This window comes from Paenimyroides baculatum, from assembly GCF_008629655.1.
Classification (GTDB): Bacteria; Bacteroidota; Bacteroidia; order Flavobacteriales; family Flavobacteriaceae; genus Flavobacterium; species Flavobacterium baculatum.
The window spans coordinates 393,360-451,030 of the sequence record NZ_VWSG01000001.1 but is presented as its reverse complement, the minus strand read 5'-3'; the positions used below and the strand labels follow the sequence as shown (position 1 = coordinate 451,030).

At 34.4% G+C, this 57,671-nt stretch carries 48 protein-coding genes and 2 tRNA genes (1 of these 50 only partly in view); 26 read left to right on the top strand and 24 right to left on the bottom strand.

Going from position 1 to position 57,671, the window contains the following annotated elements:
* Window positions 1-711, bottom strand: partial view of a tetraacyldisaccharide 4'-kinase gene (gene lpxK, locus F0460_RS02190; protein WP_150009808.1) — the 5' portion only. 288 nt of this gene lie to the left of the window's left edge; 711 of the gene's 999 nt are visible here — the first part of the coding sequence; it begins with the start codon at window positions 709-711; its stop codon lies off the left edge, out of view.
* An 85-nt stretch (window positions 712-796) separates the two neighbouring features.
* A complete protein-coding gene (locus F0460_RS02185) occupies window positions 797-1,201 on the bottom strand; it encodes a hypothetical protein (protein ID WP_150009806.1) in 405 nt (134 codons plus the stop codon).
* A gap of 66 nt (window positions 1,202-1,267) precedes the next feature.
* Between F0460_RS02185 and F0460_RS02180 the strand changes: the two genes are divergently transcribed.
* Genes F0460_RS02180 through F0460_RS02160 form a run of 5 tightly spaced genes read left to right on the top strand, consistent with a single transcriptional unit; the run spans window position 1,268 to window position 5,211 of the window.
* Window positions 1,268-2,362 (top strand): Nif3-like dinuclear metal center hexameric protein, encoded by a 1,095-nt coding sequence (locus F0460_RS02180; protein ID WP_150009804.1) that lies wholly within the window; start codon window positions 1,268-1,270, stop codon window positions 2,360-2,362.
* Window positions 2,363-2,364: 2 nt separating this feature from the next.
* Entirely contained in the window at window positions 2,365-3,144 is a 780-nt protein-coding gene (locus F0460_RS02175) for a zinc ribbon domain-containing protein (RefSeq protein ID WP_150009802.1), read from the top strand.
* A gap of 33 nt (window positions 3,145-3,177) precedes the next feature.
* Complete coding sequence (locus tag F0460_RS02170; protein WP_150009800.1) at window positions 3,178-4,038, top strand: alpha/beta fold hydrolase; 861 nt, start codon at window positions 3,178-3,180, stop codon at window positions 4,036-4,038.
* Between the two features lie 9 nt (window positions 4,039-4,047).
* On the top strand, window positions 4,048-4,905 hold the full coding sequence (gene rluF, locus F0460_RS02165; RefSeq protein ID WP_150009798.1) for a 23S rRNA pseudouridine(2604) synthase RluF: 858 nt from the start codon (window positions 4,048-4,050) through the stop codon (window positions 4,903-4,905).
* Between the two features lie 21 nt (window positions 4,906-4,926).
* A complete protein-coding gene (locus F0460_RS02160; RefSeq protein WP_150009796.1) occupies window positions 4,927-5,211 on the top strand; it encodes a CPCC family cysteine-rich protein in 285 nt (94 codons plus the stop codon).
* A gap of 126 nt (window positions 5,212-5,337) precedes the next feature.
* On the opposite strand, the gene F0460_RS02155 is transcribed toward F0460_RS02160, so the two are convergent.
* The 3 genes from F0460_RS02155 to F0460_RS02145 all read right to left on the bottom strand — a co-directional run bounded on the left by F0460_RS02155 (window position 5,338) and on the right by F0460_RS02145 (window position 7,687).
* Window positions 5,338-6,717, bottom strand: a complete 1,380-nt coding sequence (locus tag F0460_RS02155) for a DUF4153 domain-containing protein (RefSeq protein ID WP_150009794.1) — start codon at window positions 6,715-6,717, stop codon at window positions 5,338-5,340.
* Between the two features lie 61 nt (window positions 6,718-6,778).
* A complete protein-coding gene (locus F0460_RS02150) occupies window positions 6,779-7,069 on the bottom strand; it encodes a winged helix-turn-helix domain-containing protein (RefSeq protein WP_150009792.1) in 291 nt (96 codons plus the stop codon).
* Window positions 7,070-7,687 carry a hypothetical protein gene (locus F0460_RS02145; protein ID WP_317132127.1) on the bottom strand — a complete coding sequence of 206 codons (618 nt, stop codon included), beginning with the start codon at window positions 7,685-7,687 and terminating at the stop codon, window positions 7,070-7,072.
* Between the two features lie 134 nt (window positions 7,688-7,821).
* Between F0460_RS02145 and F0460_RS02140 the strand changes: the two genes are divergently transcribed.
* Window positions 7,822-9,114, top strand: coding sequence for a T9SS type A sorting domain-containing protein (locus tag F0460_RS02140; protein ID WP_150009790.1), 1,293 nt, complete (start codon window positions 7,822-7,824; stop codon window positions 9,112-9,114).
* A 63-nt stretch (window positions 9,115-9,177) separates the two neighbouring features.
* On the opposite strand, the gene F0460_RS02135 is transcribed toward F0460_RS02140, so the two are convergent.
* The 6 genes from F0460_RS02135 to argS all read right to left on the bottom strand — a co-directional run bounded on the left by F0460_RS02135 (window position 9,178) and on the right by argS (window position 17,738).
* Window positions 9,178-9,726: a HutD family protein gene (locus F0460_RS02135; protein ID WP_150009788.1), complete on the bottom strand. Its 549-nt coding sequence runs from the start codon at window positions 9,724-9,726 to the stop codon at window positions 9,178-9,180.
* A gap of 12 nt (window positions 9,727-9,738) precedes the next feature.
* Window positions 9,739-11,499 carry a MutS-related protein gene (locus F0460_RS02130; RefSeq protein ID WP_150009786.1) on the bottom strand — a complete coding sequence of 587 codons (1,761 nt, stop codon included), beginning with the start codon at window positions 11,497-11,499 and terminating at the stop codon, window positions 9,739-9,741.
* Window positions 11,500-11,582: 83 nt separating this feature from the next.
* Window positions 11,583-13,250 carry a S8/S53 family peptidase gene (locus tag F0460_RS02125; protein ID WP_150009784.1) on the bottom strand — a complete coding sequence of 556 codons (1,668 nt, stop codon included), beginning with the start codon at window positions 13,248-13,250 and terminating at the stop codon, window positions 11,583-11,585.
* A 208-nt stretch (window positions 13,251-13,458) separates the two neighbouring features.
* Window positions 13,459-14,343: a bifunctional 5,10-methylenetetrahydrofolate dehydrogenase/5,10-methenyltetrahydrofolate cyclohydrolase gene (locus F0460_RS02120; protein ID WP_150009782.1), complete on the bottom strand. Its 885-nt coding sequence runs from the start codon at window positions 14,341-14,343 to the stop codon at window positions 13,459-13,461.
* A 111-nt stretch (window positions 14,344-14,454) separates the two neighbouring features.
* A complete protein-coding gene (gene ffh, locus F0460_RS02115; RefSeq protein ID WP_150009780.1) occupies window positions 14,455-15,798 on the bottom strand; it encodes a signal recognition particle protein in 1,344 nt (447 codons plus the stop codon).
* A gap of 152 nt (window positions 15,799-15,950) precedes the next feature.
* Entirely contained in the window at window positions 15,951-17,738 is a 1,788-nt protein-coding gene (gene argS / locus F0460_RS02110) for an arginine--tRNA ligase (protein WP_150009778.1), read from the bottom strand.
* A 195-nt stretch (window positions 17,739-17,933) separates the two neighbouring features.
* Here argS and F0460_RS02105 point away from each other — a divergent pair, with 195 nt between their 5' ends.
* Window positions 17,934-20,342 carry an outer membrane beta-barrel family protein gene (locus F0460_RS02105; protein ID WP_150009776.1) on the top strand — a complete coding sequence of 803 codons (2,409 nt, stop codon included), beginning with the start codon at window positions 17,934-17,936 and terminating at the stop codon, window positions 20,340-20,342.
* A gap of 479 nt (window positions 20,343-20,821) precedes the next feature.
* Here F0460_RS02105 and F0460_RS02100 read toward each other — a convergent pair whose 3' ends face one another.
* The 3 genes from F0460_RS02100 to F0460_RS02090 are packed head-to-tail and all read right to left on the bottom strand — an operon-like array spanning window position 20,822 to window position 22,838.
* Window positions 20,822-21,034: a hypothetical protein gene (locus F0460_RS02100; protein WP_150009774.1), complete on the bottom strand. Its 213-nt coding sequence runs from the start codon at window positions 21,032-21,034 to the stop codon at window positions 20,822-20,824.
* Window positions 21,035-21,090: 56 nt separating this feature from the next.
* Window positions 21,091-21,774 (bottom strand): sterol desaturase family protein, encoded by a 684-nt coding sequence (locus tag F0460_RS02095; RefSeq protein WP_150009772.1) that lies wholly within the window; start codon window positions 21,772-21,774, stop codon window positions 21,091-21,093.
* Window positions 21,775-21,830: 56 nt separating this feature from the next.
* Entirely contained in the window at window positions 21,831-22,838 is a 1,008-nt protein-coding gene (locus tag F0460_RS02090; RefSeq protein WP_150009770.1) for a 3-oxoacyl-ACP synthase III family protein, read from the bottom strand.
* 86 nt (window positions 22,839-22,924) lie between these two features.
* On the opposite strand from F0460_RS02090, the gene F0460_RS02085 reads away from it, so the two are divergent.
* A complete protein-coding gene (locus tag F0460_RS02085; protein WP_150009768.1) occupies window positions 22,925-25,348 on the top strand; it encodes an alpha/beta hydrolase family protein in 2,424 nt (807 codons plus the stop codon).
* Window positions 25,349-25,459: 111 nt separating this feature from the next.
* A complete protein-coding gene (locus F0460_RS02080) occupies window positions 25,460-26,110 on the top strand; it encodes a class I SAM-dependent methyltransferase (protein WP_150009766.1) in 651 nt (216 codons plus the stop codon).
* Here F0460_RS02080 and F0460_RS02075 read toward each other — a convergent pair.
* Both F0460_RS02075 and trxB read right to left on the bottom strand, forming a co-directional pair.
* On the bottom strand, window positions 26,088-27,029 hold the full coding sequence (locus tag F0460_RS02075; RefSeq protein ID WP_150009764.1) for an ABC transporter ATP-binding protein: 942 nt from the start codon (window positions 27,027-27,029) through the stop codon (window positions 26,088-26,090). The two genes, F0460_RS02080 and F0460_RS02075, sit on opposite strands and share 23 nt — an antisense overlap.
* Window positions 27,030-27,068: 39 nt before the next feature.
* On the bottom strand, window positions 27,069-28,013 hold the full coding sequence (trxB, locus tag F0460_RS02070; protein WP_150009762.1) for a thioredoxin-disulfide reductase: 945 nt from the start codon (window positions 28,011-28,013) through the stop codon (window positions 27,069-27,071).
* A 191-nt stretch (window positions 28,014-28,204) separates the two neighbouring features.
* On the opposite strand from trxB, the gene F0460_RS02065 reads away from it, so the two are divergent.
* The 9 genes from F0460_RS02065 to scpA all read left to right on the top strand — a co-directional run bounded on the left by F0460_RS02065 (window position 28,205) and on the right by scpA (window position 34,324).
* Window positions 28,205-28,279 (top strand) — tRNA-Pro (locus F0460_RS02065).
* Window positions 28,280-28,310: 31 nt separating this feature from the next.
* A tRNA-Pro gene (locus F0460_RS02060) sits at window positions 28,311-28,385 on the top strand.
* Between the two features lie 43 nt (window positions 28,386-28,428).
* On the top strand, window positions 28,429-28,683 hold the full coding sequence (locus tag F0460_RS02055; RefSeq protein ID WP_150009760.1) for a GIY-YIG nuclease family protein: 255 nt from the start codon (window positions 28,429-28,431) through the stop codon (window positions 28,681-28,683).
* Window positions 28,684-29,268: 585 nt separating this feature from the next.
* The gene (gene udk / locus F0460_RS02050; RefSeq protein WP_150009758.1) at window positions 29,269-29,880 is read left to right on the top strand and encodes a uridine kinase; all 612 of its coding nucleotides are present in this window, start codon (window positions 29,269-29,271) and stop codon (window positions 29,878-29,880) included.
* Window positions 29,881-29,882: 2 nt separating this feature from the next.
* A complete protein-coding gene (locus tag F0460_RS02045; RefSeq protein ID WP_150009756.1) occupies window positions 29,883-30,224 on the top strand; it encodes an FtsB family cell division protein in 342 nt (113 codons plus the stop codon).
* A 17-nt stretch (window positions 30,225-30,241) separates the two neighbouring features.
* Entirely contained in the window at window positions 30,242-31,594 is a 1,353-nt protein-coding gene (locus tag F0460_RS02040; protein WP_150009754.1) for a methylmalonyl-CoA mutase subunit beta, read from the top strand.
* 27 nt (window positions 31,595-31,621) lie between these two features.
* Entirely contained in the window at window positions 31,622-31,849 is a 228-nt protein-coding gene (locus tag F0460_RS02035; RefSeq protein WP_150009752.1) for a hypothetical protein, read from the top strand.
* Window positions 31,839-32,075, top strand: coding sequence for a type II toxin-antitoxin system RelE/ParE family toxin (locus F0460_RS02030; RefSeq protein ID WP_150009750.1), 237 nt, complete (start codon window positions 31,839-31,841; stop codon window positions 32,073-32,075). Before F0460_RS02035 ends, F0460_RS02030 begins: the two co-directional genes overlap by 11 nt.
* Window positions 32,076-32,200: 125 nt before the next feature.
* Window positions 32,201-34,324, top strand: coding sequence for a methylmalonyl-CoA mutase (scpA, locus tag F0460_RS02025; RefSeq protein ID WP_150009748.1), 2,124 nt, complete (start codon window positions 32,201-32,203; stop codon window positions 34,322-34,324).
* A gap of 32 nt (window positions 34,325-34,356) precedes the next feature.
* On the opposite strand, the gene F0460_RS02020 is transcribed toward scpA, so the two are convergent.
* Together F0460_RS02020 and F0460_RS02015 are read right to left on the bottom strand one after the other, a co-directional pair.
* Window positions 34,357-34,920: a hypothetical protein gene (locus F0460_RS02020; protein WP_150009746.1), complete on the bottom strand. Its 564-nt coding sequence runs from the start codon at window positions 34,918-34,920 to the stop codon at window positions 34,357-34,359.
* 69 nt (window positions 34,921-34,989) lie between these two features.
* On the bottom strand, window positions 34,990-41,742 hold the full coding sequence (locus F0460_RS02015) for an alpha-2-macroglobulin family protein (protein WP_150009744.1): 6,753 nt from the start codon (window positions 41,740-41,742) through the stop codon (window positions 34,990-34,992).
* 69 nt (window positions 41,743-41,811) lie between these two features.
* On the opposite strand from F0460_RS02015, the gene F0460_RS02010 reads away from it, so the two are divergent.
* Both F0460_RS02010 and F0460_RS02005 read left to right on the top strand, forming a co-directional pair.
* Window positions 41,812-42,321 carry a TlpA family protein disulfide reductase gene (locus tag F0460_RS02010; protein WP_150009742.1) on the top strand — a complete coding sequence of 170 codons (510 nt, stop codon included), beginning with the start codon at window positions 41,812-41,814 and terminating at the stop codon, window positions 42,319-42,321.
* A 6-nt stretch (window positions 42,322-42,327) separates the two neighbouring features.
* On the top strand, window positions 42,328-42,999 hold the full coding sequence (locus tag F0460_RS02005) for a thioredoxin family protein (protein ID WP_150009740.1): 672 nt from the start codon (window positions 42,328-42,330) through the stop codon (window positions 42,997-42,999).
* Window positions 43,000-43,072: 73 nt separating this feature from the next.
* Here F0460_RS02005 and F0460_RS02000 read toward each other — a convergent pair whose 3' ends face one another.
* The 3 genes from F0460_RS02000 to F0460_RS01985 are packed head-to-tail and all read right to left on the bottom strand — an operon-like array spanning window position 43,073 to window position 44,974.
* A complete protein-coding gene (locus F0460_RS02000; protein ID WP_150009738.1) occupies window positions 43,073-43,579 on the bottom strand; it encodes a PepSY-like domain-containing protein in 507 nt (168 codons plus the stop codon).
* A 37-nt stretch (window positions 43,580-43,616) separates the two neighbouring features.
* The gene (locus F0460_RS16275; RefSeq protein ID WP_223810745.1) at window positions 43,617-44,549 is read right to left on the bottom strand and encodes a DUF1801 domain-containing protein; all 933 of its coding nucleotides are present in this window, start codon (window positions 44,547-44,549) and stop codon (window positions 43,617-43,619) included.
* Window positions 44,550-44,563: 14 nt separating this feature from the next.
* Complete coding sequence (locus tag F0460_RS01985) at window positions 44,564-44,974, bottom strand: SRPBCC family protein (protein WP_150009736.1); 411 nt, start codon at window positions 44,972-44,974, stop codon at window positions 44,564-44,566.
* A gap of 147 nt (window positions 44,975-45,121) precedes the next feature.
* Between F0460_RS01985 and F0460_RS01980 the strand changes: the two genes are divergently transcribed.
* Entirely contained in the window at window positions 45,122-45,670 is a 549-nt protein-coding gene (locus F0460_RS01980) for a ferritin (RefSeq protein ID WP_150009734.1), read from the top strand.
* Between the two features lie 253 nt (window positions 45,671-45,923).
* Here F0460_RS01980 and F0460_RS01975 read toward each other — a convergent pair whose 3' ends face one another.
* Window positions 45,924-47,816, bottom strand: a complete 1,893-nt coding sequence (locus F0460_RS01975) for a hypothetical protein (protein ID WP_150009732.1) — start codon at window positions 47,814-47,816, stop codon at window positions 45,924-45,926.
* A 14-nt stretch (window positions 47,817-47,830) separates the two neighbouring features.
* Window positions 47,831-48,982: an ABC transporter ATP-binding protein gene (locus F0460_RS01970; protein WP_150009730.1), complete on the bottom strand. Its 1,152-nt coding sequence runs from the start codon at window positions 48,980-48,982 to the stop codon at window positions 47,831-47,833.
* A 115-nt stretch (window positions 48,983-49,097) separates the two neighbouring features.
* Here F0460_RS01970 and F0460_RS01965 point away from each other — a divergent pair, with 115 nt between their 5' ends.
* The 5 genes from F0460_RS01965 to F0460_RS01945 all read left to right on the top strand — a co-directional run bounded on the left by F0460_RS01965 (window position 49,098) and on the right by F0460_RS01945 (window position 53,927).
* Window positions 49,098-50,381, top strand: coding sequence for a hypothetical protein (locus tag F0460_RS01965; protein ID WP_150009728.1), 1,284 nt, complete (start codon window positions 49,098-49,100; stop codon window positions 50,379-50,381).
* A gap of 1 nt (window position 50,382) precedes the next feature.
* Entirely contained in the window at window positions 50,383-51,702 is a 1,320-nt protein-coding gene (locus tag F0460_RS01960; protein WP_150009726.1) for a hypothetical protein, read from the top strand.
* An 18-nt stretch (window positions 51,703-51,720) separates the two neighbouring features.
* Window positions 51,721-52,734 (top strand): SPFH domain-containing protein, encoded by a 1,014-nt coding sequence (locus F0460_RS01955; protein WP_150009724.1) that lies wholly within the window; start codon window positions 51,721-51,723, stop codon window positions 52,732-52,734.
* A 4-nt stretch (window positions 52,735-52,738) separates the two neighbouring features.
* Window positions 52,739-52,978, top strand: a complete 240-nt coding sequence (locus F0460_RS01950) for a hypothetical protein (RefSeq protein ID WP_150009722.1) — start codon at window positions 52,739-52,741, stop codon at window positions 52,976-52,978.
* A 70-nt stretch (window positions 52,979-53,048) separates the two neighbouring features.
* Window positions 53,049-53,927 carry a cation diffusion facilitator family transporter gene (locus tag F0460_RS01945; protein ID WP_150009720.1) on the top strand — a complete coding sequence of 293 codons (879 nt, stop codon included), beginning with the start codon at window positions 53,049-53,051 and terminating at the stop codon, window positions 53,925-53,927.
* Window positions 53,928-53,990: 63 nt separating this feature from the next.
* Here the strand turns inward: F0460_RS01945 and F0460_RS01940 are convergent, their stop codons facing one another.
* A complete protein-coding gene (locus F0460_RS01940) occupies window positions 53,991-57,407 on the bottom strand; it encodes a methylmalonyl-CoA mutase family protein (RefSeq protein WP_150009718.1) in 3,417 nt (1,138 codons plus the stop codon).
* Window positions 57,408-57,671: the final 264 nt, after the last annotated feature.

The window sequence follows — 57,671 nt, the reverse complement described above, 5'->3', positions numbered from 1 at the left end:
TTTTAAATCGACAATTTTAATTTCTTCTGAATTATTTGTTACCGAAAGATGATAACTAATCTTTGAAAAGAAAATTTTATCATTGTCAATTTCAATTTCACTTTTTATTTGAAGCATTTCTGCTTCCGATAAATCTTTAGGACATTTAGTAACCACAACAACATTTGCTCTTTTAACCCCCGATTTACATTCGCGCAAATTTCCGGCAGGTAATACTACATCGTTATAAAACAAATCGTTGTAAGCGGTCAGCATAATATAAAATCCGGCTTTTATTTTTCGATGTTGAAAAGCATCATCAAGCAAGACAACATCAGTTTTAGTCAACGTAGCCAAAATAGTATTCACTCCTTCTACCCTGTCTGCATTTACGGCTACATTTATATTTTTAAATTTTGAATGATACTGAAAAGGTTCATCGCCAATTTCTTCAATCGTTGTAGTAGCATTTGCCAAGTAAAAACCTTTGCTTTTACGTTTGTAGCCTCGACTTAAAACTGCTAAATTATGTTTGTCTGATAAAAGTCTGATTAAATATTCAACCATTGGAGTTTTACCCGTTCCACCAACCGAAAGGTTTCCTACAGCAATAATTGGCAAATTAAAAGCCGTTGAGTTTTTTATGCCTTTATCGTACAACAAATTTCGCAAGCTTATTACAGCTGCATAAATCAACGAAAAAGGAAATAATATTTTGCGCAGGTTTTTCACTAAATTATCTTTTTTACCTCATTAAAAAAATCTTCATGATTATCTGGCGAAAGTACAATTTTATCCATTTTGGTTACTAACATTACTAAACTGTCTTACGTGTAAGATACCATGTCATGCTACCTAATTTTTTATTTGTAAACGTACCTGAATAGCTAAAAACACCTCCTATTCCAAATGTTCTTATCGCAAATTTTAAATCGCTTTTATCGATTAATTTAGCTTCAAGAATACGATCTTTTCTTATAAGTTCTGTGTTATTTCCTTCAACCAACTTAACTCCCTCATTTGTAACCTCATAACATAAAATTCTTTCACCATAAGAGTAATTTAGTATAGCAAGAATGACTAAAGCAAAAATTGGAAACATAATATCCTCTTGTGCAAAATTATTATTAATCAATTTAAAAATAAAAACAATAGAAAGAAGCAATATTGTACTGAAAATTGAACTTATTTTTACTGACTTACCCAACGATGCTTTATACATTTTTACGAATTTACAGTACCAAAAATAACGATTATTTTTATCTTTGAATACACTAAAAATGATATTGTGCAGTTAAAACAACTTATTCCGATTTTAGAAGAAATGGCGCCCACAGCCTATGCCGAAGATTTTGACAATGTAGGTTTGCTTGTTGGCGATCCAAATACAACAATTACAGGCATTCTGGTTTGTCACGATGTTTTGGAAAGCGTTGTTAGCGAGGCCATTGAAAAAAATTGCAACCTAATTGTGTGTTTTCACCCAATACTTTTTTCGGGTTTAAAGAAAATTACAGGTAAAAATTATGTGGAACGCGCCGTTATTAAAGCCATTAAAAACGATGTTGCCATTTACGCAGTTCACACCGGATTGGATAATCATAAACTGGGCGTAAACAAAATTTTGTGCGATACTTTGGGGTTGATCAATACAAAAATCTTAATTCCGAAACAGGATTTCATTTTTAAACTAACCACTTTTGTTCCGAAAGATCATTTAACGAATGTTCAAAAAGCCTTGTTTAATGCCGGTGCCGGAGCTATTGGAAATTATTACGATTGCAGTTTTACTTCGGCTGGGATTGGATCTTTTACAGGAAACAACGACAGTAATCCGGTAATTGGTACTCAAAATGTTTTTACCGAAGTGGAAGAATTCAAATTGGAAGTTACTTTTGAAAAACATCTGCAAAAAAACATTTTAAAAGCGCTTTTTGAAAGTCATCCGTATGAGGAAGTTGCGCACGAAATCACAAAATTAGAAAACCAACATCAAAATATCGGTTTAGGAATGATTGGTGAGTTAGAAAATGAAATTTCAGAAATCGATTTTCTTCAATCAGTAAAAAACAAAGTTGAAACAGGCGGCATTCGTCATTCCGATTTCTTGAATAAAAAAGTAAAAAAAGTGGCTGTTTTAGGTGGATCGGGCAGTTTTGCAATTGCGGCGGCAAAAGCTCAAAATGCTGATGTATTGGTAACATCCGATTTAAAATACCACGATTTTTATCAGGCTGAAAACATTATTTTATTAGCCGATGTTGGTCATTTTGAAAGTGAGCGTTATGTAAAAAATTATATTTTTGATTATCTATCAAAAAAAATACGTACTTTTGCAATTATTTTATCAAGCATTAAAACAAATCCGGTTAACTACCTATAAATATGGCAAAGAAAGCAGAAACTGTTGAAGAAAAATTAAGAGCGTTATACGACTTACAATTGATTGATTCACGAATTGACGAAATTAGAAACATGAGAGGCGAATTACCTCTTGAGGTTGATGATTTAAAAGATGAAGTTGCCGGGCTTACCACGCGTTTAGAAAAGCTTAACAACGAGGTGCAAACTGTTGAAGAGCAGGTTAAAACAAAGAAAAGCGAAATTGAATCTCACAAAGAAGCAATAAAAAAATACACCGATCAACAAAAAGACGTTCGTAACAACCGCGAATTCAACTCTTTAACAAAAGAAATTGAATACCAAACGTTAGAAATTGAATTAGCTGAAAAACACATTAAAGAGTTTAAAGCTAATATGGAGTATAAAAAGAATTTAATTTCACAGACATCTGAAAAATTAGATATTAAAACAAACCATTTAAAGCACAAAGAAAACGAACTAAACGGTATTTTAACAGAAACCGAGCGTGAAGAAAAAGCGTTGGTTATAAAATCAGAAGAGTTTTCTGCTATCATTGAAGATCGTTTGTTAAATGCGTACACAAGAATTAGAAACGGCGTTAAAAATCGTTTAGCTGTAGTTTCTATTGAGCGTGGTGCATCTGCAGGATCGTTCTTTACAATTCCACCACAGGTTCAAGTTGAAATCGCTGGTCGTAAAAAAATCATGACAGACGAACACAGTGGTCGTATTTTGGTTGATGCAGCTTTAGCAGCAGAAGAAAGAGAAAAAATTGATACGATTATCAAAAATTTAAAATAAATTTAAGCCTCTAATTTAATAGAGGCTTTTTTTATGGGGTTTTTCAAAAGATTAAAATACACGCTTCTTACAAAAGGTTTTGGTTTGTACATTAATTCCTTGCACTACTTAAATGCAAAATTTGCAGCAAATACGGCGTATACGCTGTTCTCGGTTCCTCGTGAAGGCGTTTTAAAATCGCTGCCTACTTTTTTGGGATCAAGTGCCATGAAAAAACTAAAAGTAGATCAGCACGATATTCAAACTTACGAATGGTTTGGCGAAAAAGAAACCATTTTACTTATTCACGGCTGGGAAAGTAACGCCAATCGTTGGCAAGGCGTTATTCATTTTCTTAAACAACACAATTACCGAATTATAGCTTTAGACGCGCCAGGTCAGGGTTTAAGCGACGGCAAAGAACTAAACGCCGTTTTATACAGCCAATTTGTGAATGAAGTTTGCAACCATTTTAAACCCGATTTTTTAATTGGACACAGTTTGGGCGGTATGACTATGCTTTATTACATGGCGACATTTAAACCCGATTTTGTAAAGAAAATTGTATCATTAGGTGCGCCCAATCGTTTTTTACGAATTACCGAAAATTATCGAAACCTGATTTCGCTTTCTCATAGATCCTATCAAGGTTTTCTAAAAGAATTTTCCAAGCGATTTTCTATTGATCCTATCGATTTTAACAGTAGTTCGTTTGTCGATCAAATAAAAATTCCCATTGGAATCATTCACGATGAAGAAGATAAAGTTGTTCCGTACAGCGATACATTGGAGATTTTAGAGAAACATCCCGAAATTCCGCTTTACACCACTCATGATTTGGGACACAGTTTGTACAGCGACGATGTGAACGAACAAATTGTTTATTTTTTAGAAAACAACCGCTTTAAATCGTAATTTTGCAGAATGGATCAGGAAGGAATACGCATTAATAAATTTTTATCGGAGGTTGGATATTGTTCACGTCGTGAAGCCGACAAATTATTGGAACAAGGCAGAATAACCATTAACGGAAAAATTCCGGAATTGGGAACAAAAGTGTTGCCGACTGATGAAGTTCGTGTGAACGGAACATTGGTTACTGAAAAAGAAGAACCAAAAATTTATTTGGCGGTTAACAAACCTGCCGGAATTGAATGTACTACCAATCAATCGGTTCGTGGAAATATTGTTGATTTTATTAATTATCCCGAACGAATTTTCCCTGTAGGAAGATTGGATAAAGATTCGGAAGGTTTGATTATTATGACAAACGATGGCGACATTGTGAACAAAATTCTACGTGCACGTAACAACCACGAAAAAGAATATATTGTTACAGTTGACAAAACAATTACCGACCGTTTTATTCAGCGTATGAGTGCCGGTGTGCCTATTTTAGATACCGTTACAAAAGAATGTAGGGTTGAAAAAATCAGCAGCACTACGTTCCGTATTTTTTTAACGCAGGGTTTAAACCGTCAAATCCGCAGAATGTGCGAGTATTTTGATTATACGGTTGTTGCCTTGAAACGTATTCGTATTATTAATATTTCGTTAGATGTTCCTGTTGGAAAATACCGAGATATTACCAAAGCCGAGATGGATGAACTAAACCGTTTAATTGGCGAAAGTACCAAAACAGAAGAAGGCAGTTTACCAAAAACCGACAAACCTTTGGTTAATAAAAATCCTGCACCAACTAAAGATCGTAAAGATTTTAAAAAGAAAATCATTGAACAACGCCCGTTACGAAACGAACGCAGAAATACCAGAAATAAATAAGAAATTTATTTTATTGAGAATATGCAAGAAGAACAAAACTTTCAAGCTAACGGAAAATATTTTTGCAGATGTTGTGGTTACAATACTTTAAAACAATTTCCAAATGGAACATATGAAATTTGTGAAATTTGTTTTTGGGAAGATGATATTTATCAAACTGAAAATCCAGATGATGAAGATGGTCCAAATAGAGTTTCTCTACTTCAAGCAAGAAAAAATTTTGAAGATTTTGGGGCGTGTGAATTTGATATGAAGATTAATGTTAGAAAACCAACAGAAATAGATATTAGAAACATAAGAAAATAAATAAATCCGAGTTTAAACTCGGATTTTGTTTGTCCTTCAATGATCAAATCATATTAGGAATATCAAAAGTGTAAAGTATTGGTTCTTTTTTCAATTGATTTCATTCAGAATAAAATAGATTTTCAATTAATCTGCTTTAGCACTGCTGTAATACAATTGTTTCGATAAAAACGGTAAATCTTCGTAATATTTCAGTCGTTTTAAAAGAAATTCAGGTACTTCCCTATTCTGATTTTTGTAATATTCAATCAACGTCTTTTCGTTACCTGTTAAATCATAAGCCAGATAATTCCAATCGATTGTATCTTTCTGTAAGTTAAAATTAGTCATAATATTTCCCCAGTTAAAAATCGAACAAAAGATCAAACTGTAAAAAATAGTCCATGACATTTTATCAATCAAGTAATAATTTGTTCTTTTTTGATGGATTTTAATAAACGAATAAATCAAACCAATCATACATAAAATAAGGAACAAATACACGCCCAACCTTTTGTAAGTTAATCCCATTGCGTTGATGTAAACAGAATTTTGATAAAAAGCCGATGCTATTAAAAATCCGTTTAAACCAATCCAAATTTTTGTCAATCGAAGCAGCCACGTATTATTTTTTATAAAATTCAACGCATCTTTAAAGAAAAATAAAACCACAACCATTGCCAGGAAAACTGATGTAATGATTAAATAAATCTGGCTGTGCGTGCGTGAACTGTATTCGGAAATATGCTGAATGGTTTGCTGTGCGTTTTCTACATTAAAAACAATTACAAAAAACAACAGCATGCAGTTTAAACTTACAAGAGTGATGATGCCGCTGCGGACTTCAAAATCTAACGGAATAAAATTAAACGACGGTTTTAAAGTGTTTTGTTGCTCTTTAGTGAAACTGAATTTCAGGTTTTTATCTATGATTTTAATAAAATTGAACACTTTAATGTGCCAAAACACAAAACTTATGTAAAACCCGAATATGATGGTAAAGATGATTAATCCGTCGATATTCCATTCGTAACGATTGTACCATTCGCTTAACATATCGCTCGATGAAACGTACAGCCCGAAAAAGACCGACAAGATACAGAAAGGCAGAATTACATACGAAAAAATGGTAACCAATGTTTTTTTAGAATCTTCTTTTTTGAATTCGAACCATTGATCTATCAAAAAAATTCGAGCCACAAACGCAGGCCAGCTTAACACAAAATTAAATGCGTTTGAAATTAATTTCATTTGCGGATCTACCACGTAATACCTAAAAACGAACGACGAAACTACTACGGAAAGTACCGTAACTACAGACAACAGCCAAGCATTGGAAAAACTTGTAGCTAGAACGCAAAGTGCTAAAGTTATGGCTCTTTTATCGCGTAAGAGTTTGTGTTGCATGACAAGTTGTGCAATCAATAAAATTAACGCAAAGATGGAAAGATTTACACCTAGTTCTTGATCATAAAAAAGAACGGCAAACAAAATGGTGCTGATAAAAATTAAAAACTGTTTTTTCATAATATTTATAATTAAAAGTACTTTGTGTTTCAAAGTTTATTATTAAAAAAATAAGACCAATTTACTGTCTCATTATTTTTTCAAGAAAAGCAAGATGTTGTTGAAATGCCAACTTACCAGCTTCGGTAATTTTATAGGAAGTTCGCGGTTTTTTACCAACAAACTCCTTTTTAATTTCAATGTATTCATTTTTTTCCAAAGCGGTAGAATGGCTTGCCAGATTTCCATCGGTAACCTGTAGCAGGTTTTTCATTTCGGTAAAATCAACCCAGTCATTTACCATGAGAACCGACATTATACCTAACCGAACCCTACTTTCAAATTCTTTATTTAAACCGCTAATTAAACTCATTTACTTGTATTTTCTGTATAAAATAATACCGTAAACAATATGCAACACTCCGAAACCAATCGTCCAAAAAATCAACCCTTTACCAATAAAAAATAAAGACAAGCAACCCAGAATAATTTCAAGAAAACCTAAATATTTAATATCAGAATACGTATATTTTTCAGCATTTACTAGAGCCAATCCGTAGAAAATTAAGGTTGTACCAGCGATCAATCCATATAAATTGTACTGCAACAAGGCTAAAACAAACATACCACCAACTGCTAATGGTATTGCCAATTGAACCAAAATTTTCTTTGTAGTAGCCGTCCAGATTTGTAAACCCAATTTTTTGCTTTTACGAACGGTAAAATAACAACCACAAAAAATAGCTAACAACAAAGCTGATGCACCTAATAAAATCAGTAACTTCACCATATAACTTTCATATGGTTGTATATAATTACTTCTTAAATATTGAATTTTCCCATTAGTTAAATACATCGCCACAGTACCTGTTACCAAACCAACAATGCCCGCTCCTATTCCGGATAATCCGCTTAAAGATAAAAACCGAGACGAACTTTCCATCATAGAACGGATATGTGCTAAATCATCAGAAATTTTTTGATCCATCATTATTTACTTTGAAACACAAAGTTATTTGAATTTTTGAATTAACCAAAAATAATTTATAAATTTTTTTTCTGATTTATTTTTTATTTAGATTTAATATAAATAAATTTGCGTAATTTAATTTTAATCTATCAGTTATGAATAATTTTTACGCAACAAAAAAACGTTTAACATCTTTATGCTTATTAGCAGTTGGATTGTTATCGTATAATGCTAATAGCCAGTGTACAACTCCTGTGACAACATTATCTGAAAATTTCTCATCATTTAATAATGGTGACGCTTTTCCTTTAAACTGTTGGTCATTTGTAGCTAATCCTGCTGCACCTGCAATGCCTCCTATTCCTCTAGGTTATATAAATGAAGACACTTCTGTTACCCCTTCAGAAAAAGCTGTAGCAATGTATTCATACACTTATACAACACGTAGTTTTTATTTAATTTCACCTGCAGTTAGCACAATTAATGGTGCATACCATTTAAAATTTGATGCAAAATTATTTAGTGCTTTAGCAACAGGATCAACTTTACAAGTTGGTACTCTAGATAGTAATACAAATGTTGCTAATTTCTCACCAGTAGGAACAGCTGTATCACCAACTACAACTAATCAAACATTTACTTCTATTGCAATACCAGCAACCACAGGACATCAATATGTGGCAATTAAATTTACTCCAGCAGGAAACCATAGTACAATTTTAGTTGATAATATTATTTGGGAAGCAGCTCCTTGCGTACCAGTTGCAACATTTTTAGAAACATTTGATAGTTTTACAGCTTTTCCAGAAAAATGTTGGACAGGTACAAATTTTTCTGCGAGTGATATAACAATGAAAACAATTAGTGGAACTAATAAAGGGCTACAGCTTTACAGTGGTTTTGCAACTGGTGATATTATTGTAGCTTCCCCAGAAGTTTCAACAATTGATGGTAATCATTTATTATCTTTTGATATTGTTTCTATAAATATTCCAGGTTCAACTATTCAGGTTGGAACAATGACAGATAATACAGATTTCACAACTTTTTCAGCAGTAGGCACTCCTTTTGCACCTATTGCAGGAACAACTCATCAAACAGCTAAAATTCCAGCAAATACAGGTCATAAATATGTTGCAATTAAATTTATTCATGGTGGAGGTCACAAAGCTTTAGTATTGGACAATGTTGAATGGACTACAACTGCTAGCACTGACAAATTTGACACAAGCAAAGTAACTGTTTATCCTAACCCTACTTCTGGAATTTTTAATGTAGATTCTGAATTAAACATTGCACAAATTGAAGTTTTCAACTCAACAGGTCAAAAAGTTTTAACTACAGCTAATAAAGAAATCAATTTACAAAATGCTGCTAACGGGTTATACTTTGTAACTGTTACAACTAATGAAGGTACACAAGGTACTTACAAATTGATCAAAAAATAATATAAGAAAGAAAATCACTTATAATTTAAAAAGTCGAGTTTTAAAACTCGACTTTTTTTTGTTTCAAATTATTAAATTTCCAACTAAAATTGAATTTTCTGTTTTTAATAAAATATCAGATTGATCTTTATTTTCAATCAATAGTAAATCTTTCTTTTTTAAATTGATTATTTCATTGTTTACTTCTACCGAAGTCTCATTTAATGCAAAAAGAAAAACAAACGATTGCTTTAGTTGAACAGCATCCTTTAAAAAGAATACATCTGATTCCTTGAAATTTTTACTCACCATTAAATTAAAATCGTTCCCTTTTGTGTAAGATGTAATATCACTGTTCGAATCAAATTTAAAAGTATCCTTTGGTGTGTAGTATTCTTCTTTTCCGTTAATTTTTATATTCAGATCATTATCTAACATCACTAAAAAACGTTGATAATTGTTGAATTTCGTAAATGTAGATGGTACTTTATTAATGGTTGCTGCACTTATCCTAAACAAAAAATCGCGGTTTGCGTACAATGCATTTTCAGGATAAATATAATATTCAAAGGTTTCGCCCCCATCCCAAATTGTCGGAATCAGCGTATCTTTTGAAATTTTAGTAATTTTCATTGTTGTAAAGCATTAAATAATTTCCATTTTTTTCATGATGAAGGTCGCGTTTTTATTCTGACAGATTCCGTTTTTCAGTTTGTAATCAAAATGGAGTTCGTTATTGATAATTTCAACTTCAAAACACTTATTTTCCATAGTTTGCAAATGATGATCGGTAGTATTACAAACTTCTAAATCGTGTGTAGCAATCATTCCGGTAACATTCAAATTGTGCAGTTTTTCAATCACACCAACTGTTCCCGTTTTTTTATCATCGGAATTTGTTCCTTTTAAAATTTCATCTAACAACACAAAAATAGGTTGCTTTTCGGCTTCGGTAACGATTTGCTTTAAACGTTTTACTTCGGCAAAAAAGAACGATTCACTATCTGAAAGCGAATCCGTTAATCGCAGTGAAACCCACAATAGCAAAGGATAAACCACTGCTTGTTTCGCATCAATCGGGGCACCAGCGTAACTCAACACCAAATTAATACCAACAGTTCGCAGAAAAGTACTTTTACCACTCATGTTGCTTCCCGTTAAAATCACAAATCGTTTTTGGCTGAAATCAATCGTATTTCGAACTCTTTTATTTTTTGAAATCAGCGGATGTCCCAAATCTTCCATCTTAATCTGGTTCGATTTAATTGTTGGATAATGATATTCCGGATTGTTGTAAGCAAAATTCGCGAAACTGTTCAATGCTTCAACTTCGCCAATGATTTCCATGAACTGCCACAAATCTTGTTGATGATTTTTTTTCCATTTCAGCAATTTTTTATAGACCCAAAAATGATACTGAAAAGTTCCGTTTAACGCGATAAAGACAAACAAATTGGCAATAGTATTGAGTTTCTCAAAACAATTTGCCAGATTTGTAACTATTTGATAAGAAGTTTTTTGATCTGATTGCAGTTTAGACTGAAAATCATTTAAATAAACCGATTGAAATTTTTCGGTTTCAAACGCCTGAAGCATTTTTGAATACTGCAGTAAACTGTTGGCAATTCGATCACTTTTACCTATTTCTTTTAAAATATGCTGACTAAAATATCCTATCAACAATAAATTCAATGTAAAGAAAAACACCGTTAATTTTGAAAACACCAGATGCCAGTTGAATACAGATCCAGCGATTGAAATCAATAACAGCACAGGGATTAAAACCGCGAAAAACTGCATAAAAGCTTTTGGTTTTTCAGAAATAGTTTCAGTCCAATTTTTTATTGCAAGATCTTCTTTTTCTGTGGTTCCTGCCAGTGATGATAAGGTTTGAAAATGCTGACGGAAAGTCAATTTTTCTGAAAGTTCTCTTACAGCTTCCTGCTTTTTTAGGATTGATGCTTCTGTCGGAATTTCCTGCAAGCTTTTTGCCAAGGCATCTTTTCCTAAAAAAGTTCCGGTACGATTGGTAAACTGAAAGATAGAATTATATCCAAATAAATCTAAATCGTACGAAAAAGCATGTTGTGGATTTTGATATTCAATGCCATTATTAAACTGATGATTGCCTTCTAAAAAAGAAATTTCATCGGCATTTATCTGCTTCAACGTTTTATGATACGCAATTTTTGACTGTACTTTTAAATAGATATTTACAACAATTATAAAGACAACAATTAGCCCCAACGAAATAAAACCGTACAAATGATTCTTTTCATACATCATTAAATACAAAAAATAAACAGCAGCTAACAGCAGAATAATTCTACTGTAACTTAATATGTTATTTTTCTTGGATAATTTTTTAAGGATATCTGTCTGTTCTTGGCTTATAGTAGCGTACATATTTTGGTTTTAAAATCGATTAAAAATACGCACAAAAAAACCATCTCGCAAATGAGATGGTTTTAGTTTATTATTTTGTGACACTATCTTATTATAATTTTTTTAGATTGCTCTGCATTGTTTGATTTCATTTTTAAAACATACAGTCCGCTTTTTAAAAATGAAACTTTTAGCGATGTATTGCTTTTATAATTTTTGATTGTATAAACTTGTCTACCAACTGTATCAAAAATAGCAATTTCATTACTTGAAAATTCGTCAGGGAACGTAACATATAGTTCGCTTGTTGCAGGATTTGGAAATACATTCATTGGTATAGCATCTACTTTATTATTTGAAAGTAAGTAGTTATCTAAATAATTTAAAGCCGACATCATATTAGGTAGCGGTCCTATATTCTGTGCTGTATTTCCTCCTTGAGCTATTCCTGTAGAAATTAATATGGTACGAATTTCAGCAGGAGATAGGTTATAATTTGATTGTTTTGCACGAGCAAGCAAAGCAATTACGCAACTTGCAACAACTGGTGTCGCAGAACTAGTTCCGCTAAACATAGTATATGATTGGTTAGGATCATTTCCTAAAAGCGCATAATCACCATATCCCGCACTTAAAACATTCATTCCCCAACCTTGAACATTTACACGCTGACCGTAAGTACTAAAACTTAATCTACTGTGCGCTGTTGTACTTGTTCCTGCCCCAACTATCAAAGCTCCAGAATCGCCACGGTTATTATAAGATAAATAACTCGAATGATCTAAATTTTGGTCTCCGTTACCAGCTGCTGCAACAATATGAATTCCAGCCGAAGTAGCTGCTTTTGTTACATCCCAAATACTATTTACATATTCTGCAGGAACGTAATTAGGAGAATTTGTTGTAGAATTCACACCTCCTGTCTGCATTTCATATAAAATTACATCTCCCGCAACAGATGCACTTATAGCCGAATTAATTGCAAATAACCTATCATAGCCATTTGTTGTATATTCTGGAAAAACTTTAAATTCAGAAATTCCATGCTGCATACCCGTTACTCCGTAAGTACCGTTGTGTGCCGCAATAACTCCAGCTGTTGCTGTACCGTGATCTAACCAACTTGGGTTTACAAGTGAACTTATTGGTAATTGATTAGAAAATTTTGGGTCTGCTAACTCTTCATGTGTAACAGACATTCCGTACTCTATATCTCTTACACGAATACCTTGCCCATAAACACCTTGATTCCATGCGTATTGCATATTTACACCTGGATTTGCCTGTATGTAGTTTTGGTTTTGTTGATAATTTGGTGTGGTTGGCGGAATGTCTATGAACGGAGGTTGTATAGGTGTTAATGGATTTAATTCTGCATATCTCACAAAATCATATTGCTCTAATTGATCTGCCAACTTATACAATACATCATTAGGCAAATTATTAGTTATAACGTACATTCCCTTTAATACAATTACAGACTTATCAGATTCGGAATAAGTTATCGCATCATTTCTTAATTTATCAAAATGCTCTTCATTCCACTGAAAAGCAACTTCTAAATTAATTTTATTGTTATCTATAAATTCTTTGAATTCTTGATTTTTTTTATAATAGTAATCAGCAATTTCGCTGGTTTGTTCTGGAACTTCAAAAGAAACTAATAATTGATGTTTATTTTCATCGAACAATCTAAATTGTCCTTTTCTATTTTGCGAATATCCGCTTAATCCTAAAGTAACAAATAGAAGATATAGTATTTTTTTTCTCATGCTGAAATTAATAAGATAGATTTTTGTAAATTTAATAAATTAGCTGACAGTTTATATTATTTATTGTTTTTTAAGATAATAAATAATATAAACCGTTTCTTATAGTTTCGAATTATATTCAAAAAATATTATTGAAATTCTTTTCAAAACGATTACACACCATATTTATCACAAAAAAAACCACCTTTAAAAGGTGGTTTCATATAATTTATTTCTTCTTTGCTCTGCGCTCTCTTGCAATCAGCGTGTTTTTCATTAACATGGCAATCGTCATTGGACCAACACCACCTGGAACCGGTGTAATCCACGATGCTTTTTCGGCAACTTCATTAAAAGCAACATCGCCTTTAATTACGTAACCTTTTGTATTTGTTTCATCAACAACACGCGTAATTCCAACATCAACAATCACGGCACCTTCTTTAATCATTTCTGCTTTTAAAAATTCAGGAACTCCTAATGCAGTGATAACGATATCAGCTTCACGGGTAAATTCTTCAATGTTTTGCGTTGCAGAGTGCGTTAAAGTAACGGTTGCATTTCCTGGGTACGCTTTGCGGCTCATTAACAAACTCATTGGTTTACCAACAATATTAGATCGACCAATAACAACCACATTTTTACCTTTGGTTTCGATTTTATTACGTTCTAACAACTGTAAAATTCCGAAAGGTGTTGCAGGAATAAACGATTCTAATTCCAATGCCATACGACCAAAATTTTCAGGGTGAAAACCATCAACATCTTTATCAGGATCAATCGCATTTAAAACTTTTTGTTCATCGATATGCTTTGGCAATGGTAACTGAACGATGAATCCATCTATATCATCATTATTATTCAGTTCATAGATTTTAGCCAAAAGTTCTTCTTCTGTAGTTTCTTCGGGCAATGAAACCAAAGTAGAATCAAAACCAATTTTTTCGCAGGTTTTTACTTTACTACCCACATAAGTTAAACTTGCTCCGTTGCTACCAACCAAAACAGCAGCCAAATGCGGAACTTTTTCTCCGCGTTCTTTGATTTTTGTTACTTCGGCAGCAATTTCGTTTTTAATTTCTTCCGATACTTTTTTACCGTCTAATAATTGCATTGTTGTGTTGTTTAGGAATTTAAAAACCTACAAGATTTTAAAACCTTGCAGGTTTGTTTTTAATAGGATTTATTTTTTTGACTTTTGATCATCAACTTTATGAATTCGTACTTATTGCATTCCCATGCCTTTCATCTGCCCCATCATGCGCATTAGGTTTTTACCCTGAGCCCCCTGCATCATCTTCATCATTTTACTCATTTGATCGAATTGTTTCAACAATTGATTTACCTGCTGAATATCCGTTCCAGATCCTTTTGCGATACGTAATTTACGTTTAGCATCTAACAAAGTTGGTTTTTTACGCTCAACCGGCGTCATTGAGTGAATAATTGCTTCGATATGTTTAAAAGCATCGTCTTCAATTTCAATATCTTTCATTGCTTTACCAACACCAGGAATCATACCAACAAGATCTTTCATAGATCCCATTTTCTTCACCTGTTGAATCTGACTTAAGAAATCATCGAAACCAAATTCGTTTTTAGCAATTTTCTTTTGAAGTTTTCTTGCTTCTTCTTCATCATACTGTTCCTGCGCGCGTTCGACTAACGAAATAACGTCACCCATTCCCAAAATACGATCAGCCATACGATCCGGGTAGAACACATCAATTGCATCCATCTTTTCACCCGTACCAATAAATTTGATTGGTTTGTTTACGATCGATTTAATAGAAATTGCAGCTCCACCACGCGTATCACCATCTAATTTTGTTAAGATCACTCCGTCAAAATTCAGACGATCATTGAACGCTTTTGCAGTATTTACAGCATCTTGCCCTGTCATAGAATCTACAACAAACAAAGTTTCTTGTGGTTTAATGGCAGCGTGAACGTTTGCAATTTCGTTCATCATTTCCTCATCAATCGCCAAACGACCGGCAGTATCGACAATTACAACGTTGAATCCGTTTTTCTTGGCATAATCAATTGCGTTTGTTGCAATAGAAACCGCATTTTTGTTTTCTGGTTCAGAATAAACCTCAACGCCAATCTGATCTCCCACAACATGCAGCTGATTAATTGCCGCCGGACGGTAAATATCACAAGCAACCAATAACGGTTTCTTTGTTTTTTTAGTTTTTAAGAAGTTTGCCAGCTTTCCAGAAAAAGTAGTTTTACCAGAACCTTGTAGACCCGACATTAAAATTACCGTTGGATTTCCCGAAAGATTTACACCAACAGCGTCACCACCCATTAATTCGATTAATTCGTCTTTAACAATTTTAACCATTAACTGACCTGGTTGTAGGGTTGTTAAAACGTCTTGACCAATTGCTTTTTCTTTTACTTTATTGGTAAAATCTTTGGCTATTTTAAAGTTAACATCGGCATCTAATAATGCACGACGCACTTCTTTTAAAGTCTCGGCAACGTTAACTTCTGTAATTTTTCCGTGACCTTTTAATATATGAAAGGCTTTGTCTAATTTATCGCTTAAATTATCGAACATACTTTTTCTTATTGAAACTAAAGGGCAAATATACAATAAAGTAAAAGATGTGTCAAGATTTTGTTTTTGGTTTATTGACAGATCTTAATATAGGGTGTTGAACAAATTCATCTCAACAAAAAATGCCGCTCTTACGAACGGCATTTTATATTTTACATTCTGTTTGGAACATCAATTCCTAATAGAGTAAAGGCATTTTTAATAGTTTGCCCTACTTTGTCTGATAATTGCACACGGAATACTTTTTTATCGTGATTTTCTTCTCCTAAAATAGAAACCGACTGATAAAAGGAGTTGTATTCTTTAACCAAATCGTATGTATAGTTGGCGATTAATGCCGGACTATATGTTTTTGCAGCCTGTTGAATGACTTCAGTAAACTGGGCTAAATTTTTAATCAGTTCTTTTTCTTTTTCGTGAAGCGTTTTCTCGACTTCGCTCGAAATGACAGAACTATAATCAAAATCGGCTTTACGTAAAATAGATTGGATACGAGCATAGGTGTATTGAATAAACGGACCTGTGTTTCCTGCAAAATCTACCGATTCTTTAGGATCAAACAAAATACGCTTTTTAGGATCAACCTTTAAAATGTAATATTTCAAGGCTCCTAAACCAATCATTTTATGCAAACTGTCTTTTTCTTCGTTCGACAAACCTTCTAACTTGCCTAATTCTTCCGAAATTTCTTTGGCAGTAACGGTCATATCGCTCATTAAATCATCGGCATCAACAACAGTTCCTTCACGAGATTTCATTTTTCCCGAAGGTAAATCAACCATTCCGTACGATAAATGATACAGATGCTCTGCCCAATCGTACCCCAATTTTTTAAGAATCAGAAACAAAACTTTAAAGTGGTAATCTTGTTCGTTACCAACGGTGTAAACCATTCCTCCAACATCTGGAAAATCTTTTACACGCTGAATTGCCGTTCCGATATCTTGTGTCATGTAAACCGAAGTTCCGTCTGAACGCAACACTAATTTTTCGTCTAAACCATCTGGAGTTAAATCAATCCAAACCGAATTATCTTCTTTTTTATAGAAAATTCCTTTTGCCAAACCTTCTTCAACTACATCTTTCCCCAACAAATAGGTATTGCTTTCGTAATAATTACAGTCGAAATCTACGCCGATATTTTTATAAGTTGCCTCGAAACCAGCATAAACCCAACTGTTCATTTTTTTCCAAAGGCTCACCACCTGCTCATCGCCTGCTTCCCATTTACGAAGCATTTCTTGAGCCTCTAAAATTAACGGTGCTTGCTTTTTAGCTTCCTCTTCGGTTAATCCTTTTTCTATTAATTGACTGATTTCTGCTTTATAAGCTTTATCAAATTCTACATAATAATTACCAACCAACTTATCTCCTTTTAATCCGGTAGATTCTGGTGTTTCGCTGTTTCCGAATTTTTCCCAAGCCAACATTGATTTACAGATATGAATTCCACGATCGTTAATAACCTGTGTTTTATATACTTTTTTACCGGATGCTTTTAAAATTTCGGCTACAGAATAACCTAAAAGCACATTACGAACATGCCCTAAATGCAAGGGTTTATTGGTATTTGGCGACGCATATTCTACCATAACCGCTTTTGCATGGGTATTTGTTGACTGGTATCCGTATGATTTATTATCTAAAATAGAATTAAAAAACTGGCTGTAATAACTATCACTAATAACAATATTTAAAAACCCTTGAACTACGTTGAATTTTGTTACCAAATCAACATTTTCAACAAGGTACTCGCCTATTTTGTTTCCAATTTCAGCAGGATTTCCTTTCAATTGTTTTACCAACGGAAAAACAACCATTGTAACGTCTCCTTCAAAATCCCTACGCGTAGCCTGAAATTCCACTCGGTCGATTGTTAAATCGAACAATTGTTGAACTGCTTGCTTAATATACGGCGTTAAAATTTCTTGTAAAGACATTGTTTTAAATTTTTTAATTAAGGTGCAAAGATAAAACTTTTCGGCGGCTTTTAATTTACTAAAACACGGTGCAGAATTTTTTTTTTTATTTGGGTGTAACATTTTAAATCAACCATACACTAATTCATCAAACAATAAATTTAAGCAACAACCTATTTTGGTTACGCTTAAAAATCTTACAAAATAAAGACAAAAATGAAAAAGAAGTACTTAACCTTATCGTTGCTTTTAGCTGTATCGGTTAGCTCGTGGGCGCAGCAACCGGCGGCAGGTAACGGAACCGTAAAAGGAAAAGTTTCCGAAAAATCGACCAAAAATGCGGTTGGTTTTGCATCGGTAGCTATTTCTGCAAACGGACAAATTATTTCGGGCGATTTGACTGATGAAGACGGATCGTTCACCATTACCAATCTTCCAAATTCTCAAGTGGAAGTTTCGGTAGAATATATCGGTTTTAAAACGTACAAAAATACGATTGATTTATCGACCGAAAAAACGATTGATCTTGGAATGATTTCTTTAGAAGTTGACGAAGAAATTTTAGATGCTGTTGTGATTAATGCAGAACGCAGTACTATGGAACAATTGGTTGACAGAAAAGTTATTCGTGTGGGGAAAGATTTATCTACCGCAGGTGCATCGGCTGCTGATATCATGAACAATATTCCTTCGATAAACGTTGATCAGGATGGAAATATTTCTATGCGCGGAAACGAAAATGTTCGTGTTTTGATCGATGGGAAACCTACGCATTTAGATCCAAAAACGTTGTTAAAGCAGATTCCTTCTAATTCGATCGATAAAATTGAATTGATTACCAATCCGTCGGCAAAATACAATCCGGAAGGAATGTCGGGAATGATCAATTTTGTTTTGAAGAAAAACATGCAGGATGGTTTTAACGGAAGTTACAACGGAAATGTTACGTTTGCAAAGGTTCCAAAATTCAACCAAGGTGTAGATTTAAACTATCGTAAAGGAAAAGTAAACTTTTTTGGAAACTACAATTATTCTGATCAAAAAACACTGAACGGCGGTGTAATGACGCAGTTAGACGATAACAGTCAGCAAATTTTCGATATTGTAAACGATAATAAGGTGCATACGTTTAAAGTTGGTTTTGATATTTATGCAAACGATAAAAACACGTTTTCGTTATACACCAACCAAACGTATGCCGATGGTGTAGGAACGGTTGACAACACTATTTCGTATCCAAGCAGTCCGTTGTTGTTACAAACCGATCAATACGAAGGCGCTAATAAATCGCAAATTTATAATGCTGCCTATAAAAAATTATTTGCAAAAGCAGGACAAACGTTAGATTTTGAAGTGAATTACAGCAAAACCAACGATGACCAAAACGGAAATTTCGGTATTGCAGGAAATTCGCCAACACAATACAACGATAACAGTAACAATACAGTTGATGCGGTACAGGCAAATTTAGATTACGTGCATCCGTTCAACGAAAAAACCAAGTTAGAAGTTGGTGCAGAATATCGTACCACATCTATTGACAATACCTACAGAACCACGAACATTATTGGCAATCAAACCGATTTTGAATACAAAATGGATATTGCATCGGCTTACGCCACTTTTGGTTCGAAGTTCGATAAATGGGGCTATCAAATCGGAGCTAGATTGGAAAAATATAATGTAGAAGCCGATTACATTATCGCTTCTGAAGCTGCGAATTTTAAAGATGATTATTTAACGGTGTATCCGTCGGCATTTTTAAGCTATACTCCTACTCAAACCGATTTTTTCCAGATTAGTGCAAGCCGCCGTGTAGACCGTCCGAATGTTTGGCAAACAAGACCAATTCGCGATTACAGTACGCCGCGTGTAGTACAGATTGGTAACCCGGAATTAAAACCGCAGTTTACAAATTCGGTTGAATTTAACTATACAAAAGTATTGGGTGTAAAAGGAAGTGCAACTTTTGGAGCTTATTACCGAATGATTGATGACCCAATTGAACGTACTTTTTATTTAGATACAAGTTCGCCTGAAGCTATTGCAGAAAAGAAAATGATTATGAGCTACGGAAACTTTGACGAAGCTACCGCTTATGGCGCAGAACTTTCTGCAAACTACAAACTTACCAAATGGTGGGATGTACAGCCTAGTGTGGAATATTATTACAGAAACCAGCGCGGTATTGTAACCGTTTTAAATCCGGATACAAACGAAGCAGAATTACAAGAGCGCGAAGTTAACAACGGCGTATTTAACAGCCGTTTAAACAATAACTTTAAAATTACCAACCAGTTGCGTGCATCGTTATTTGGTTTTTACCGCGGCGATGCTGTGGGCGTAAACGGTACTATGAAAGCCATGTATAAAATAGACGCCGGTGTTCGTTACAGCTTCTGGGAAAATACGGCAAATGTAAGCTTGCGTTTCAACGATATCTTCAACAACATGAGAGCTCGATTTGAAGGAGACGCACCTTACCTCCAAACCGGAACATTTACTTGGGAAAGCCAGTCGTTATTCGTAGGATTTCAATATATGTTCGGATCTGGTAAAAACCGAGCGTTACAACGAAAAGCCCGTGATAACAACGAGGTTCAGAAATCAGGAGGATTCTTCTAAAAACATAAACCGATTGAATGAAAATTCAGTCGGTTTTTTTATTGGATCTACTTTTCTCAAATTTTCTGAAAAGCCTGTAAATATTGTTACTATAATTGTAGCGATAATAATACTTATGGTATCGTAGGGTTTCAACAAATAAAAAACGATAAAAGAAATTAATAACGCTAATATAAGATAGATAACTGTTTTCATGTTTTATTACTTTTTTTATTCAATCCAAAAAAATTCATTTTTATGCAAACCATAAAGCATACTATTTTTCTTTGCCAACAAATCTAAAATATCAATAAAAGTTTGGTAGGGCGTTTTTTTAGTCAAAACAATATTAATGTGCACACGTCTTTCCAAATCATTAAATCTAATCGAATCAATGGTTTTATCAACTTTATTTAACAGATCTTTTTTGGTAATTCAACTGCATTAAAAACAATACGTTTACTCCAACCACCGCAACTTGTTGTTTCATCATCTTCAGATTAATACATAGGTTCTAGCTCCGGCAAAGGTGTTTCCTCATCTAACTTTTTCAAAAAACTTGGTTCTAATTTAGCGATTGAATTTGTATCGATAACTATTAAATCAATAGCATAATCTAAAGGTTTTGAATATAAATTATAAGCACACAATATCAACATTAATACACTCAATATTAGAAAGGTATAATTATAAAGTAATATTTTGGGTTTCATTCAGTATCTATTCTATAATTTAAATATAAAATATTTTAGCAAACAAAAAGCGAAACCTAAACAGTTTCACTTTTTGTTTCTTTATCAAACATTAATTCTCTTGATTTTCGCTTGTCAATTTTATCCTTCTTAAAATCGAATGTAGTACCAAAAACTTTATCCCAAATGGTATTACTAACACCAAAACCTAAATTATCATTTCTGTAATGGTGCAAATGGTGGTTACGCCAAATTGGCTGCAAAAACTTAAACGGTGGTTCAATTGCATGGATTAAATAATGCATAGACGCATACATTAACCAACCTAAAATAAAACCCGGATAAAAAGCAAAAGCATATTTTCCTAACAATAAATATTGTATCCCTAGCAATGCACTCGCAATAATTAAACTTGGAACGGGTGGCATAAACAACCTAGTTCTGTCCTTTGGGTAATGGTGGTGATTGCCGTGCATTATGTAAGCAAACTTCTGCATGCTTTCTTTTTCACTTATTAAATGAAAAATGTAACGGTGTGCAATATATTCAAAAAATGTCCAAAAGAATAAGGCAAAGACTGAAACACCCAACATTGTTAACAACGACATGTTATAATTTACATATCCGTAATAAAAACAGTACATTAAAAGTGGCGTGTGAATACCCCAGCTTAATGCCGGATGGCCTTTGGTTAATAATTCTAAAAACGGATTTTTAAACAGTTGCGCCTGTCCTGAATTTTCTACTTTCTGACCTTTCATTTCTAATTTTCTTTTAAAGTGTAATTTACAAAGAACAACTTTAAACTACAACTTTTTTACCAACGAATTATTGCACTTGCCCATGTAAAACCGCTTCCAAAGGCTGCAAGTACCACTAAATCACCATCTTTAATTTTTCCGTTTTCCCAAGCTTCGGTTAGTGCAATTGGTACCGATGCCGCTGTTGTATTACCATATTTCATAATGTTGTTGTACACTTGGTCATCGTTCAATTTGAATTTTTGCTGAATGAATTGCGATATACGTAAATTTGCCTGATGCGGTATCAACATATTGATGTCTGAAACCTGTAAATTATTGGCTTCCAATCCTTCATTTATCACTTCAGAAAATCGAACCACCGCATTTTTAAATACAAATTGTCCGTTCATGTATGGATAATACGATTCATCATTTGGATTATTTTCTTTAATGACATCGGTAATCCAGCGCTTGCCCATTCCGGGTGCAATCAACGCCAGTTCTTCAGCATGTTCGCCTTCTGAATGTAAATGAGTAGATAAAATTCCTTTCGATACATCTTCAGTTCTGCTTAAAACCACAGCTCCTGCTCCATCGCCAAAAATGACTGAAACTCCACGTCCGCGAGTGGTCATATCTAATCCTTTGGAATGAACTTCAGATCCAACTACCAAAATATTTTTATACATTCCGGTTTTTATAAACTGATCGGCAACAGATAGTGCATAGATAAATCCAGAACATTGGTTGCGAATATCTAACGCACCAACGGTTTTTATTCCTAATTCTTTTTGAAGTGTAACTCCGGGGCCTGGAAAATAATAATCGGGACTTAAAGTAGCAAATACAATAAAATCAATATCTTTCTTATCAATTCCAGCACGTTCAATAGCAATTTTAGATGCTTTCAATGCCATACCCGAAGTAGTATCTTCTGGTAAAACCACATGTCGGCGCTCCTTTATTCCGGTACGTTCCTGAATCCATTCGTCATTTGTATCGATCAATTTCGATAAATCGTCATTTGTCACAACATTTTCCGGAACATAAAAGCCCAACCCGGTTATTTTTGAATGATACATAATCATAACTGTTAATTTATATAGGCTAATTTAATTATAATTTTTAAACAGATAAAATACTTATTTTTGTAAAAATCCGATTATAAATGAAAAAAATAAAACAAACACTTTTGGCATTATTATTAGCCACTGCGCCTATGATTGCACAAGAAAATATTACGTATCAAAAACCATCGAAAGAAATTTTACAACTGGCAGATTACGATCGCGCGCCAACGGTATCAATGAATACCAGTAAAGAATGGATGGTTTTATCGTACCGAAACACTTACAAAAGTCTAGATGAATTAAATCAAGATGAATTGCGTTTGGGTGGTTTGCGTATTAACCCGATAACGAATATTTCCAGCACGGCATCGTTCATCAACAATATCAAAATTAAAAAAACGAACGATAAAACCGAAACTAACGTTAAAGGTTTGCCTGCAAATGCGCTGATAAGCAATTTATCTTGGGCTCCAAACGAAACCAAATTGGCTTTTACAAACACTACAGCAACCGGTAACGAATTGTGGATTTTAGATTTACCGACGGCTACTGCAAAAAAACTGACCGATGCCGTTTTAAATGCCAATTTAGGTAACCCTATTACGTGGTACAAAAACAGTAACGAAATGTTAATTAAAGTGATTCCTACAAACCGCAAAGCTTTAATTGACGCTGCAAAAGCAATACCAACCGGACCTATTGTTTCTAGCGCCGAAGAAGGTGTGGTTTCTCAAAACAGAACGTATCAGGATTTGTTGAAAAATAAAACCGATGAAGCTAATTTTGAAACCATTGTAACGTCTGAATTATACACGATTGATTTAAACGGAACCAAAAAACTGTTTAAAAAAGCCGATTTGTATTCTAATGAAATTTTTTCGCCCGACGGAAACTACATTTTACTTACAACCATTCAAAAACCTTTTTCGTACTTGGTGCCGTTAAGCCGTTTCCCAATGAAAACAATCGCTTACACAACCGAAGGTAAAGAAGTAAAACTAGTAAATGATGTTGCTTTAAGCGAAGTGATGCCGAAAGGTTTCATGGCGGTTCGCGAAGGAAAACGAAGCATGAGCTGGAGAAGCGACAAACCTGCAACGTTGTTTTTTGTTGAAGCTTTAGACGGCGGTGATCCTGCAAAAAATGTAGAAAAACGCGATGCCTTATACACTTGGGAAGCTCCGTTTACAAACCAACCTGAATTACTTACAAAAACTACACAGCGTTTTGGCGGAATTGCTTGGGGCGATGATGAAACTGCGATTGTTTACGATCAATGGTACGATACCCGAAACAGTAAAATCTATTTGTTCAATCCTTCTAAAAAGTCGGAATTAGTGACAATCTGGGATAGAAATTATCAAGATATTTATAGCGATCCGGGCGATTTTCAAACGAAAAAGAATGCTTTTGGACGATACACCTTGCAGAAAGAAAACAACAAACTGTATTTAATAGGCGAAGGTCATACCAAAGAAGGTCAGTTTCCTTTTATCGATGAATTAGATCTGGCTACTTTAAAAACAAACCGTTTGTATCAATCGAACCTTACAGATCGTATCGAATCGATTTCTGAATTAATCGATATTAAAAAAGGAGATGTTTTGGTAAACATTCAATCTAAAAACGATTATCCGAATTATTATTTCCGAAACATCAAATCTAAAAAAGATTTAAAGCAGATTACCTTCAACAAAAATCCGTTCGAAAGTATCAAAGATGTTCATAAAGAAGTAATCAAGTACAAACGTAAAGACGGCGTTGAATTATCGGGAACATTATATTTGCCGGCTGGTTACGATCGTAAAAATCACAAGCAAAAACTTCCTTTGTTAATTTGGGCATATCCTGCGGAATATAAAGATAAAAACAGCGCGGGACAATCGTCTGCAAACCCTAACGAATTCACGTTTCCTTATTACGGATCGTTTGTTTATTGGGCTGCAAAAGGTTACGCGGTTTTAGACGATGCTGCTTTCCCGATTATTGGCGAAGGAACGCAAGAACCTAATGACACGTTTATTGAGCAATTGGCTATGAATGCTGAAGCTGCGATTGATGCGGTTGATAAATTAGGATACATTGACAGAACGCGTGTTGGCGTTGGCGGACACTCTTATGGAGCTTTTATGACTGCGAATTTATTGGCACACACCAAACTTTTTGCCTGTGGAATTGCACGTTCAGGTGCGTATAACAGAACGCTTACTCCATTTGGTTTTCAAAGCGAACAACGTAATTATTGGGAAGTTCCTAATGTTTACAACACCATGTCGCCTTTCATGAATGCCGAAAAAATGAAAACGCCGATGCTTTTAGTTCACGGCGAGGCAGATAACAATCCGGGAACTTTTACCTTACAAACCGAACGTTATTTCCAAGCGTTGAAAGGATTAGGAGCACCGGTGCGAATGGTAATTTTACCTAAAGAAAGCCACAGTTACGTTGCTAAAGAAAACATTTTACACTTACTTTGGGAACAAGAACAGTTTTTAGACAAACATTTAAAGAATAAAAAATAATACTGTAGAAAACGCCGGCAATTGTCGGCGTTTTTAATTATACAAGACTTTTTAGAAACAATGTAAATGCAAAATTGAAATTATAAGTAATTTTAAACCAAACTATTTTTTATGAAAGACGATTTAAAGGAATTAGCAAAACAATTGGGAAATCCGGAAGGAGAAACAGGAATTGAAGTTGCAAATATGATGAATGCAACCAATATTGGCATGACTAAACACGCAATTGAATCTTTAAATTTAGATAAGAATGATGTGGTTTTAGAAATAGGTCACGGCAATTGCGGACATTTACCTTTTTTAATGAAACAAGCTGAAAACTTGAAGTATTTCGGATTGGAAATTTCTGAATTGATGCAACAGCAAGCAATAAAATCAAACCAGAATTATATCGAGAACAATTCGGCTGAATTTGAATTATATAAAGGAACAGAAATTCCTTTTGATGATGAAAGCTTCGATAAGATTTTCACAGTCAATACGCTCTATTTCTGGCAAAATCCAGATTTACTATTAAATGAAATTCATCGTGTTTTAAAACCAAATGGTATTTTAGCTTTGACTTTTGCCGATAAATCTTTTATGGAGAAACTACCTTTTACAAATTTCGGTTTCAATCTTTACAGTTTAAAAAATGCAGAAGAATTACTACAGAAAAATCGATTTAAAATTCTAAATAGTATTTCACAAACCGAACAAGTTTTCAGCAAAACAAACGAAATGGTTAACCGTACTTTCTTTACTGTTTTAGCAGAGAAATAAAAACACGCTCGTTCGATTGCAGAGCCGTTTTATGCTCAAAACATATTTCTAAATCATTTAAAACAGCATAGATCAAATAATTCTTTCCTGTAAAATAAGAATGTTTAATTTGTACTTCAAATCCATCATTAGAAATTTGTAATTCATGTGGTCGTACATACAAAACTCCATTGCCATTTAATCCTAAATAACTAGCAGGAATAATGTTTACATCTCCGGTTAATCGGGCAATGTATTCGTTTTTGGTATTTTCGTAAATGTTTTGCGGTGTATCTTTTTCTATTAGATTTCCGTTTTGCAGAACCAATATTCCATCGGCATACATCAACGCTTCTTCGGGCGTGTGCGATGTAAAAAGAATAGTAATTCCTTTTTGTTTACAGTACTGAAAAAGCTGTGTTGCCAGTTTTCTTTTTTGAAACGGATCAATGTGTGAAAAAGGCTCGTCTAACAACAAAAATTCGGGTTCTAACGCTAACACTCGTGCTAAAGCGGTTCGCTGCATTTGTCCGCCGCTTAAAAACTTGGCTTTTATGTTGGCAAATTCCGTCATATCGACCAATTTCAACAATTCATCAACTCGATTCTTTTTTTCTTTCAGATAGAAATTCGATAAAAATCTTCCCACATTTTCGGCAACCGAAACAAACGGCATCAAATCAAAATCTTGTGCCAGATATTTCATATAATCCATTCCAGAAACCAAATGATAAGCCGGTCCTAAAATTTGCTTCTCGTTCCAAAAAATCGAACCAGAATCAGCATCCAACAAACCATAAACCAGTTTTAATAAAGTAGATTTTCCGCTACCACTGGCTCCGATCAAAGCATACGAATTTCCAGCTTTAAGCTGAAAACTCACATCGTTTAAAACCTGACTGTTGTTGTACGAAAAAGAAAGTTGATTTACCTGCAACATAAAATAAAAAGGCGACCGAAGCCGCCTGTTTGTATAAAATTATAAACTTGCTATATAACGCTCGGCATCTAAAGCCGCGATACAGCCCGATCCGGCTGCGGTGATTGCCTGACGGTAATCTTTATCCTGCACATCGCCACAAGCAAAAACGCCCGGAACGTTTGTTTTAGATGTTTTACCTTCGGTGATTAAATATCCTGTTTCGTCCATAGTTAACTGACCTGCGAAAATATCGGTATTTGGTTTATGACCAATTGCCACGAAAACACCTGTAACAGCTACTTCTTTTTTCTCACCGGTAACATTATTTACCACACGAACTCCGTTTACAATTTGTCCGTCACCTAAAACTTCATCAATTTCAGTACTCATTAAAATTTCAATGTTAGGAGTGTTTTTAACACGATCTTCCATGATTTTTGATGCACGGAATTTTTCAGATCGAACCAACATGGTCACTTTCTTACATAAATGCGATAAATAATGTGCTTCTTCACAAGCAGAATCGCCCGCACCTACAATGATTACTTCCTGATTACGGTAGAAAAATCCATCGCAAACCGCGCAAGCCGATACACCACCACCCATTTGCAGATAATGTTGTTCAGAAGGAATTCCTAAATATTTTGCCGTTGCACCAGTTGATATAATTACCGTTTTAGCATGAATTTCAATAGTATCGTTAATCCATACTTTTTTAATTTCCCCCGATAAATCTACTTTAGTCGCAAAACCATCGCGTACATCGGTACCAAAACGTTTTGCCTGTGCTTGCAACTGCATCATCATTTCCGGTCCTGTTACTCCGTCTGGATATCCCGGAAAATTCTCAACCTCGTTTGTTGTTGTTAATTGTCCGCCGGGCTGCATACCTTGATATAAAACAGGATTCATGTTAGCGCGTGCTGCGTAAATTGCTGCCGTATAACCTGCAGGTCCAGAACCTATGATAAGACATTTTAGTGTTTCTATAGTTGTTGACATATTTCTGTGATTCTAATTTTTTAAGATTACAAAAATATATATTTATGTATGGATATAAAAGAAAGTTGCCTTTTAAATATCTATGGTATAATTGATTGTTGTTATAGCAGATATTTTTTTGAATTTTTTATACAAAATTATGTTATAAATAAAAATTTTATCTACATTTGCACTCGCAATTAAGGCTTTATCGGGGTGTAGCGTAGCCCGGTTATCGCGCCTGCTTTGGGAGCAGGAGGCCGCAGGTTCGAATCCTGCCACCCCGACTAAATTTTTAATTGCAACAGATAACCTCATCGGGGTGTAGCGTAGCCCGGTTATCGCGCCTGCTTTGGGAGCAGGAGGCCGCAGGTTCGAATCCTGCCACCCCGACAAAGCCTTCTTAAACAAGAAGGCTTTTTTTATTTTATGTATTATGTTTTTTGTTTATATACTTTACTCAACTAATCTGGATCAATTTTATATTGGATATACTTCAATGACTTTAGAAGACAGATTACGACGTCACTTAAGCACTCATAAAGGCTTTACCGCAAGAACCAAAGATTGGAAAATTGTTTATTTTGAACAATTCGAAAATAAAGCGGATACTATTTTGCGTGAACAAGAAATCAAAAATTGGAAAAGTAAAAAAAGAATAATTGAATTGATTTCAAAAACGAACGGTTAGCGCGTCCCGTTTTAAAAACGGGAAGGCCACAGGTTCAAATTTCCGTATACGGAATAAACTCTGCCACCCCGACAAAGCCTTCTTAAACAAGAAGGCTTTTTTTATTTTATGTACTTTATACAAAAGTTTAAATCTTATCTCTTCAAAAAAAGAACAAAACAAAAATACCAGTCTTGAAGAAGACTGGTATTTTCTTTAAAAAGATTTCTCTTTTTAATAATCACACGAATTTTTCTAAAAAGAAAAACTCATACACTTAACTAAAAACATTCAAAAAACTACTATCTATTATTAATATCTAATAAAGATCAATTTAAATCTGCTAGCGTTAAAGATGCTAAAAAGCATCTTTTAATAACTAACACTTTTCTTTTTCATAATTAATTTGATAATAATAAAACAAACCCTGTACCAATCTAAAAAAGCTTGATTAATCGGGTCTATAAACAACTTTATTTCTGCTTATTGTAGAAATAGGCACAACTTATTGTAGATATTTTTCACAAAAACACAATTAAAAGTAATTTCAGTTAGTGGCTAAAGTATTTTGCAATAATTAAGTACATTTGTAAAAACAATAATAGAATGCTTATAATTGGTATAGCTGGTGGAACGGGAAGCGGTAAAACAACTGTTGTTCACCAGATTATGAATGAATTACCGGAAACCGAAGTGGGTATCATCTCACAAGATTCTTATTACAAAGCGAACGATCATTTGAATATGGATGAACGTTCGCTGATTAATTTTGATCACCCAAGAGCGATAGATTTCGATCTACTTTGTTCAGATTTAAAAGAATTAAAAGCGGGTAACAGCATTAATCAGCCGGTTTATTCGTTTGTGCATCACAACAGAACCGATGACTATATTTTAACGCATCCGCGAAAAGTGATGATTGTTGAAGGAATTTTGATTTTATCAAATCCGGAACTGCGTAATTTGTTCGATATTAAAATTTTTGTTCATGCCGATTCTGACGAACGATTAATCAGAAGGTTAAAACGTGATATTGTAGAAAGAGGTCGCGATATGGACGAGGTTTTACAAAGGTATCAAACCACACTAAAACCAATGCACGAGCAGTTTATCGAACCATCAAAAGCGTACGCAGACATTATCATTCCTAACGATAAATACAACACCGTAGCTATTGATATAGTTCGAACGGTTATCAATAAAAAAATCAACGATTAAGAATGAAACAAAAAATCGCCGCCCTATTAATTAAATATCCGTTTTTAAAATGGGTCACCAACAGATTTATTTTAGCAACCCTGTTTTTTGTTGTTTGGCTTTTGTTTTTTGATACCTATGCTTTTTACGACCACCGAACTATTGATAAGGAAATAAATAAGCTGGAAGAAAACCGAGATTACTATCAAACCGAAATTAACAGCGACGATAAAAACATTAGAAAACTGTACCGCAAGGAAGAAGTTGAACGATACGCCCGAGAAAAATATTACATGAAGCGCGAAAATGAAGATATTTATATTATTGACAGCGACAAAGAATATCCAACAGAAGAAACTAACTAACAAATCAATACAGCAATATGTTATTTAACGATTTTGAAAAAGTAACATCAAAACAATGGAAAAATCAGATTCAGTACGAATTAAAAGGTGCCGATTATAACGATACATTGGTTTGGGAAAGTTTAGAAGGTATTAAGGTTAAACCTTTCTATCATAACGATGAAGACGCAGTAACCACAGGCGTTTCTACACAAGTAACCAATTTTTCTATTGTTCAGGAAATTTATGTTTTCGATACAGAAAAATCAATAGCAAAAGCAAACGAAGTTTTAAAACGCGGTGCAGAAAGCATTCGTTTTATCATTCCTTCAAAAGAAATAAACGTTGTTAACATCATTAATCAATTACAGCAACAGCCAAAAGCGGTTTACTTGCAATTATTGTTTTTAGATGCCGATGTTGTGGAACAGATAAATACCGAAGCTGCCAAATTACAGTTTGAAGTTTTTGTTTTGATCGATCCTATTCATCAGTTAACTTTCGATGGCAATTTTTATAAAGACGGAACATCAGATTTTGAAGTGTTGAATAAAATCAACCAAAAGTCCAGCAACATTAACTGGTTAACCGTAAAAGCTACCACGTACCAAAATGCAGGTGCAAATATGGTGCAGCAAATTGCGTACACGCTTGCACACACCAATGAATATTTAAACCGAATTGAAAACTTCGATAAAAATATCACGGTTGAAGTTGCTGTTGGTGGAAATTATTTCTTTGAAATTGCAAAACTGCGCGCCATGCGTTTGTCTTTAAATGCGTTGGCTGAAACTTATTCGCCAAACATTACGTTTCATATTTTAGCGAAACCAACTCATCGCAACAAAACCATTTACGATTATAACGTAAATATGTTGCGAACAACTACCGAATGTATGAGTGCTGTTTTGGGCGGAGCCGATGCGGTTGAAAATATTGCGTACGATGCAGTTTATCATAAAACAAACGAATTTGGCGACCGTATTTCAAGAAATCAGTTGTTGATTTTAAAGGAAGAAAGTTATTTTGATAAAGTGAACAATCCGGCAGACGGAGCTTATTATATAGAAAGTTTAACGCAGCAGTTAGCCGAAAAAGGTTTGGAACTTTTTAAGGATATCGAAAAAAATGGTGGATTAATTTCACAGTTAATCGAAGGAACCATTCAGCGAAAAATCAGCGAAGCGGCAACAAAAGAACAAGAATTGTTCAATTCGGGCAAAGAAGTTTTATTAGGAACAAACAAATATCCAAATCCACAGGATAAAATGGCGCACGATTTGGAGTTGTATCCTTTCGTAAAGCAAAATCCGCGTAAAACATTAATTACTCCGATCATTGAAAAACGTTTGGCAGAAGCTTTAGAACAGGAACGTTTAGCGTCAGAATAATTTTGTAACTTTCAGAAAAAGAAGATCATGGAAGCAATCAGAGAAATAGTAAAAGTAAAAAACCGTCAGGTAATTATTAATTTACCCGATGATTTTAATGCCGATGAAGTTGAAGTAATTGTATTAAAGACAATTGAAAATGAACTTTCTGAAGAACAAAAAAAAAATTTAGAAAATCGCCTTAACGAACCTGAAACAGAATATATCACATCACAAGAATCATTAGATCTTTTGAAAAAAAAGTATGGTTTTTAAGGTAATTGTTTCTAAAAGAGCTCAACAAGAAATTGAAAATGCGATAGCTTATTACAGTGAAATTAATAAGTCTTTAGCTCAAAAGTTTTATAATTCCGTTGAGGCTAATTATAAAAAACTGGAAACAAACCCTTATTTTCAAAATAGATATAAAGAATTCAGAGCAATACCATTAAGAAATTTCCATTTCTTATTTTCTATTATGTTGATGAAGATAAACATATAATAAAAATACTTTCTTGTTTTCATACGTCAAGAAGTACCAATAAATATCCTGAATAGAAAATCACATATTTAGGGCTTAAAAAAAACAATCGTTAATGAATTTGAAGATTTATTAAAAAAAAATTCATGAGAAAAAACATACAAAATATACAATTACCACATCAAAAGAAAACAGAAATAAATACGCTAAATTCTTTTGAAACAGCAGAAGGTATTCAGATAAAGCAAACCTATACGTTGGCTGATGTTGAAGAATTGGAACATATTGGTTTTGGTGCTGGTTTTGCACCAAATTTACGCGGACCTTATGCCACAATGTACGTTCGCCGCCCTTGGACTGTTCGTCAGTACGCAGGTTTTTCAACAGCCGAAGAAAGTAATGCTTTTTATAGAAGAAATTTAGCTGCCGGGCAAAAAGGACTTTCAGTTGCGTTTGATTTGGCTACACACCGCGGCTACGATTCTGATCACGACCGTGTGGTGGGCGATGTTGGTAAAGCTGGTGTAGCCATCGATTCGGTTGAAGATATGAAGATTTTGTTTGATCAGATTCCGTTAGATGAAATGTCGGTTTCAATGACCATGAATGGTGCCGTTTTACCTATTATGGCATTTTACATTGTAGCTGCAAAAGAACAGGGGGTCGATGAAAAATTACTTTCAGGAACCATTCAAAACGATATTTTAAAAGAGTTCATGGTGCGTAATACCTACATCTACCCACCTACTCCCTCAATGAAAATCATTGCAGATATTTTTGAATACACCAGTGGCAAAATGCCAAAATTCAACTCGATCTCTATTTCGGGTTACCACATGCAAGAAGCTGGTGCTACTGCTGATATTGAATTAGCTTACACCATTGCAGACGGATTGGAATACGTGCGAACAGGATTGGCAGCCGGAATGAAAGTTGATGAATTTGCTCCTCGACTTTCGTTTTTCTGGGCAATTGGCATGAATCATTTTATGGAAATTGCTAAAATGCGTGCCGGTAGAATGATCTGGGCTAAATTGTTGCGCCAGTTTAATCCGGAATCAGATAAATCATTGGCATTGCGTACGCACTGTCAAACTTCGGGTTGGAGTTTAACCGAGCAAGATCCTTTTAACAATGTGGCTCGTACAGCAATCGAAGCTGCTGCTGCTGCCTTTGGAGGAACACAATCGTTACACACCAACGCCTTAGACGAAGCTATTGCCTTACCAACCGATTTTTCGGCTCGTATTGCCCGTAATACACAGATTTTCCTACAAGAAGAAACTAAAATATGTAAAACGGTTGATCCGTGGGCAGGAAGTTATTATGTAGAAAGTTTGACTGATGAAATTACTGAAAAAGCTTGGAAATTGATTGAAGAAGTAGAATCGTACGGCGGAATGACGAAAGCTATTGAAGCGGGAATTCCTAAAATGCGCATCGAAGAAGCTGCGGCTCGTAAACAGGCTCGTATCGATTCTGGTCAGGATATAATTGTAGGTGTAAATAAGTATCGATTGCAAAAAGAAGATCCTTTACAGATCTTGGAAGTGGACAACCAAGTGGTTCGTCAGCAGCAAATCGAACGATTAAATACCATTAAAGCCACTCGTAATAACGATAAAGTAAAACAAAGCTTGGCAGCATTAACAAATGCAGCAAAAACAGGTGAAGGTAATTTATTGGCAATAGCTGTTGAAGCAGCTGAAAACCGTGTTACATTAGGAGAAATTTCTGATGCATTGGAAGAAGTTTACGGCAGATACAAAGCACAAATTAAAACAATCAGCGGCGTGTACAACAAAGAAATTAAAACCGATGAAAATTTTGCAAAAGCAAAGCAACTTGCCGACGATTTTGCAAAAAAAGAAGGACGTCGTCCGCGTATTATGATTGCTAAAATGGGTCAAGACGGGCACGATCGTGGTGCAAAAGTTGTAGCTACAGGTTATGCCGACGTTGGTTTTGATGTGGATATGGGGCCGTTGTTTCAAACACCTGCCGAAGCTGCCAAACAAGCCGTTGAAAACGATGTGCATGTTTTAGGTGTATCCTCATTGGCTGCAGGTCATAAAACCTTGGTACCACAAGTTATTGAAGAATTAAAGAAATACGGTCGTGAAGATATCATGGTAATTGTCGGTGGAGTGATACCTGCACAAGATTATCAGTATTTGTTCGACTCTGGCGCAGTTGCGGTTTTTGGTCCAGGAACCAGAATTGCCGATGCTGCCATTACTATTTTAAATGTATTGTTAGATACAGAATAGAACAAAAACTCCAACCTTTCGGTTGGAGTTTTTTATAAAATACTTCCTATAAAATTATCATTTTCCATGGTTCGCCAAACCTCAACATTACTTATATATTTGTCTTTATAAGGTAGGCTGCGGCAGTTTAACTGAATTTTAGAAACCTTGTTAATATCGGTTAAAAAGTGGTTATCTTCCCAGAAATAGCAAAATAACGGCGGTTGGTTTCTGTGGATCGATGTAAACTTACCAAACACTTTTACACGGTTTTTAACTTCTTGTTTCTTTAAAACTTCAAACGTATTTTTTTCATAATACGTTCTTATTATGATCAGCGAATTTTCACTTTTATTATCCATCTTTTTGTACGACTGCAAATAAAAATCGGTCATTAATTTTTCGTTTACAAACTTGCTTGCAATATCAAATTCAAAAACAAACAACTGCTCATTATTATTTAAATCGCGCTTGTCAAAATCCTTTGCCAGCAATAAAATTTCGTTCACTCCATTATAAAAATTGTACGAAACCAATATTTCATAATAGTTAATTTTTTTGCCTTCTTTATAGTAAAACCTAGGAAAAACCTGGTTAATTGTACCTGTTATTGTCATTAAATAATTTTCTAATATATTTTAGAATAATTCACAAAGATAGCGATTCTTACCATTGCATTGTTAAACTTACTGAACTTTTATAGTTTTACCGGCTGTGTGCCCAGTGTGTTCCGGCGCATACATACTTTGAATGGTTGAAATACCGCTTGTAAAACTGCCCTCATTGTTCAAACGCACCTCATAATCAATCACATAACTACCTTTTGATAGATAATCGATAAAAAAGTTGGTGGCAGCATCGCGTGTTGACTGGTAATAACGCAGATTATTTTCGTATTTGTAGCCAGAAAGCACATCAACAGGTTCAAAAGTTGCAGCACGCATGTCTTTAATATGAATGAATTCCATATCTTTTTCGGCAGAAATTTCCAATCGAATAATTACTTTTTGTCCTAATTTAAGTTCGGTTTCGTTTGAAATCTCCTGTAACTTTTTATCGGAATTTTCAATATAGAATGTTCTCGCAATTTTTAAAATTCCGTTAGTAGCATCTTTCACCGCATTGAAATCTTCGAAATATTGCCAGTAAATTCCACCGAAAACAGGTTTTTCGCTTTTGTTTTTTATCGATATCTTGCCAAAATCGTTTGTAATTTCATCAGCTTTCCATTGACAGGTCTGGTATCCTAATAAATCATCATTTTGGTTTTCTGCTGTTTCGTTGTTTTTTATGGTTTGATTTCCTATTGAAACAATCGCTTTATCTGAAGTCGCAAGTTCAGTTGAATTTGATAACAACAGTGCATAAATTGCCGATGTAGTCGCCTTTGTTGTACCCCAGTCTTTATTTAATTTCTGACTTAACAACCACGCATTTAATTTTTGAAGCGTAATTTGATTGTTGTCAATCTCTTTAAAAGCCTCGATAATCAACGATTGAACTTCGGCTGCATTGTAATAGTAATAATTTTTACTGCTGTTTTCTTTCCAATACATTCCGTAGGTTTCATCGATCACCGCACTTTCATTCAACTGATTTAGAATTTGTTTTGCCCAAGTAACATCGCCCTTTCTGTTTAAAATTATTGCCAATTTTGCTTTATTTTCAAGCGATAATTCTACCCAATTCTTTTTTAGATCGATAAAATTCTGATCTAATTGCTTAGAAACATCCGTAGGAATTGCAAAATCTTTCGAATAATAACTTTTTACAAAAGCATAATTAATTGCGCTGTGATTGGAGAATGTTTTGTTCGATGTTTTAAATTGATCCTGCATTTTAACATCGATAAAACGGTGAGCTTTATTCACGATATTTTTTACATCGTTTTCATTGAAATGAGAAACACCCAGTTTATCTAATTGTGCCGCCGTAACCAAAATGTGCTGGGTGATGTAATCGTTTTCAGATCCGCCCGAAAACCACCCGAAACCACCCGAAGCATTTTGACGTTCACCCAAAGTTTTTACAATTTCATCGGCTTCTTTTTCCAATCGATCTAAATCAAAATACGATGCCAATTGCGCTTTTTTCTCTTCATTTGAAACCAAATCTTTCATCCACGGAGTTTCCTGAAGCATCAATTCTTTCAATTCTTCATTATCTTCTAATTTAGATTTTGGATTTTTCTTCCATTCAGATATTAAATCTTTAATCGTCGGATTTTTTTCCAACACATGCATCGCCAACACATCGGCAAAATACTTGGCAAAAATTTGTTCGTTGCATGTATGCTGAAAATCGTACAAATAAGGTAGCGACTGCATGGTTAACCAAGTGGCGTTGTGTGAAATTTCTACCACAAACTGATGGCTTTTCAACGTTTGTGAATTGTTGGTTATTAAATTATGCAAACTATAATCTTTATTTTGATTACCCAACTGCCAAATCGGAGCCGTTTCGGTAATCAATGTTCTATTACTTAAAACCGGAATAACGCTTTCTTCACCATCGGTAAAATTGCCAGCTTTTACAGAAATGCGATATTGTAACCCTTCGATTTGTTTAGGAATTTCAACCGACCAGCTAACGGTGTTGGCACTTAATCCGTTTATTGTTGTTGGAACCAGTTTATCAGTTTTAATAATTTTATCGGTTAAATCTTCGCCGGTAACGGTATTAAACAAACGCAAAACAGCAGTAGCCTGCAACGGAGCATTGGTGGTATTGCTTACCCGCGCTTTTAAAATAACCACATCGGTTTGACGAACAAAACGCGGTATGTTTGGCTGAATCATTACGTCTTTTTGGGTTTTGCTTAAACTTTCAACGTAAATAAAATCTGTGGTTTTGTTATGTGCTAAACCTCTAAACTTCCATTTTGTTAATGCTTCGGGTGCGGTAAAGTCAATTTCTACCGAACCATCTTTCTGAATTTTTAAATGTGGAAAGAAAAATGCGGTTTCTTGTAAGTTTTTGCGTAACGAGATATTGTTGTGTACCTCTTCCAGATTATTTTTACCATAAATAGTTTTTGAAGTTGTAGTAGTACTTACTTCTGTAGAGATATTTAAACCAGGAACCTGACCTTGCAACGTTTGTATAACACTTGCATTTGGCCTGCCTTCTATTGTTTTAGAAGATACAGTGTTAGCTGCAACACTACTTTTAGGCTTGCTAACTGTTCTATATGTATCAACGACTATATCATTCATAACCATAGAATCATCTTCTAACAAAACAAAGTTTAAGATTTGTGCTTGGTTTACATATAATATTTCAGTCACATACCCTAGATAAACAACCTTTATCCGATCACCTGCTGAAGCCTTAATTTCATAAGTTCCATCATCATCGGTATCAACACCTTTATCGGTATCAAGAACCAAAACAGTTGCTCCTGGAATAGGATAGCCATCTTGTGTTTTTACAATTCCTTTTATGCTTCTTAAAACTCCGTCTTTAACTATATTGGTTTCATCTATAATACCATAGGTCAGCGTTTCATCGTTATTTAAAACTTTTTGGGTAAATAGTTGTTCTTCGTTTAAAACATCAGAAAATCCTTCAACACGTTCGATATAATATTTATAAATTTTGTTGAATGTTTTAATATCGTCATCAAATCTATCATATGAAATTTTAGAAATAACCTCATCAATCGGTTCTAAATGAATAACGGTTAATCCTTTTTTTAATTCAATCTTTTTATTTTGGTAACCTAAAGCTGTAACACCTATCAAGGCTGTTTTACTGCTTATTATTTTTGCAAAACCGTCTTCGTTAGTAATTGCCTTATCTGCATTTTTAAGGTTTATAATAAAGGCATTAGAAATAAACTTATTTGTTTTTGCATCGCGAATTTCTAATTGAAAATACGAAGCGGTATTGTTCTTAATATCCTCTGGTATGTATTGGTATGAAGAACCACCATAATAATTTTCATTTGAAAAATTGTATCCAAAATAGTTCCAAGTATTCCAATAAAAATTGTTGCTGTAATAATAGTTTGCACTGAATAAATTATTTTGATGCACATTATTTTGCTTTTTGGGATTAGAAAAATTCACGTACACATAATTATCTATTTTTTCTGCGTTGGTAACCCATTCTTTACCATATTCACCCCAAGAATTTTTCAGTAATAAATCTAAAGAAGCATCGTACATCGACGCTAAAAATTCACCTTGATAAGGTTTCTTATTTTTGGCATTTTTAAGCAGTAACTTCCATTTGTATTGTTCGGCAGGATTTAATTTATCGTTCCATGACTGCCATTCAACATTCCATAAAAAATCTGTTACATCTTTACTTTCACTTTCTTTAATATTGTAATTTCCACTGTTTGCATAAAGTTCTTGGTCGTTTACAAAAAACCAGTTATAAGAAACAGATTCGTTCTCTGTACTATTAACCAAAGGAATTTTAATTTGCTGTGTGCCTTTTTTTATGTTGAAATTAAGTGCTTTAACAGTTGCATCGCGGTCGAAATATTCTACATATAACATAACATTATCGTATAAACTGTTGGTTTCTAAAACCAGCTGATTTAAAGAAGATTTAGAATGATTTACAACCGTAAAATTCTCGTTTATTGCTAATTTTTCGTCAGCATTTTTAATTTGAAAAGTTGTTTCTACTTTTATTGGCAAACCTGATTTTTGGTCTGTAATTTCAAATTCGAAATTGTAATTTCCGGTTTTCCAATTTTTAATATCTAATTCAAATTTTTTATCTTTTTGGGTAGTGTATTTCCCTTCGTAAATCAATACTTTTTCGGCTGTTTCTTCATCGCTTGCTGAATATGATTCAAATGGAAATAACTTTCTGAAAGTTTCTTCATTAATAGAGGTTAATTCAGGAACATTCCACAATCTGTTTTTATAAAAATGATTAACAGGTAAGGTTTGATAGATTTTCACATTACCTGTAACGGCTGAAAAATCGCCGTTATAACCAGAAGAATTAACAGAAACATTTAAAGGTTTGTTTGTTAGTGATAAATCATACTTGTAAACACTTAATCTATGCGCTGTATTAGCTACAGTAAACTGCCCGTCGGCTTCATGAACTTCTCCTGCCTGATCTGTTACTTCCACATCATATCTAACGTAGGTTTCAATAGGTTGCTTTTTTATTATTTCTCCGATAGAATCAGACTTAACAGTGAAGGTATATTCAAAAAAACCTTGATCGTTTGTAAATAATTCTTCTTTTAAATTGATAAGATCTACGCTGTTTCTTGCTTCGCTGTTATAAAAAGATGAATTAATATTTAGCTTGACTTTAGCCTTTGCAATTGCGCCACCTGCTAAACTATTTGCTTTGCCTTTAATGGTTACTTTTTCATCGAAATAAACGTTTTGATTTATTTGTTCAAGTTCTAAGTCAAAAGTTGGACGTTTGTATTCTTCTACCTTATAACTAAAACTTTCGGTTTCAAAATCTATATCATTCCAAAATTCCTCTTCTTTTTTATCAGTATATTCATCTAATTCATCAATTCTAAGTAAAAAATCGCCTGTCGCTATATTTTTAGGTAATAAAAAAGTACCGCTAAATGCACCTAAATCATTGGTTGTTACTATTAGTTCTTTAATTTCATCATAATTATCATCTTTTAAAGTAATGCTAAAAGATTTGTTTGCCAAAACCTGATTTCCGTTTTTTTGCAATTCATAAAAAATTCCCTTAAAATGCACTTCTTGACCCGGACGATAAATATATCTGTCGGTAAATAAATTAACTCTAGCTTCCCGTTTCTCTCCATCATTTCTAACATACTGCGTATTATAACCATCTAAATACAAATTTGTTTCGTAGGTTTCATTATTCGCAAAAACCTTTACACTATTATTTTCATTGTATGACGATATATGGAAAACAGCCACTTTACCAGAATCATTGGTTGTATAGTTTTTATTCTGGTATTTTACCAAAACATTTTTATAAGGATTTCCGTCTTTTGGATTTAAAATATACAGAACATAAGATTCTTCATCTCTTGATTCTGTATCAATATTTTTAGATATTACCGATACATTTGTGGTTGTAAATGAAACTACACGTTGGTAATTAAACTCTTTTAAATCTTTAGTATCTGCATAAGATACCAACAAATAATTTCCTAACGGAAACTGCTCCCCTAAAACTTCGGTTGTGGTTTGAAAGTATGCTAAATCTTTAGGCAAAGCCCTCGAGACAACTTTAATTGGCTGTTGATTTTTTATTACCAATTGATACGTACTGTCATTCACAACAGTATGTTTAAAATGATAATATGCAAAATATACGCGGTCTATATTTTTATAGTTAATTAGATATTTAACCGATTCGCCCTCGTAAACTTCATTTTTAAGCGACACGGCAAATTCTTTTTCTTTGATACTATTTTCTAAAAGCTGTACTTTATCTAACTGATCATTTTCATCGGTACTTTTTTTAACTTCGGCAATTGCATTTAACGAACGATCGTAATAATCTTTCTTATCCATTTTGTTTGCTTCGCTACTTAATTTATTTGCATAATCAGAATACCAGCGATTTTTATAAAAAGTGGTTGATAGATTTTTTCCTAAATCTTGAAAAGCCGTTCCGTTTGCTGATTTATCGTTAATCAATTTTTCAAAACGTAAATATTTTATCTTATCTAGTGCTTTGGTTTGATTTGTTGCACTATAATAGATTTCTAATTTTTGAAATAATTGTATAACACTTTTATGCAATTCGCTTCTTAAATCATCTTTTTGAGGTGGATAAATTATTTTTTGCTGAGAAAAAGAAGAATCGAAACGAGATAATTCATTAGTTAAAGGTTTAACCCAAGAAGAGTTGTAAGTATAATCGTTAATAAAGCTAACTGCAAAAAATTCAAAAACCGATTGATTTAAATTGTGATCGATTTCATCATAAAAAATCAATTCTTTAATCGTCACAACTTTTGTTTCTTTTAGCAATTGATCTTCTTTAAAAAGCAAATTCACTTGTTCGTTTACAACATTTTTAAAATGATCCTTAGTCCATAAATCAATATTTTCAGGAAGTTCAGTCGTTGTATTTTCCGCCAAAGAATTTCTACTCCAAGAATATTGCTTAGAATCATAAGCCGCCATAAGGGTTTTAATATAATACCAACGATAAATTTCTTTGTAAATTCCGTTACTTTTAGATAGTTCCTGCTGCAAACGATCAATTTTCTTCTGATAATTAACTTCTTCTAAAACGTTTTCTAATTTCATTTTAAACAGAACAGTCTTTGCCTTTTCTGTTTCATTCTTAGCTTTATCAGCTTTAGAATATAAATTATCAATAGTTTTTTTAAGCGTTTTATAACTTCCTGCTTTTTCTAATTCGTAAACTTTTTGCCATTCTTTAGAAAAATCTTGAGCATAAATAGTGGTTCCAAAAACTAACAGTAGCAGTAAATAAAAGTGTTTCATAAGGTTATTGCTAATAAAATGCGGTTAAAATACATCTTTTTTGTAAATTTAAGCTTTAAAAAATTTTGTATGAAGAAATTTATAGGAATTTGTACGCTTTTACTGACTATTACTTCTTGTGATAAAAAAGCGGAAACTGCTGTTGAAAAACCACAGGTCATTGAGTTAAGCACTGACTACAACTCGGTTTTTAATCAATTCACCAAACAAAACGATACGCTTTATGTTGTGAATTTTTGGGCGACTTGGTGTCAGCCTTGTGTTGAAGAACTGCCCGATTTTATGAAGATTAACAACGAGTTTAAAACGGATAAATTCAAAATGATTTTAGTGAGTTTGGATAAAGGAAGTGATTTTGAAACCAAAGTGAAAGATTATATTAAAACCAACAACATTTCGCCCGATGTTTATGTTTTAACCGACAATAAACGTATGAACGAATGGATTCCGAAAATCAATAAAACCTGGAGCGGTGCTATTCCTGCGACTGCCATTTACAAAAACGGAAAACAGGTGTTTTTTACCGAAGGTAAAATTTCGTACACCGATTTAAAAAGTACCATTAACAAATTTAAATAACAAAAAATGAAAAAGTTTTTAGCATTAGCTTTATTTGCAACGGCTTTTATTAGCTGTAAAAAAGAAACCACAACTACTACCGATGTGGCAAACAACGATACCATTACTAAAACCGAAGAACCTGCAACTGAAAGAACCGGCTATAACATTGGCGACGAAGCAACCGATTTTTCTTTGAAAGGAACCGACGATAAAATGTATTCTTTATCTCAATTTGCCAATGCCAAAGGATTCATTGTGATTTTCACATGTAACCATTGTCCGTATGCGAAAGCGTATGAGGAAAGAATTGTTGCTTTAGATGCCAAATACAAATCGTTAGGATATCCTGTTATTGCGATCAATCCGAACGATCCAGCAGCACAACCAGAAGACAATTTTGATTTGATGAAAACCCGTGCGAAAGAAAAAGGATTTACTTTTCCTTATTTGATGGATGAAGGTCAGAAAATTTATCCACAATACGGTGCAACTAAAACTCCGCATGTTTACATCCTTCAAAAAGAAAACGGTAAAAACATTGTAAAATACATTGGTGCTATCGATAATAATCACGAAAATGCTAACGATGTTACCGAAAAATATGTAGAAGCTGCTGTTGATGCTTTGTTAAAAAACGAACCAGTTAAACAAACCGAAACGGTTGCAATTGGCTGTACTATAAAAGTTAAAAAGTAATAGTTAGTTTACAGACGAAAAGGCTGTTTCAAATTCATAAAACAGCCTTTTTTATTTATGATTTAAGGTAAAATTAATCTACACGGACAAAATTTCCGTTGGCATCGAACTCTAAATCGATATCGGATGCTAAATCAATCTTTATTTTTTTATCTTCTTTATCTATTGCGGTTGCAAAGGTTGACGCGTAGTTCTTAGAAAGATATGTTTTAATATTGTCAGGTAAAATACCTTTTGGCAAACCTTTGGCATCTTTCCATTCGTGCCAAATACCGTTACTGTCAAAATCAATTTCGGCACCGTCGCTAAACTTCACTTCGTAACTTTTTCCAATAACCGGAATGGTTTTAACTTCGTACGACGCAATGTTGTCTTGGCTGTAATGACTGTTGATTGTTTCTAGCGCTTTAACCGGAAGATCGGTAAATTTAACACTGTTTTTTTGCACATCTTCAGCTACGTTTTGGTTGGTTATCGTGTCTGTATTTGATGTTGATGACGGAGTAACCGTAACTTCTTTTTTACATGAAACAAAAGTTAACCCGACTAAAGCTAATAATAATAGAAAATTCTTTTTCATAATATAAACTTTTAAAAATCAACTAAATGTACAAAAATTATTTGGTTTTGTATTTATCATTCAAACCTTTATTCTGTAAAATAAGTTCTTTTATTTTTTCTAAACGTGCCGTTTTTGTTTTTTCCTGCTTGGCTTCGTCAATATAAACCACGTATTCTTTCTGTTTTCCTTTGGTCAGTTTTTCAAAAGCATTTTTAACATCGATATTATTTTCTAAAAAATCCTTAAAAATTCCTTCGGGCTTCTTCTCTTCAAAAACATCGGCTTTTATTTCTTTACCATCTTTTATTGTTTGAATCGATTCGTTTATGTACGACAGAATCTTTTTCTCATCCATATCGTCAACATTGGTAAATCGCCACTGACGCATAGATTTTGTTTTTCCGTCTGATGCATTTACCAACACTTTTTCAGGATCTGACAAAAACACACCGTTGAAAAACCATAATGAGAAAAAATCTTTAAATCCGCCCCACGCTATTACATTTTTGTTGTTAAACGTGTAAACTTCCTTATCCCACTTAATGGCTTTATCTAAATTAGTTTTTACGATTAACTGCTGCATAAATTCTTCGGCATCTGTCCATTTATCGTTGTAGGCGTTCCAATTTGCAGCTTTTTTATCTTTCAATTTTGATACATTGTAAGCGATAATATTGGCAATTAATTTCTCGGGTAACAATTGATCCAACGGAAACTGAATGGCTCCTTTTGAAGTTTTGACTGACGTTAGCTGATCTTGAAACTCCTCAATAGCATCAGGCCCAGGATAAATCCCCAGATGATTTTTATACATGGCAAAATGAATCAAATTGCCGTTGTAATAAAAAGTAGGCATTCCGTAACTGATTTTTTCGGTAGTTTCTTTCGGTACATGTTTTTTAATGATGCTGTAAAGATCGGTCAACAACATTTTTTGACCATCCGAAAAACCTGAAATATATTCGGCTATGTTTGAAAAATTATTCATGATAATTTAACGCACTACGTAGTTTCCACATGATTTTTAAAGCTGTTTAGAATTGCCTGCCAGCCTTCTTTCTGCATTTCTTCCGGGTTTTGATTCTCCGCATCAAAGGTTTCGGTTACAACCACCTGATTGTTTTCTTCTTTAAAAGAAATTTCAACTGTTCTGCCGGCTTCCATATGATATTTTATCAACTTATGCGGAATAACCTCATCGTAAATTCCTTCAAAATCAAAAGAAAAACTACCGTCTTTAGCAGCCATTGTGCTCTTTAATTTCCCACCAACTTCCAGACTGTTCGATGCGTTTAAACAATGCCAATCCGGCGATGCCTGATTCCATTGTTCAATATCTTTCGGGTTGTTTAGTTTATCCCATACTTTTTCAATAGGTGCATTTACTGCGACCTCAACAGTTATTTTTTTCATCTTAATTTGCTTTTAACGAATTTAATAAATTTCTTAATTTAAAATGATTTTATATTGATTTTGGTAATCTTCTTTTTTGATAATTTTTAGAAAATTCAATTTTAAGATGCGTAACTTTAGGTTGCTAATAAAAAAATTAATAATGTTATGAATACAGTAAGAATATCACAATCGTTACAAAATGCACTAAATGAACAGGTTACTTTAGAGGCTTATTCGGCACAAATGTACTTAATGCTTGCCTGTTGGGCAGACGAAAACCAGTTAGACGGCGTTAAGGATTTTATGATGAAGCATTCGCAGGAAGAACGCGTGCACATGGCAAAAATTATTGAATACATTCAGGAACGCGGCGGAACCGTAGTTATTGATGCTATTAGAAAACCGGAACCTCAACCCAACAACGTTTTAGAGTGTTTTGAAAGTGTTTTAAAACAAGAAATTGAAAATACTACTGCAGTTTACAAACTGGTTAAAATGAGTATGGACGAAGAAGATTGGGCTACTTGGAACTTTATGCAGTGGCTGGTTGCCGAACAACGTGAAGAAGAAAAACTGGCTCTTGATTTATTGGATAAAGCCAAACTTGCCGGTGGAAACAACATGAGCGATACTGCTAAATTTGAATTGAACAAACTTATTGGAAATACCGGACAGGAATTTCCTATTGCTGATAATGTGAATCCTTTGGAGTAATTCAACAAGCATTAAATAATTAAAATTTCTATCGAAACTTTGTATCAAATATTGATATAATGATAAAAGTAGATTTTTACTACTCAGCTCGTCATTCCGTGCTTGACACGGAATCGCATTCATTAATTATGAGATGCTGAAACAAGTTCAGCATGACACTGATGAAGAGGACTGAAATTTGGTATAATCATTTTCCAGTAAGCAATTAAAAACAAAAAAGAACGTATTTGCATACGTTCTTTTTTTATAAACTTTATTCGGGTACAGCACGCCACTTTTTAATGACTGCCGTATATATAAACATAAACAGCAAACCTACTGCCAACAACAAATAACTGGTGTTCATATCCAAATATTCCAAAAGCGTAGTGCATGTTTTACTTGGGTAACTGCTATAATAATCTTTTGCGGTACGGCACGCATCATTTTGGTGCATGCTTATAATACCTAAAATCAACAGCACATACAACACAAAACCGTTAATGGTGATGTTCATAAAGATCGATGTAAACAGTTTGGAAGCTGATGTCATAAATAAAAACGGAATCAGAATAATTATTGAAGCGATGATAAACACCAAATAAGCTGCAAAATATTCTTCATCGCCACCCAAGCCCATGCTGTAAACCAAAACCATTAATCCAATAACCAAACTTAATACGCCTGTTGTAATTCCTGTAAAAATTACCGAACGCAGATTAGTTACCCTGAAACTAAAAATTAATGTCGAAAAGAAAAACGCAATCCATAGGTACACATGAATGTTTCGCGATACAAAATCTACATTTTTAATCAATTCTACGCTGCGCAGAAAATCGTTTAAATTTCTAACCTCATAATAGTTTTTTGTAAGATTTCTGTTGTAATAGTTATACAGTTTATCGTTACTTCCCGCTACTTGTGCAACTGCAACCGCCGCAGCTTCTACAGTTTCAACGACTGTTTGTTCATGCGAAGCTGTTGCCGCAGTCGCAACATCAGTCGTTAAGGTATCAATAGTTGCAGCAACAGAATCTATTGGATAGCTGTATGCCGTTTCATTTTCTGCAATGAAACTTTTAACTTCGAAAGTATCCGGATGATAAATCAATTTAAACCATTCGTCTGCATTTAAGTTGGTTCTGATCTGATATTGTTTGGAAACTTCTAAAAAGTCATTTAATATCTTTTTAATTTCGGCAGGATCTTTTCGATCTAAAATTTCCGAAAACTGTTTACTGAATTTATAATTCTTTGCGGCATTAGGATTCGTTCCATAAATAGCCGCTTCTTCTGGATACGACGATGCGTAACTGTAATTGTATCGATCATAGAAATCAACTTCGTCAAAATCTAATGTATAAAACACACGCGAGAAATTGTAGTAGCTTAAATTAGTAGTTTTAATATCAGCCGATAAATCAACCACCTCTTTTTTAAAGTAGTAAACACAAGTATCTTTAACAACTTCTTTGTAAGCCAAATCGGTTCCATTTTTATACTCGGCAGCCGGATATTTAAATTCTCCGTTATCATCGCGTTCCGTTATCGCAACTTTGTACAGACTGTAAAATTGGTACTTATTACCATTTGTTTCGAAATACTTTTTATTGTAATCGATCAAATCATCGCTGGTTTCGCAATACAAATCGTAAAAAGGCTTTGGATACGCTTTTTTATTTAGTGTATAATCTTGGTATTCTACCGATAAAAACGGATATGCCTTGTTAATAATATCGACATTTTTTACAAGCTGTTCATTTGGATATTCTATATTGATATACGCCCGCAAACCGAACATATACGAGAAATAAAATGATATGGACGCAAAAACAATGACCAGATAACACACAAACTGACCAAAAAGTTTAAGGTTACTTGTAGGGTAAAAGTTTTTAAAACCGTTGTTTTTAAACATGTAAACCAGCCAGCCTACCAACAAAAGCAAAGAAATAATTATGTGCACCATAATTAATCCGCTGTTGTAATAATCGTCTATCACACGGCTGTTTTGCAACGAAAGCGGACTGCTGTGGGAGACAAAACCTATAAAGTAAAAAAGGATATGCACCAGCAAATTTATAGCAAGCATCCACACAATGCGGGTATTCCATATTGTTGGATACCGCTGTATAAGGTAATTGTTTATTTTATTGATAAAATTCATAACAATGTTTTTTCTTAATTTACAAAAAATCTACGGGTTGATGCGGATATGTCACGGATATAAATCAGGTTAATATCGGCTAATCCCAATGCCACAATTACTTCGGAAAAACGAGTGGTTGTATTGAAATATACCGTGTAAATCCCACCATTAAACGTTAGTTTTTCTAATGCAAACGGAGCAAAAACTTCCAGTAATTTTTCACGACTTGCGTTACTGTCCATTTCTATAATCAACGGTTTTTCATCGTTAACAGCTTCGTTTGTACTTTCGTTATATTGTCCGTTTTTCAGAAAAATAACTTTGTCCGATATCTTTTCAACCTCATACAACTGTTGCGAACTTAAAATAAGCGCAATTGGGTTGTTAACCGAATTCGCTATCGCCTTTAAATCTTCCAGAATAATTTGTTGTGCCAACACATCCAGGTTTGCCAAAGGCTCGTCTAACAATAAAATTTCGGGTTTACGCAATAAGGTACGTGCCAGTTCAAATCGCATTTTGTAACCCGATGACAATTCGCTCCATTTTAAATGACGGTAATTCCACAATCCCAAACGGGCAACCATTAACAAAACTCGGGTTTCAATCTCATCGGGTTTTTCGTCGTAATTCGCCAGAACAAAACGTAAGTTATCCAGCAAACTGCCGTACCATTTATCGGTTCGTTGCGGAATGTAAATCAATTTGGTACGTAAATCGTAATCGCTTTGAATTTTGTTTATAAATTGGTAGTTAAGCGATCCTTGTGTTTGCGCGATTTCTTTAGCCAGAATACGCAGCAACGTAGTTTTTCCGTTACCGTTTTCGCCCACCAATCCAAAAACCTGACCTTTAGTCAACGTAAGCGAAATTGGTCCTAACGAAAATTTTTGCGATCCGTAACTTTTAGTAATCCCATCTGCCTTTAAAACAAATTCTTCGGCATTGTTTTCCGGTACATCAACTAAAGCTATTTTTTGTAGCAGTTCGTTTCCCTTTGCAATAAAAGCATCGGTTTGCTCGGGATTCTTTTCTTTCCAATCGGTCAGATCGATAGCTTCCCTGTAAATCTGCATGTTCTGAGTATCCATTGCACAGTCCAACAGCTTTCTAAAGCCCAGAAAAGTATCCTTATTATCAAAAAAGTGCACGGCTTCCTGTACACGCTGTTTATGTTTATTCATTCGCTTTTTTATTGTAAAAGTAAAAATATCTTTCACATGGCAAAGGAATTATCGTATGAATGTTTACATTTTTTAATCTTTTTTTGTAAGTTTAATTAAAAAATTGACGCTTTAAATGGCAAAGAAAATAAAGGCTATTAAGTGCCCGCAATGTGGCAGCACCAAACAAAAAAGAATTGACGAAGAGCATTTTGAATGTTTAAACTGTGGTTCGGGCTATCTTTTAGATACAGATGATATCACTATTAACCATAATTACAACTATAACACGCCCAACATATCGGCTGCACCTGTAAACAAAAAAGCGGTGGGCATTTTTATTGCAATTCTGTTTTTTGGATTTGTAGGATTGATGGTATCGGGCATGTTTTCTAAAAAAGATGCAGTTGCGACTGTGTTTACCAATAAAACAACATGGCAGAACCAAACGGTTTCGCAGGTTTTTACCGATAAAAACAATGTGTTAAAACTTTTTATTGTTGGAAATATCGGATCGAACACACGCGGTTATAATGATAAAGAAAACAAGAAACTGTATTGGTCGGTTTATAATGTATCGTCAGGAAAAACAGAACAATTGAATGTATTTACCGATATTTCTGAACAAATTTCTTTAGGCGATATTGCCTTAAAACCATTGAACGATGGCAGTATTTATTTCGTATTTAAGAAAATAAAGGCGTACAGATACGATATTTCAAAAAATTCGTTTGTTTACATGAATACCGATTTAGAAGAAACTATAGACAAGTTAAAAACCGGAATTGGCAGTATCGAAATAAACCAGAGTTATAATTCTTTGGATATTGTATCGAACACCGGGGCGAAAATCAGTTATTTTCCGTCAACAAAACTGCAAATGCAATATCCTGAGAAAGGAACTACAATGCCCAATGCAGTGTTACAGACAAAATATGCAGTATCAAATTCAAACCCAAATTATCTGATTCAATATAAAGCAATGCATCAATCGGGTTATCCGGCATTTACTAAACCTGTTTTCAATATTACATTTAACGAGAAAGAAGAACCGGTAAACGCTACTATTTCAAACCAAGACTCAGAGAAAGCAAACGTTAAAAGTCATTCTATAATTCCTACAAAAAACCGTATGCACAAGCTTATTGTTTTAGGGAACAACAGCGAAAATGTAGCCATTGCGTACAAGGAAAATATTAGTGAAGGCGAAAAGTACATCATTCAATTGTTAGATGCCAAAGGAACTGTAAAATGGAATTTAAAAACCAATTTAGGGTTAATTGATAACGCCAACAACGTGTTATCTGCAAAAAATGAGCTGTTTGTAACATCGAACAACACTTTTTATGTGATTGGCACCGACGTCAAAATAAGTAAAACGATTAATTTAGAAGAAATCACTTTAGAACCAAAAGAATAATATGGGTAATTTAAAAACAATTCAGTGTCCTAATTGCGGATCAAAAAAAGTAAAGTATTTAGACGATAATATGTTTGAGTGTTTAAACTGCCAAACATCATTCTATGTTGATACCAACCAAACTTCGGTAAATCACAAACACACCTACACGAACAGACCAACTGCTGCGCCGATAACTTTCAATCCAAAACGGGCGTTGTGGATTTTTCTGGGTATCATTGTTTTTGTATTTGCCTTGTTAATTCCGGTGCTTTTTTTTACAACCAACAACAGTTCTACATCGGGTTTCAGTACATCTGAAAATACCAAAGCAAAAGATTATACTTTTAATATTAGTAGTTCGGTTGCTTTTATCGATCAAAGTAAAAATCTGAAAATATTTATGACTGGCAGTATAAGATCGTCTGATTATAACAACAACAAGTACAAAGACAAGGTGTTTTGGGCGGTTTACGATGCCGTTAAAGGAGCATACGACCAAATTGAACCTTTAGAAGTTACAAGCACTACAGCAGCCAATTATTGGCACAGAACCGAATGCTTTAAGTTCGACGATGGAAACATTTACATTATTGTAGGCAACAACCTGCTGTACAAGTATGATGCCGTTACCAAAAGCATGCAATTTTTAAACAACGATGTTATTGCAAGCGTAAAAGAAATGCAAAGCGGTATTGCGAATATAGATGATGCAACACACAAATATTCAGCATTTAAACTAAAATCTAACAGTGGCAAAGAAATTACGTATTATCCAATTTCCAAAGTGTATTATACCGATAATTTTCGACAAACTGTTGAGCCACGATCATATCCTAACGAAAAGCCAACTACATTTTTCTTCCAAACAAATAATCAGCCTTCTTATTTGGTTCGATACAATGCTATGTACAGTTTGGGTTACCCGTTTTGTTTTGATCCGCACATAGAATCGGTGTTCGATGAAGATGAAAACTTTATAAGGGCATCGTTCAGTAATTATTGGGTTTCCGCTTCGCACTTGATTGATATGGAAGTGCTGAATACCGATAACAAGGTGTATGATATGACGGTGCTTGATTTCCGCGACGGTATTGTGGCATTGGGTGTAAAAACCACAAATGTTTCATCGGAAAAGTTTAAAATTCAATGGCAAGATTATAACGGAAAACTGTTGTGGTCTGCCCCAGCCGAAGTTTCACATTTATACGATTTCAGCGGTGCCATCAGCAAAACGAACGGATTGGTTTTTGGCAGCCGCGAAGATTATTTCGTGTATAACAATAAGGGGGAACTAGTAAAAAAATTAGTATTGGATGAATTATCGTTCGATTTAGATTAACCAATAAAAAAGAAAACTATGTTTAAGAAATTTTTTAGCAAACAACTGGCAAGCGTTATCGAGTGGAACAATCCCGATGTTAATACGCTGCTGTACAAATTTCCGTCTTCGCACAACGAAATTAAAGACGCCAGCAAGCTAATTGTTGCTCCGGGACAAGGGTGCGTTTTGGTTTACGAAGGACGCATTACCGATGTACTTACGCAACCCGATATTTACAATCTGGCTACAGACAATCATCCGTTTATCACATCGTTGCTTAAAATAAGACAGAATTTTGAGAGCGAACACAAACTAAAGATTTACTTTTTTAGAACAGCAGAAGTTGTGAATCAGTATTGGGGAACGGCTTCGCCTATAAAGTATGTAGATGCATCGTATAACCTACCGGTAGAATTAGGCTTAAACGGAAACTTCTCGTATAAAATAAGTCAGCCGCTGTTTTTGTTTACAGATATTATTGGTTCGCAAGATGTATTTACGGTAAATGCCATGAAACAGATTATTTTAGAACGAATCATTAACCAGCTTCGAAGTCTGTTTGCACAGAACAAATACGCTTACAACAGCATTGATGCCGAACTTACGAATATAGAAGACGAAGTAGTTTCGAGAATTTCGGCAGATTTTGAAAGTCTTGGACTGCAGATTACCGATTTCAACATTACAGGAACAATTTTCGATGAAGCTACTGTAGAACGAATCGGACGTATTGCCGATATTACTACCGATACAACGGCAGCCGCACAAGCAGGCTTGTCGTACACCGAAATGGAAAAACTGCGTGCCTTACGAGATGCTGCCCAAAACGAAGGCGGTTTAGCCGGAATGGGTGCGCAATTAGGCGTGGGTATGGAAATAGGCAAATTGTTTTCTACAGAAAAAGACAACTTCACACAAAAAATCAGTGAAGAAAACGGTGATAACTTTGAAAAACTGCAAAAACTGAAAGTTTTGGTCGATGAGCAGATTATCACACAAGAGGAATTCAACGAGCTTAAAAAACAAATCTTAAACAATTTAAAACTGTAGTCTTATGAAATATGTTGTAGCCTTTTTAATCACACTTTTAATACTAACAACCCTAACCTATTTTGTGTTGCAAACTTGGGATATTCAACTGTTCAGCGCACAATATCTAACCAAATCATACACAACTTTTGGCTTGCTTGCAGTAGGATCCTTTTTACTTACGGCTGTGATTACACTTTTTTTTGGCGGAAATCGCAATAAATTCGATAAAAGCGCACCCGGTGTGGCACAAAAAAGAATATAATATACCACGCAGTGAATCGTTTCGCTGCGTTTTTTTTAAGATTTCCTAAAACATCAAAAGTTGAAAACCTATGAAAACCGGTAACAAAACAAATAAGCAACTTTCGTTGGCGTTCTTTCTAAATCTGTTTTTTGCAGTTATAGAATTAGTGGGCGGTATCTTAACTAATTCAACCGCTATAATTGCCGATGCTTTTCACGATTTTATGGATGCCGTTGCTATTGGAATTGCTGTGTATATGGATAAATTCTCAAAGAAACCGGCATCATTAACGTTTACTTATGGATATCGTCGGTTTGCATTGTTATCGGCAATCATTATGTCGGCAATTTTATTGGTTGGTGCAGCGTTTATGCTATATAACGGCTTCATATTTATAAACAAACCCCGAGAAATAAACAGTTTGGGAATGCTTGGCTTGGCAGTTTTGGGTATTACTGTAAACGGTTTTGCTTTTTTAAGGATCAAAAAAGGGAACGAACACGAACATCACCACGCACATACATCGCACGATGCCAACAGCAAAGCCATTATGCTGCATTTGTTGGAAGATGTTTTGGGTTGGATCGCCGTTCTGCTGGGTGCCATTGTAATGTACTTTACCAATTGGTACTGGATTGACAGCGTTTTAACCATTGCCATTGCCCTGTTTATTGCATACAATGCCCTACGCAATTTATACGATACTTTTGCGGTGTTGCTACAGGCGGTTCCAAAAGAAATTGACTTGCAAAAACTAACAACCGAACTTTCTCAAATAAATCATATCACCAAAATTAACGACCTAAAAGTATGGTCTATGGACGGACAACAACACATAGCCACCTTAAAAATACAGGTAAACACAGCCAATGTAGAAGAACTCATCGTGCTGAATGAACAGTTGCACACCTTGCTAAATAATTATAAAGTAACAGATATTACCTTACAGATTGATAATGATATATGATCAATATAACGAACAAAAAAGCCTCTCAAAATTTGAGAGGCTTTTTAATATAATAATTAACTTTTACATATTTCTGCGGTATTGTCCGCCAACTTCAAACAAAGCAGAAGTTATCTGCCCTAATGAACACACTTTTGCAGCTTCCATTAATATTTCAAAAATATTTTGGTTATTAACTGCCGCTGTTTGTGCCAGTTCTAAAGCCTTCAAGGCTTTATCTTCGTTTTGTTTGTTTAAGCTCTCTTTTGTTTTAATCTGGAAAACTTTCTCTTCTTCGGTTGCACGAATTACTTCCGCAGGAACTACCGTTTTTGATCCCGATGAACTTAAAAACGTATTTACCCCGATGATCGGGAATTCACCATTGTGTTTCAATGTTTCGTAATACAATGATTCTTCCTGAATTTTAGAACGTTGATACATGGTTTCCATTGCACCTAACACACCGCCACGTTCTGTAATTCTATCGAATTCTGCCAAAACAGCTTCTTCAACCAAATCAGTCAATTCTTCAATAATGAACGATCCCTGTATCGGATTTTCGTTTTTCGCCAATCCTAATTCTTTATTAATAATCAGCTGAATTGCCATTGCTCTACGTACCGATTCTTCTGTCGGGGTTGTAATCGCTTCATCGTACGCATTGGTATGCAACGAGTTACAGTTGTCGTAAATTGCATACAACGCCTGTAAAGTCGTACGAATATCGTTAAAATCGATCTCTTGTGCGTGTAACGATCTACCCGATGTTTGAATATGGTATTTCAACATCTGTGCACGTTCGTTAGCTCCGTATTTCTGCTTTAAAGCTTTTGCCCAAATTCTACGTGCCACACGACCAATTACCGAATATTCCGGATCAATACCATTCGAGAAAAAGAACGATAAGTTTGGTCCGAACGCATTGATATCCATTCCTCTTGACAAATAGTATTCTACATAAGTGAAACCGTTTGCCAAGGTAAACGCCAGCTGTGTAACCGGATTTGCACCTGCTTCGGCAATGTGATATCCCGAAATAGATACCGAGTAAAAGTTACGAACGTTATTTTCAATGAAATATTCTTGTACGTCGCCCATTAAACGCAACGCAAATTCGGTAGAGAAAATACAGGTATTTTGTGCCTGATCTTCTTTTAAAATATCTGCCTGAACCGTACCACGGACCTGTGCCAACGTGTTCTTTTTAATTTCAGCATATACATCTGCCGGTAAAACCTGATCGCCCGATACTCCTAAAAGCATCAAACCTAAACCATCGTTTCCTTCAGGTAAATCGCCGTTGTAACGTGGACGTTCTAAACCGTTGTCTTCGTAAATTGCTTTTATTTTTGCTTCAACTTCTGCTTCCAGATCATTTTCTTTAATGTACTTTTCACAGTTTTGATCGATTGCCGCATTCATAAAAAATCCTAACAACATAGGTGCTGGTCCGTTAATGGTCATAGAAACCGATGTTGCTGCATGCGATAAATCAAACCCTGAATAAAGTTTTTTAGCATCATCTAAACAACAGATCGAAACTCCGGCATTACCAATTTTTCCGTAAATATCAGGTCTGTAACCCGGATCATTTCCGTATAAAGTAACCGAGTCAAAAGCTGTTGACAAACGTTTTGCCGGCATTCCTTTTGATACATAATGGAAACGACGGTTTGTACGTTCCGGTCCACCCTCACCTGCAAACATACGTGTTGGATCTTCGCCTTCACGTTTAAAAGGATACAAGCCCGATGTAAAAGGGAATTGTCCCGGAACATTTTCCTGTAAAACCCAACGCAAAACATCGCCCCAAGCTTCGTACTTTGGCAAAGCAATTTTAGGAATCTGTAAATGCGATAACGATTCGGTATGTGTTTGAATTTTGATTTCTTTGTCGCGAACTTTAAACGAATAAACCGGATTTTTATACTTGTTCACTTTTTCGTCCCAAGTGGTGATTACTTCCCAGTTATAGGGATCTAAATTGCGTTTTAACTTATCGAATTCTGCTAATAAAAGCTTTGATAATTCTTCGTTTTGTGTTCCGGTAACTTCAATTCCATGCTGCGTTAAAACAGGTAATTTACCCGAAACAGTTTCAATGGTTTTAAAGATTCCGTATAATTTTTGAGCAACATCTTTTTGCGAAATTGCTTTATTATCGTACCCTCTGTTATTTTCAGCGATTTCAGACAAATAGCGAATACGAGATGGCGGAATAACATAGATTTTCTCTGACATCTCTTTTGTAATTTCAAAAGTAGATTCTAAAGCCGCTCCTGTTTTTTCTACCACTTTATCAATAATCGCCTTATAAAGCTGATTTGTTCCCGGATCGTTAAACTGCGAAGCAATTGTTCCGAAAACCGGCATTTCGTCTGGGTTTACATCCCATAAATTATGATTGCGCTGGTATTGTTTTTTTACATCGCGCACAGCATCTAAAGCTCCGCGTTTATCGAATTTGTTGATTGCTACGATATCGGCAAAATCTAACATATCGATTTTTTCCAACTGCGTAGCTGCACCAAATTCAGGAGTCATGATATATAACGAAGCATCTGAATGATCTAAAATCTCGGTATCAGACTGACCGATACCCGATGTTTCCAAAATGATCAAATCGTATTGTGACGCTTTTAAAACCTGAAGCGCTTCCTCCACATATTTCGACAACGCCAAGTTTGACTGACGTGTAGCCAGCGAACGCATATAAACACGCGGGTTGTTGATGGAATTCATACGGATACGATCACCCAACAAAGCACCACCTGTTTTCTTTTTAGATGGATCTACCGAAACCAACGCAATTGTCTTCTCCGGAAAATCGATCAAAAATCTACGTACTATTTCATCAACCATAGAAGATTTACCTGCTCCACCTGTTCCAGTAATTCCTAAAACGGGCGCCGATTGATTTTCAACTTTATCAAAATCGAACACTTTTAAAAAGTCTTCTTCGCGGTTTTCTGCCAATGAAATTAATCGAGAAATAGTGGTAATATCTTTGTCTTTCAACGACTGATAAATATCTTTTCCGTCAGGAATTTCTAAAGCTCCTGTTGGAAAATCGGCTTTCTGCACCATATCGTTAATCATTCCTTGTAAGCCCAATTCGCGACCATCATCTGGAGAATAAATACGCGTGATACCGTAATCCATTAATTCCTTGATTTCTGTAGGAAGAATTACGCCGCCGCCGCCGCCAACTATTTTAATATGACCTGCTCCTTTTTCCTGAAGCAAATCGTACATATATTTAAAATATTCATTGTGACCACCTTGATACGATGTCATTGCAATGGCATTTGCATCTTCTTGAATTGCGGTATTAACCACATCTTCAACCGATTTATCATGACCTAAATGAATTACTTCACAACCGGTTGACTGTATAATTCGGCGCATAATATTGATTGCAGCATCGTGTCCATCAAACAAAGCAGCAGCTGTAACGATACGAACTTTGTTGTTTGGAGTGTATATTTTTTGTTCCATTTTGTTTTTATTTCGACTTCGCAAGATACATCTTTTACAGATTATATAAAACAGCTTTTTTAATTAATATGGTCTTAAAATTTAATATTTAAAACGTAAAAAGAGGAAGCGATTGCTTCCTCTTTTTATTGGTTATTATTTAACAGGTGGTTATCGTTTTAATGAGAAGTGACCTGTTAATTCTTTGTTTAATCCTGTTTTTGGATCTATATACTCTGCCTTGAACCAGTAGTCGGTTGATGGTAATGGTTGGCCGTTGAAGGT

Coding starts and splice junctions, on each gene's coding strand:
- F0460_RS02090 (WP_150009770.1), bottom strand. CDS start 22,838: ATGTATCATTCAAAAATAACCGGGTTGGGCTTTTATGTTCCGGAAAAT.
- F0460_RS02160 (WP_150009796.1), top strand. CDS start 4,927: ATGCAAGAAGAACAAAACTTTCAAGCTAACGGAAAATATTTTTGCAGA.
- F0460_RS02000 (WP_150009738.1), bottom strand. CDS start 43,579: ATGAAAAAGAATTTTCTATTATTATTAGCTTTAGTCGGGTTAACTTTT.
- F0460_RS02005 (WP_150009740.1), top strand. CDS start 42,328: ATGAAAAAGTTTTTAGCATTAGCTTTATTTGCAACGGCTTTTATTAGC.
- F0460_RS01965 (WP_150009728.1), top strand. CDS start 49,098: ATGGCAAAGAAAATAAAGGCTATTAAGTGCCCGCAATGTGGCAGCACC.
- F0460_RS02140 (WP_150009790.1), top strand. CDS start 7,822: ATGAATAATTTTTACGCAACAAAAAAACGTTTAACATCTTTATGCTTA.
- ffh (WP_150009780.1), bottom strand. CDS start 15,798: ATGTTCGATAATTTAAGCGATAAATTAGACAAAGCCTTTCATATATTA.
- F0460_RS02150 (WP_150009792.1), bottom strand. CDS start 7,069: ATGAGTTTAATTAGCGGTTTAAATAAAGAATTTGAAAGTAGGGTTCGG.
- F0460_RS02085 (WP_150009768.1), top strand. CDS start 22,925: ATGAAAAAAATAAAACAAACACTTTTGGCATTATTATTAGCCACTGCG.
- F0460_RS02100 (WP_150009774.1), bottom strand. CDS start 21,034: ATGAAACCCAAAATATTACTTTATAATTATACCTTTCTAATATTGAGT.
- F0460_RS01975 (WP_150009732.1), bottom strand. CDS start 47,816: ATGAATTTTATCAATAAAATAAACAATTACCTTATACAGCGGTATCCA.
- F0460_RS02185 (WP_150009806.1), bottom strand. CDS start 1,201: ATGTATAAAGCATCGTTGGGTAAGTCAGTAAAAATAAGTTCAATTTTC.
- F0460_RS02125 (WP_150009784.1), bottom strand. CDS start 13,250: ATGAGAAAAAAAATACTATATCTTCTATTTGTTACTTTAGGATTAAGC.
- F0460_RS02020 (WP_150009746.1), bottom strand. CDS start 34,920: ATGACAATAACAGGTACAATTAACCAGGTTTTTCCTAGGTTTTACTAT.
- F0460_RS01980 (WP_150009734.1), top strand. CDS start 45,122: ATGAATACAGTAAGAATATCACAATCGTTACAAAATGCACTAAATGAA.
- F0460_RS02135 (WP_150009788.1), bottom strand. CDS start 9,726: ATGAAAATTACTAAAATTTCAAAAGATACGCTGATTCCGACAATTTGG.
- F0460_RS02170 (WP_150009800.1), top strand. CDS start 3,178: ATGGGGTTTTTCAAAAGATTAAAATACACGCTTCTTACAAAAGGTTTT.
- F0460_RS02105 (WP_150009776.1), top strand. CDS start 17,934: ATGAAAAAGAAGTACTTAACCTTATCGTTGCTTTTAGCTGTATCGGTT.
- F0460_RS01970 (WP_150009730.1), bottom strand. CDS start 48,982: ATGAATAAACATAAACAGCGTGTACAGGAAGCCGTGCACTTTTTTGAT.
- F0460_RS02175 (WP_150009802.1), top strand. CDS start 2,365: ATGGCAAAGAAAGCAGAAACTGTTGAAGAAAAATTAAGAGCGTTATAC.
- F0460_RS02010 (WP_150009742.1), top strand. CDS start 41,812: ATGAAGAAATTTATAGGAATTTGTACGCTTTTACTGACTATTACTTCT.
- F0460_RS02030 (WP_150009750.1), top strand. CDS start 31,839: ATGGTTTTTAAGGTAATTGTTTCTAAAAGAGCTCAACAAGAAATTGAA.
- F0460_RS02045 (WP_150009756.1), top strand. CDS start 29,883: ATGAAACAAAAAATCGCCGCCCTATTAATTAAATATCCGTTTTTAAAA.
- F0460_RS02120 (WP_150009782.1), bottom strand. CDS start 14,343: ATGCAATTATTAGACGGTAAAAAAGTATCGGAAGAAATTAAAAACGAA.
- trxB (WP_150009762.1), bottom strand. CDS start 28,013: ATGTCAACAACTATAGAAACACTAAAATGTCTTATCATAGGTTCTGGA.
- argS (WP_150009778.1), bottom strand. CDS start 17,738: ATGTCTTTACAAGAAATTTTAACGCCGTATATTAAGCAAGCAGTTCAA.
- F0460_RS02095 (WP_150009772.1), bottom strand. CDS start 21,774: ATGAAAGGTCAGAAAGTAGAAAATTCAGGACAGGCGCAACTGTTTAAA.
- F0460_RS16275 (WP_223810745.1), bottom strand. CDS start 44,549: ATGAATAATTTTTCAAACATAGCCGAATATATTTCAGGTTTTTCGGAT.
- F0460_RS01985 (WP_150009736.1), bottom strand. CDS start 44,974: ATGAAAAAAATAACTGTTGAGGTCGCAGTAAATGCACCTATTGAAAAA.
- F0460_RS02035 (WP_150009752.1), top strand. CDS start 31,622: ATGGAAGCAATCAGAGAAATAGTAAAAGTAAAAAACCGTCAGGTAATT.
- F0460_RS01945 (WP_150009720.1), top strand. CDS start 53,049: ATGAAAACCGGTAACAAAACAAATAAGCAACTTTCGTTGGCGTTCTTT.
- F0460_RS02130 (WP_150009786.1), bottom strand. CDS start 11,499: ATGTACGCTACTATAAGCCAAGAACAGACAGATATCCTTAAAAAATTA.
- F0460_RS02040 (WP_150009754.1), top strand. CDS start 30,242: ATGTTATTTAACGATTTTGAAAAAGTAACATCAAAACAATGGAAAAAT.
- F0460_RS02055 (WP_150009760.1), top strand. CDS start 28,429: ATGTTTTTTGTTTATATACTTTACTCAACTAATCTGGATCAATTTTAT.
- udk (WP_150009758.1), top strand. CDS start 29,269: ATGCTTATAATTGGTATAGCTGGTGGAACGGGAAGCGGTAAAACAACT.
- F0460_RS02075 (WP_150009764.1), bottom strand. CDS start 27,029: ATGTTGCAGGTAAATCAACTTTCTTTTTCGTACAACAACAGTCAGGTT.
- F0460_RS01960 (WP_150009726.1), top strand. CDS start 50,383: ATGGGTAATTTAAAAACAATTCAGTGTCCTAATTGCGGATCAAAAAAA.
- F0460_RS02145 (WP_317132127.1), bottom strand. CDS start 7,687: ATGATGGATCAAAAAATTTCTGATGATTTAGCACATATCCGTTCTATG.
- F0460_RS01940 (WP_150009718.1), bottom strand. CDS start 57,407: ATGGAACAAAAAATATACACTCCAAACAACAAAGTTCGTATCGTTACA.
- F0460_RS01955 (WP_150009724.1), top strand. CDS start 51,721: ATGTTTAAGAAATTTTTTAGCAAACAACTGGCAAGCGTTATCGAGTGG.
- F0460_RS02080 (WP_150009766.1), top strand. CDS start 25,460: ATGAAAGACGATTTAAAGGAATTAGCAAAACAATTGGGAAATCCGGAA.
- scpA (WP_150009748.1), top strand. CDS start 32,201: ATGAGAAAAAACATACAAAATATACAATTACCACATCAAAAGAAAACA.
- rluF (WP_150009798.1), top strand. CDS start 4,048: ATGGATCAGGAAGGAATACGCATTAATAAATTTTTATCGGAGGTTGGA.
- F0460_RS02015 (WP_150009744.1), bottom strand. CDS start 41,742: ATGAAACACTTTTATTTACTGCTACTGTTAGTTTTTGGAACCACTATT.
- F0460_RS02155 (WP_150009794.1), bottom strand. CDS start 6,717: ATGAAAAAACAGTTTTTAATTTTTATCAGCACCATTTTGTTTGCCGTT.
- F0460_RS01950 (WP_150009722.1), top strand. CDS start 52,739: ATGAAATATGTTGTAGCCTTTTTAATCACACTTTTAATACTAACAACC.